General features: G+C 51.6%; 45 protein-coding genes and 1 pseudogene (1 of these 46 only partly in view). 14 read left to right on the top strand and 32 right to left on the bottom strand.

The genetic code is table 11. From position 1 onward, the window contains the following. Positions 1 to 239: 239 nt before the first annotated feature. The 13 genes from cbdX to puuD all read right to left on the bottom strand — a co-directional run bounded on the left by cbdX (position 240) and on the right by puuD (position 13,100). Complete coding sequence (gene cbdX, locus HV229_RS19650; protein WP_016151902.1) at positions 240 to 329, bottom strand: cytochrome bd-II oxidase subunit CbdX; 90 nt, start codon at positions 327 to 329, stop codon at positions 240 to 242. 13 nt (positions 330 to 342) lie between these two features. Then, the gene (gene appB / locus HV229_RS19645; protein WP_181546200.1) at positions 343 to 1,479 is read right to left on the bottom strand and encodes a cytochrome d ubiquinol oxidase subunit II; all 1,137 of its coding nucleotides are present in this window, start codon (positions 1,477 to 1,479) and stop codon (positions 343 to 345) included. A gap of 11 nt (positions 1,480 to 1,490) precedes the next feature. Beyond that, positions 1,491 to 3,035: a cytochrome bd-II oxidase subunit 1 gene (gene appC, locus HV229_RS19640; RefSeq protein ID WP_080859982.1), complete on the bottom strand. Its 1,545-nt coding sequence runs from the start codon at positions 3,033 to 3,035 to the stop codon at positions 1,491 to 1,493. Positions 3,036 to 3,123: 88 nt separating this feature from the next. Then, the gene (locus HV229_RS19635) at positions 3,124 to 3,981 is read right to left on the bottom strand and encodes a hydrogenase expression/formation protein (RefSeq protein ID WP_181546198.1); all 858 of its coding nucleotides are present in this window, start codon (positions 3,979 to 3,981) and stop codon (positions 3,124 to 3,126) included. Beyond that, positions 3,974 to 4,381: a hydrogenase-1 operon protein HyaE gene (hyaE, locus tag HV229_RS19630; RefSeq protein WP_153690695.1), complete on the bottom strand. Its 408-nt coding sequence runs from the start codon at positions 4,379 to 4,381 to the stop codon at positions 3,974 to 3,976. Before hyaE ends, HV229_RS19635 begins: the two co-directional genes overlap by 8 nt. Before the next feature lie 5 nt (positions 4,382 to 4,386). Next, complete coding sequence (hyaD, locus tag HV229_RS19625) at positions 4,387 to 4,968, bottom strand: hydrogenase 1 maturation protease (RefSeq protein ID WP_046276295.1); 582 nt, start codon at positions 4,966 to 4,968, stop codon at positions 4,387 to 4,389. After that, a complete protein-coding gene (hyaC, locus tag HV229_RS19620) occupies positions 4,965 to 5,699 on the bottom strand; it encodes a Ni/Fe-hydrogenase b-type cytochrome subunit (protein ID WP_080859990.1) in 735 nt (244 codons plus the stop codon). The genes hyaD and hyaC overlap by 4 nt, the downstream gene beginning before the upstream one ends. A gap of 18 nt (positions 5,700 to 5,717) precedes the next feature. Next, positions 5,718 to 7,511: a Ni/Fe-hydrogenase large subunit gene (hyaB, locus tag HV229_RS19615; RefSeq protein ID WP_016155782.1), complete on the bottom strand. Its 1,794-nt coding sequence runs from the start codon at positions 7,509 to 7,511 to the stop codon at positions 5,718 to 5,720. Then, entirely contained in the window at positions 7,508 to 8,635 is a 1,128-nt protein-coding gene (gene hyaA, locus HV229_RS19610) for a hydrogenase 1 small subunit (RefSeq protein WP_046276297.1), read from the bottom strand. Before hyaA ends, hyaB begins: the two co-directional genes overlap by 4 nt. Positions 8,636 to 8,844: 209 nt before the next feature. Continuing rightward, complete coding sequence (locus HV229_RS19605) at positions 8,845 to 10,125, bottom strand: FAD-binding oxidoreductase (protein WP_016151911.1); 1,281 nt, start codon at positions 10,123 to 10,125, stop codon at positions 8,845 to 8,847. Between the two features lie 2 nt (positions 10,126 to 10,127). Beyond that, a complete protein-coding gene (puuC, locus tag HV229_RS19600; RefSeq protein WP_181546196.1) occupies positions 10,128 to 11,615 on the bottom strand; it encodes an aldehyde dehydrogenase PuuC in 1,488 nt (495 codons plus the stop codon). A 137-nt stretch (positions 11,616 to 11,752) separates the two neighbouring features. Further along, a complete protein-coding gene (puuR, locus tag HV229_RS19595) occupies positions 11,753 to 12,310 on the bottom strand; it encodes an HTH-type transcriptional regulator PuuR (protein WP_016151913.1) in 558 nt (185 codons plus the stop codon). 25 nt (positions 12,311 to 12,335) lie between these two features. After that, complete coding sequence (gene puuD, locus HV229_RS19590) at positions 12,336 to 13,100, bottom strand: gamma-glutamyl-gamma-aminobutyrate hydrolase (RefSeq protein ID WP_016151914.1); 765 nt, start codon at positions 13,098 to 13,100, stop codon at positions 12,336 to 12,338. A 211-nt stretch (positions 13,101 to 13,311) separates the two neighbouring features. Between puuD and HV229_RS19585 the strand changes: the two genes are divergently transcribed. Both HV229_RS19585 and HV229_RS19580 read left to right on the top strand, forming a co-directional pair. Then, entirely contained in the window at positions 13,312 to 14,730 is a 1,419-nt protein-coding gene (locus HV229_RS19585) for a glutamine synthetase family protein (protein ID WP_046276299.1), read from the top strand. Positions 14,731 to 15,117: 387 nt separating this feature from the next. After that, the gene (locus HV229_RS19580) at positions 15,118 to 16,506 is read left to right on the top strand and encodes an APC family permease (protein ID WP_016151916.1); all 1,389 of its coding nucleotides are present in this window, start codon (positions 15,118 to 15,120) and stop codon (positions 16,504 to 16,506) included. A 110-nt stretch (positions 16,507 to 16,616) separates the two neighbouring features. Here HV229_RS19580 and HV229_RS19575 read toward each other — a convergent pair whose 3' ends face one another. From HV229_RS19575 to HV229_RS19520, 12 genes and pseudogenes are all read right to left on the bottom strand, one after another. Then, positions 16,617 to 18,185, bottom strand: a complete 1,569-nt coding sequence (locus HV229_RS19575) for an SUMF1/EgtB/PvdO family nonheme iron enzyme (RefSeq protein ID WP_181546193.1) — start codon at positions 18,183 to 18,185, stop codon at positions 16,617 to 16,619. Between the two features lie 48 nt (positions 18,186 to 18,233). Next, positions 18,234 to 19,448 carry an FtsX-like permease family protein gene (locus HV229_RS19570; RefSeq protein WP_016151918.1) on the bottom strand — a complete coding sequence of 405 codons (1,215 nt, stop codon included), beginning with the start codon at positions 19,446 to 19,448 and terminating at the stop codon, positions 18,234 to 18,236. Then, positions 19,438 to 20,163: an ABC transporter ATP-binding protein gene (locus HV229_RS19565; RefSeq protein WP_016151919.1), complete on the bottom strand. Its 726-nt coding sequence runs from the start codon at positions 20,161 to 20,163 to the stop codon at positions 19,438 to 19,440. The genes HV229_RS19570 and HV229_RS19565 overlap by 11 nt, the downstream gene beginning before the upstream one ends. Further along, the gene (locus HV229_RS19560) at positions 20,163 to 22,124 is read right to left on the bottom strand and encodes a vWA domain-containing protein (RefSeq protein WP_046276301.1); all 1,962 of its coding nucleotides are present in this window, start codon (positions 22,122 to 22,124) and stop codon (positions 20,163 to 20,165) included. Before HV229_RS19560 ends, HV229_RS19565 begins: the two co-directional genes overlap by 1 nt. Continuing rightward, positions 22,121 to 23,134: a hypothetical protein gene (locus tag HV229_RS19555; protein ID WP_046276302.1), complete on the bottom strand. Its 1,014-nt coding sequence runs from the start codon at positions 23,132 to 23,134 to the stop codon at positions 22,121 to 22,123. The genes HV229_RS19560 and HV229_RS19555 overlap by 4 nt, the downstream gene beginning before the upstream one ends. Beyond that, on the bottom strand, positions 23,128 to 25,842 hold the full coding sequence (locus HV229_RS19550; RefSeq protein WP_181546191.1) for a virulence factor SrfC family protein: 2,715 nt from the start codon (positions 25,840 to 25,842) through the stop codon (positions 23,128 to 23,130). The genes HV229_RS19555 and HV229_RS19550 overlap by 7 nt, the downstream gene beginning before the upstream one ends. Continuing rightward, complete coding sequence (locus HV229_RS19545) at positions 25,842 to 28,910, bottom strand: virulence factor SrfB (protein ID WP_181546189.1); 3,069 nt, start codon at positions 28,908 to 28,910, stop codon at positions 25,842 to 25,844. Before HV229_RS19545 ends, HV229_RS19550 begins: the two co-directional genes overlap by 1 nt. 17 nt (positions 28,911 to 28,927) lie before the next feature. Then, complete coding sequence (locus tag HV229_RS19540) at positions 28,928 to 30,397, bottom strand: SrfA family protein (RefSeq protein WP_181546187.1); 1,470 nt, start codon at positions 30,395 to 30,397, stop codon at positions 28,928 to 28,930. 50 nt (positions 30,398 to 30,447) lie between these two features. Then, positions 30,448 to 31,593, bottom strand: a complete 1,146-nt coding sequence (locus tag HV229_RS19535) for a tellurite resistance domain protein (protein WP_081638395.1) — start codon at positions 31,591 to 31,593, stop codon at positions 30,448 to 30,450. A gap of 127 nt (positions 31,594 to 31,720) precedes the next feature. Then, the gene (locus tag HV229_RS19530; RefSeq protein ID WP_016151926.1) at positions 31,721 to 32,203 is read right to left on the bottom strand and encodes a hypothetical protein; all 483 of its coding nucleotides are present in this window, start codon (positions 32,201 to 32,203) and stop codon (positions 31,721 to 31,723) included. Positions 32,204 to 32,291: 88 nt separating this feature from the next. After that, complete coding sequence (locus HV229_RS19525; protein WP_016151927.1) at positions 32,292 to 33,029, bottom strand: hypothetical protein; 738 nt, start codon at positions 33,027 to 33,029, stop codon at positions 32,292 to 32,294. Positions 33,030 to 33,882: 853 nt separating this feature from the next. Beyond that, positions 33,883 to 34,888 (bottom strand): annotated as a pseudogene (locus HV229_RS19520) (agmatine deiminase family protein). Between the two features lie 468 nt (positions 34,889 to 35,356). On the opposite strand from HV229_RS19520, the gene HV229_RS19515 reads away from it, so the two are divergent. Then, positions 35,357 to 35,920: a DJ-1/PfpI family protein gene (locus tag HV229_RS19515; RefSeq protein WP_016151930.1), complete on the top strand. Its 564-nt coding sequence runs from the start codon at positions 35,357 to 35,359 to the stop codon at positions 35,918 to 35,920. 49 nt (positions 35,921 to 35,969) lie between these two features. Here HV229_RS19515 and HV229_RS19510 read toward each other — a convergent pair whose 3' ends face one another. Both HV229_RS19510 and HV229_RS19505 read right to left on the bottom strand, forming a co-directional pair. Next, positions 35,970 to 36,716, bottom strand: a complete 747-nt coding sequence (locus HV229_RS19510; protein ID WP_181546186.1) for a class I SAM-dependent methyltransferase — start codon at positions 36,714 to 36,716, stop codon at positions 35,970 to 35,972. 13 nt (positions 36,717 to 36,729) lie between these two features. Then, complete coding sequence (locus HV229_RS19505; protein WP_016151932.1) at positions 36,730 to 36,987, bottom strand: YjhX family toxin; 258 nt, start codon at positions 36,985 to 36,987, stop codon at positions 36,730 to 36,732. A 1,319-nt stretch (positions 36,988 to 38,306) separates the two neighbouring features. Between HV229_RS19505 and pepT the strand changes: the two genes are divergently transcribed. From pepT to foxA, 7 genes are all read left to right on the top strand, one after another. Next, on the top strand, positions 38,307 to 39,563 hold the full coding sequence (gene pepT, locus HV229_RS19500; protein WP_181546184.1) for a peptidase T: 1,257 nt from the start codon (positions 38,307 to 38,309) through the stop codon (positions 39,561 to 39,563). Continuing rightward, a complete protein-coding gene (gene dcuC, locus HV229_RS19495) occupies positions 39,560 to 40,921 on the top strand; it encodes a C4-dicarboxylate transporter DcuC (RefSeq protein ID WP_016151934.1) in 1,362 nt (453 codons plus the stop codon). Before pepT ends, dcuC begins: the two co-directional genes overlap by 4 nt. A gap of 750 nt (positions 40,922 to 41,671) precedes the next feature. After that, positions 41,672 to 42,085 carry a DUF2913 family protein gene (locus HV229_RS26370; protein ID WP_249417770.1) on the top strand — a complete coding sequence of 138 codons (414 nt, stop codon included), beginning with the start codon at positions 41,672 to 41,674 and terminating at the stop codon, positions 42,083 to 42,085. A gap of 91 nt (positions 42,086 to 42,176) precedes the next feature. Next, the gene (locus HV229_RS19485; RefSeq protein WP_169330330.1) at positions 42,177 to 42,416 is read left to right on the top strand and encodes a hypothetical protein; all 240 of its coding nucleotides are present in this window, start codon (positions 42,177 to 42,179) and stop codon (positions 42,414 to 42,416) included. 208 nt (positions 42,417 to 42,624) lie between these two features. Further along, the gene (locus tag HV229_RS19480) at positions 42,625 to 44,205 is read left to right on the top strand and encodes a methyl-accepting chemotaxis protein (RefSeq protein WP_181546182.1); all 1,581 of its coding nucleotides are present in this window, start codon (positions 42,625 to 42,627) and stop codon (positions 44,203 to 44,205) included. 279 nt (positions 44,206 to 44,484) lie between these two features. After that, the gene (locus HV229_RS19475) at positions 44,485 to 45,468 is read left to right on the top strand and encodes a helix-turn-helix transcriptional regulator (RefSeq protein WP_032931274.1); all 984 of its coding nucleotides are present in this window, start codon (positions 44,485 to 44,487) and stop codon (positions 45,466 to 45,468) included. Between the two features lie 121 nt (positions 45,469 to 45,589). Continuing rightward, positions 45,590 to 47,698, top strand: coding sequence for a ferrioxamine B receptor FoxA (gene foxA / locus HV229_RS19470; protein ID WP_149380655.1), 2,109 nt, complete (start codon positions 45,590 to 45,592; stop codon positions 47,696 to 47,698). Positions 47,699 to 47,804: 106 nt separating this feature from the next. Here the strand turns inward: foxA and HV229_RS19465 are convergent, their stop codons facing one another. From HV229_RS19465 to HV229_RS19450, 4 genes are all read right to left on the bottom strand, one after another. Next, a complete protein-coding gene (locus HV229_RS19465) occupies positions 47,805 to 48,314 on the bottom strand; it encodes a hypothetical protein (RefSeq protein WP_223307927.1) in 510 nt (169 codons plus the stop codon). Positions 48,315 to 48,498: 184 nt separating this feature from the next. After that, complete coding sequence (locus HV229_RS19460; protein ID WP_032931024.1) at positions 48,499 to 49,593, bottom strand: 4Fe-4S binding protein; 1,095 nt, start codon at positions 49,591 to 49,593, stop codon at positions 48,499 to 48,501. Between the two features lie 219 nt (positions 49,594 to 49,812). Beyond that, complete coding sequence (locus HV229_RS19455) at positions 49,813 to 51,201, bottom strand: diguanylate cyclase (RefSeq protein WP_016151942.1); 1,389 nt, start codon at positions 51,199 to 51,201, stop codon at positions 49,813 to 49,815. 79 nt (positions 51,202 to 51,280) lie between these two features. Continuing rightward, a complete protein-coding gene (locus HV229_RS19450; RefSeq protein ID WP_181546180.1) occupies positions 51,281 to 51,913 on the bottom strand; it encodes a LysE family transporter in 633 nt (210 codons plus the stop codon). 273 nt (positions 51,914 to 52,186) lie between these two features. On the opposite strand from HV229_RS19450, the gene yahO reads away from it, so the two are divergent. Then, complete coding sequence (gene yahO, locus HV229_RS19445; protein WP_016151944.1) at positions 52,187 to 52,462, top strand: DUF1471 family periplasmic protein YahO; 276 nt, start codon at positions 52,187 to 52,189, stop codon at positions 52,460 to 52,462. Positions 52,463 to 52,494: 32 nt separating this feature from the next. On the opposite strand, the gene prpR is transcribed toward yahO, so the two are convergent. Continuing rightward, positions 52,495 to 54,105, bottom strand: a complete 1,611-nt coding sequence (gene prpR / locus HV229_RS19440; protein ID WP_181546178.1) for a propionate catabolism operon regulatory protein PrpR — start codon at positions 54,103 to 54,105, stop codon at positions 52,495 to 52,497. A 252-nt stretch (positions 54,106 to 54,357) separates the two neighbouring features. On the opposite strand from prpR, the gene prpB reads away from it, so the two are divergent. From prpB to HV229_RS19425, 3 genes are all read left to right on the top strand, one after another. Next, complete coding sequence (prpB, locus tag HV229_RS19435; RefSeq protein ID WP_016155797.1) at positions 54,358 to 55,239, top strand: methylisocitrate lyase; 882 nt, start codon at positions 54,358 to 54,360, stop codon at positions 55,237 to 55,239. Positions 55,240 to 55,319: 80 nt separating this feature from the next. After that, positions 55,320 to 56,489, top strand: coding sequence for a 2-methylcitrate synthase (gene prpC / locus HV229_RS19430; protein ID WP_016151947.1), 1,170 nt, complete (start codon positions 55,320 to 55,322; stop codon positions 56,487 to 56,489). Positions 56,490 to 56,527: 38 nt separating this feature from the next. Then, positions 56,528 to 57,671, top strand: partial view of a bifunctional 2-methylcitrate dehydratase/aconitate hydratase gene (locus tag HV229_RS19425; RefSeq protein ID WP_181546176.1) — the 5' portion only. Its footprint extends 308 nt past the window's final position; 1,144 of the gene's 1,452 nt are visible here — the first part of the coding sequence; the start codon lies at positions 56,528 to 56,530; its stop codon lies off the right edge, out of view.

Below are 57,671 nucleotides of genomic sequence, written 5' to 3'. Positions count from 1 at the left end.
GTTACAACTACACATCTTCAATGTAATCCCCTTCTTTTTGTCTCGCGCACTGGTTTAGCACTCTATAGCTTCTCATTTCCTTTCCGCTCTTCGAACTCGTCCATTGCAGCACCACTCTGCCGTTTATAGATAAGCTTGGTGCTAACCAGGGGTTGGGTACAGCCATGCTGCTTTTGTGTGAACGAATAAAGACTCCCCGAATAAACAAGGGAGCCCGGAAGCGTAACGCACGCGCAGGGCTATTTCTGCCGTGACTCAAGCCAGACCAGCGCCAGCGTGGAGAGCGTGCACATCAGCAGAATGCCGACAAACCAAAACAGATACCACATCGTACAGTCCTCCCTAATAAAGTTCGTGGTTGTGGCGGCGGATGGTTTCTACGTTGATTCGTCCCAGCATCTTGTAATAACTCCACAAGGTATAAAGCAGAACTATCGGTAGGAAAATCAGCACGATAACCAGCATGATACTGAGCGTCATCTGGCTGGAGGTACTGTCCCACACCGTCAGGCTAGAGAGTGGATATGCGCTGGATGGCATCACAAATGGAAACAGGGTGATTCCAGCGGTGAAGATCACGCAGGTCTGGGTCAATGAAGCAAACAGAAATCCCCACACGGCCCGACGTTGCCCGCAGGCATAGATCGCGAGCATCGGAAAAATCATGCCCAACAGCGGAATAACCAACAGTAGTGGTGAATTTTCAAAGTGCGCCATCCACGCGCCCGGTGCGGTCGTTACTGCCTTTAATAGCGGGTTGGACGTACCATTAGGATCCTGGCTAAGCAGCACATAGCCATTAATCCCCGTCCACAGCCAATACCCGGCTAACAGGAAGCAGAGCACCACTAACATCGCGCTGCGGCGGGTGGCAGACAGCGCGCGCAGGTGAAGAATGCCGTCGGTTTTCAACTGGAGCCACACGCCCCCCTGCATAATGACCAACATCAGGCTTAATGCGCCGCACAGTAGGGCAAAAGGAGAGAGCAAATCCCAGAAAGTGCCCAGATATTGCACGTGTAATTGTGGTGTGAACACAAAAGGCACCCCCAGGAACAGATTGCCGAAGGCGACGCCGAAGATAACCGGTGGCACCAGGCTGCCGATAACCAACCCGGTGTCCCACATGGCGCGCCAGCGTGCATTCGCTATTTTACCGCGATAATCAAAGGCCAACGGACGAAAGAAAAGGGCGCACAGCACCAGAATCATCGCCACATAAAACCCCGAAAATGCGGCAGCATAGACGCGCGGCCAGGCTGCGAATAATGCACCGCCCGCCAGAATGAGCCACACCTGGTTACCCTCCCAGTGCGCCCCTACGCTATTGATTAACACCCGACGTTCATCATCGTTGCGCGCGATCAGCGGTAACAGGCAGCCGACCCCCATATCAAACCCGTCAGTGACCATAAAGGCCACCAGAATAATGCCAATCAGCAGCCACCAAATGAGCCGCAACGTTTCATAATCCAACATGATGCTCTCCTTTATTCCTGTTGTTGTGCCGGTTGTTGACGTTGCATCGCATCTGGACCAAGACGCGCGTATTTTTGCATCAGGTAGACTTCGGCAATTAAAAACAGGGTGTAAAGCGTGAGGATTAGCCCCATGGAGAAGGCCAGTTGGCCCGCGCTCAGCGCAGAGTGGGCGTACCAGGTCGGCAAAATATCCTGAATCGCCCACGGCTGACGGCCAAACTCCGTCATAAACCAGCCTGCTTCAATGGCAATCCACGGTAGCGGCAGGCTCCACAGCGTTATGTGCAGTACCCAGCGATGCTGGTCGATACGCCAGCGTAAGGTCTGTATCAGCGCAATCGCCATCACCAGCAGCAAAAGGGAACCGCACCCAATCATGATGCGAAAGCTCCAGAACACGGGGGCGACTTGCGGAATAGCGCCGCGTTGTGCGGCCTGATATTGCGCTGGCGTGACATGGTTCATGTCAGGGGCGTAGTTTGCTAACAGGATGCCGTAACCCAGATCTTTTTCCACGGCGTGAAAAGCGTGCAGTAGCTGAGGCGTGCGGTTACCTTTGGCGATTTCCTGCATCAGCAACCATGCTTCCCGGCCCCGCTGCAGGCGGGGTAGCGCGTCTGCCATCAGGTTCTTCAGCCCCGGAACTGGCGTATCTAAAGAGTGAGTCGCCAGGATACCCAGCAGGGCCGGTATCTTCACGGAAAAGGCGTTACGCTCTTGCTCCTGCTGCGGCCAGGCTATCACATGAAAGGGCGCAGGTGCTGGTTCGGTTTGCCATTCCCCTTCCATTGCCGCCAGTTTTACCGGCTGGCGTTGGGCGACCTCATAGGCTGAGCTATCTCCCAGTTGCAGAGTGCCGAGGATAGCCAGTGTGCCAAAGACGGAACCTACCGCGAAGGAGCGCAGGGCGAACTCGCGAGCGCGACCACGCAGCAGATACCAGGCGCTGATGGACATCACAAACATGGCGCCTGTGACATAACCGGACATCACGGTATGCACAAATTTCACCTGGCTGATGGGGTTAAAAACCAGCTCGCTAAAGCTGCTCATCTCCATGCGCAGGGTATCAATATTAAAGTGAGCGCCCGTTGGATATTGCATCCAGCCGTTGGCGTTGAGGATCCACAGGGCCGAGATATTGGAGCCAAACGCTACCAGCCAGGTCACCAGTAAATGCTGGTACTTGTTTAAGCGCTGCCAGCCGAAGAAGAACAGCCCCACGAATGTGGATTCAAGAAAGAAAGCCATCAAGGCTTCCATCGCCAGCGGAGCACCGAAAATATCGCCCACATAGTTGGAATAGAGCGACCAGTTAGTCCCGAACTGAAACTCCATGGTCAGGCCGGTCGCCACACCGAGCGCAAAGTTAATACCGAATAACTTTCCCCAGAAACGCGTCATGTCGCGGTAGACTGTTTTGCCCGTCACCACGAACAGGGTTTCCATGATGGCCAGCAAAAAAATCAGCCCCAGCGTCAGGGGAACAAACAGAAAATGGTACAGCGCGGTCAGCGCAAACTGCCAGCGCGATAAGTCAATGACGTCCCACATGCGAACTCCATCAGGCATTAGAGAGTGAATAGATAAGGAAGAAAACGCCAGACCCGCAGCAGAAAAGTATGCGGGTCGGGAGAAGGGATCAGGCCGGCGGGCCGGATGCCAGCCAGCTACAGACTTCATCCAGGCGCTGGAGCGAGTCGAGCAGATCCTCCGGAGCAGCCAGTATCAGTTCCGGTAATGGACAGATCTCATAACTCTCGAGCAGAAGCCCTTTCAGGGTATCCAGACAGCGCACATGCCAGACATGGCGCAGCGCCGTGGCGTCGATTTGGCTCTCGCCGTAGCCGATGGTGCGGATCTGAATGCGTCCTTCGCCACACAGGCGGGAGAGGAACTGGCGATCCGCATCGCTAACCGGGAGTTGGGTGAGGTTAATGCTATGAGGTTGCGTGGCCGGATCGCGCACGTGCGCCAGCAGTTCCTGAGCCAGCGTCAGGCCATTCATCAACCCATCGACGGGCGGAGGCAACAGGCTATCGTCTGGCAGCGTCGTGATTGTTGCTGCCTGCCACAGCGCCCGTGGCGCACTGCCTGCCTCCAGATGCTCCTCCCATTGACCCAAGTCATTCTGGCAACGCACCCGCCAGATTCCGCAGAAAATAGACTCCTGAATCTCACTCGCCCTGCCGTCAGCCTGCTGGATACGCACGGAAACTTCGCCTTCGCCGAGCAGCGTATTCAAAAACGTGAGGTCGTCTGCGTTGAGCGTGGATAAATCCCATCCCAGCACGTCCTGTTTTACGGGGATTTTCTGGCTAAGCTGGTGGCGCACGTCGGCTAACAATGCCATCACCGCCGGGCTGTGCGGACAGTTTTCCAGCCTCGCCATGCTGGGGCTGCTGTTGACCTGGCAGGTGAGGGGCAAGGGATTCATGCTGAAGCTATCATCGCCCGGCTGGGTTCCCGGTCCCAGCAGATGAAAAAAGGTATCACTCATCTTGCAGGCTCCGGGGGATGCGTTCTTCAACGAGGGGGCGCATCAGGTTGAGCAGGTCGGCCCACGGGTGGATGCCACTGAGAATGCCGCGCAGCTCGCCGTGGATAAATACCAGCGTGGCCGGGAAGCGAAATACGCCAAAACGATCGCCGATAGCCTCGCTGTGCTCGAGATCCGCCATAGCGATTTGCCAGTCAAACTGGGGAAACTCGCGGAGCAACTCGGCAATCATTACCGGGTTATCGCTGACTTCCGGCGTGCGGCGGGGATCGCTACTGAGCAGCACCACGCCATCACGCACACGCGTTACCCAGTCATCCAGTTCAGATGCGGTCAGCGGTTGCCAGCCGCGCGCCAGCATGCGTTGCCATAGCGTAGAAAATGGTTTGTCATTCAACATGTTGCTTATCTCTCCAGCGTTACACGATACTGGCGAATACGCACGCCTTCATAGTTTTCCAGCGACAGGCATTCATAGTTCAGGCAACGCGTTTCATCGATTGTCTGTGGCGCGATGCCCCACGCGGCCAGTTGCCTTAGCGCGGCTTGTTCTGCCGCCGGGAGCTGAGCGCGCGCGATGTCGGTCAGGCTGCCACCATAGTCGTCCAGCTGCACCGGCTGTAGTCCTACGAGGGCGATGTGGGCGGGCAGATGACCGCGAATCTCCGCCAGAGCAAGCACTTCGGAGAAGCTGTTCTGATGCAGACTCATTTTTTTGGCGCTGAGGTAACTGGGGACTTGTTCACCAGCGTAGGATTGCAAAGTGCCTGGCGCGAGTCCGTAGTCGATGGCGTCCAGCAGCAACAAATGGCTGGCCTGCTCAACGTAGCCCAGCAGATTCAGCCCTTGCGTGCCGCCGTCGACAATCTCTACCCATTCCGGCCAGTGATAGTGGGCGTACAGGCGTTCGGCAACGCGAATGCCAAATCCTTCATCTGCCCACAGCAGGTTGCCTAAGCCCATCACGATGACGTTAGGTTCGCTCATGACGCCTCCTTATCGCGCTGGCGTTTGGCAAATTTGTGGCTACGGTAGCCGTTGATCATGGTTGAGATGACGGTATCGTCAGACATGATGTCCTCGCGGATAGCCATATACACATGACCGATGATGAAGGCGGCGATGAACCACATCCCCAACCGATGCCAGCTGTGGATATCGAGAGAGTTACCGCCGGTCCAGTAGAAAAACTCCGTCACATAGTGGAAGGGGGTAAAAATGGCGTACTGGCTATGCTCGCTGTATAAGGCAAAACCGGTGAGGATCATAAAAACTGAGAGCAGGAAATAACCGAACATCGCCGCCTGCGCGACGGGGTTATGGCCGATATCTTCTCCCGGTTTTTTTTCCAGAAACAGATACCAGCGCACCACCGAAAAGGCACCCTGCCACCAACTGCGACGCCAGACAGGCACGATAAACAGCTCGCGTGAATAGCGATTGCCGACGAAGGCCCAGTAAATGCGACCCAACAGTATCACCGTAAACACCATGGCTGCGGCGAAATGTACTAACCGGATGTCGCCCATGTAGAACAGGTAAGTGGCCTCGCCGTTGACCGACGGCAGTGGTCGGCCAATGAAGTATCCGGTTACCATCAAAACCAACATGCAGCCCACTGTCAGCCAGTGCCACAAGCGTACGGGCGCTTCAAACACATAGTGGCTGACGGCGGTATCACGCGCCTCCCCGACGCGTGGGGATATCTTTCCAGTCATCGTTCCGTTCCTTAACGCTTAGCGAACCTGGACTGCGATAAGTTCGCTGCCGTCGTCGCCGAGGACGTGGGTTGAACATGCCAGGCAGGGGTCGAAGCTGTGCAAGGTGCGCAGGATCTCCAGCGGTTGATCCGGTATCGCCATTTGGGTGCCCATCAACGCCGCCTCGTAGGCGCCAATTTGCCCCTTCGGATCGCGCGGGCTGGCATTCCAGGTGGTCGGCACCACGCACTGATACACGTCGATCTTCTGGTCGCGAATCGACGCCCAGTGACCAAGTGCTCCGCGCGGCGCCTCGGTAAAACCGATCCCACGGCACTGCTGCGGCCAGCTTGCAGGCTCCCATTTTTCGGTATTCGCCGTAGCCAGATTGCCGTTTTTCAGGTTGGTCATCAGCTTGTCGAAGAAATATTGCAGCTTGCTCACGGCCCACTGCGCCTCGTGCGCGCGGCACAAAATACGCCCCAGCGTCGACTGCATACCCGACAGCGGCAGTTTGAGTGCGGACATCATGCGATCGACGGATTCAATCGTGGCGGCATCCCCTTTGTGATAGGCAATCAGCGTACGCGCCAACGGTCCAACTTCCATTGCGTGTCCGCGCCAGCGCGGGGCTTTGATCCACGAGTAGCGTTCCTGTTCGTTGAGCTGCTGGATATCGGTATCACTGCCTTTGACATCGCCGGGGTTGTACCAGGGTTCAGTAATCCCCTCGAACGGGTGACGACCTAATTGATCGTCCGGATAACGGTACCAGGCATGATCGACAAACTCCTGAATTTGCTGCTGATCGGCCAGATCCACCGGCATGACGTTGTTAAAATCACCGTTAATGACCGCGCCGCCAGGCATCAACAGGCTCTTCGCGCTGAAGTCGTTGGCAATATCCGGGAACGCGCCGTAGCTTAAGACGCACTTATCAGACAGCCCGGTGCCAATCTGGCTCCAGGGTTTGTTGAACTGGCCGATAGCCAGTGCGTCAGGAACCATGACGTTGTTGATGAAGTCGGCGGTGCGGGTGATGATCGACTGTACCAGGTTAAGGCGTTCCATATCGACCGCACCAACCGCGCCGCTCTGATCGATATTGATAGCGCATGGCATGCCGCCGACAATCCAGTTAGGATGCGGATTCTTGCCGCCAAACACCGTATGGATTTTGATAATCTCGCGCTGAAAATCGAGCGCTTCCAGATAATGGGCAAAGCCCATCAGGTTAGCCTCTGGCGACAGTTTGTACTGCGGATGTCCCCAATAACCGTTGCGGAAAATCCCCAACTGACCGCCGTCGACAAATTTCTTCAGGCGGTTTTGTACGTCAAAGAAGTAGCCCGGGGAGGACATCGGCCAGGCTGAAAGGCTTTGTGCCAACTGTGATGTTGCGCGCGGGTCGGCTTTCAGGGCATTCAGAACGTCAATCCAGTCCATTCCGGCTAGCTGGTAAAAGTGGACCAGGTGGTCGTGGCACCACAGCGTCGCCAGCATAATATTGCGAATGATGTTGGCGTTGTCGGGCACCTTGATGCCAATGGCATCTTCAATGGCATAGACCGATGCGAGCGCATGTACGCCAGTGCACACCCCGCAAATTCGTTCGACAAACGCCCAGGCATCGCGCGGGTCGCGCCCTTGCAGAATAATTTCCAGTCCACGGAACATGGTGCCGCAGGACACCGCGTTGGTGATGATGTTCTGCTCATCAATGTTCACCTCACAACGCATATGGCCTTCAATGCGCGTAATGGGGTCGACAACCAGGCGGCGGCCGGCATTATTGACCGTATATCCCTGGGTTTGATACGAATTGCTCATGCCTGTTTATCCTCATTGTCTGGCGACTGTTGTCCGGCGTCGGCTAATTGCTGTTTGTGGCGGTTATGTTGATTGACGGCGCTGGCGACTGCGTGGACACCGACGCTGGCGGCCACCACGCCAAGCGCGGTGAGGCCCACGGTATCGGCGGTTGAATGCGTCCCCATCTGCGGGATATCGACCACGCGGCTGTAGAACGAACCGCGATCCCAGAAGCCATTCTCCGAACATCCCAGACACCCATGACCGGACTGGATGGGGAAAGAAACGCCGCCATTCCAGCGGGTGGTGGAGCAGGCGTTATAAGTGGTAGGCCCTTTGCAGCCCATTTTGTACAGACAATAGCCTTTTCGGGCTGCGTCATCGTCCCAACTCTCAACGAACTCCCCGGCGTCAAAGTGGGCGCGGCGGTAGCATTTGTCGTGAATACGCTGACCATAGAACATCAGCGGACGCCCCAGACGATCGAGTTCAGGCAGACGATCAAACGTCACCATATAGGTAATGATGGCGCTCATGACATCCGGAATCGGCGGGCAGCCGGGCACTTTCACGATTGGTTTATCGGTGATCACCTTATCGATCGGCGTTGCCTGGGTTGGATTAGGCCGGGCGGCCTGCACGCAGCCCCAGGAGGCACAGGTTCCCCAGGCGATAATCGCGCTGGCGCCTGCCGCAGCTCTTTTTAGCTTTTCAATAAACGGTCGCCCGCCGCTGATGCAGAACATTCCTTGTTCACCCAGCGGAGGATTGCCCTCGACGGCCAGAATGTATCGGCCGTGGTAGCGGCTCAGAATGTCTTCAAATACCTCTTCGGCCTGCGTTCCGGCGGCGGCCATCAGGGTGTCGTCGTAATCAAGAGAAATCAGGGAGAGGATGACGTCTTTGGCGAGTGGGTGAGAGGAGCGGATAAATGATTCGGTGCAACAGGTGCATTCCAGCCCGTGGATCCAGACGACCGGGATCCGAGGTTTGTTTTCCAGCGCCCAGGCTATTCTGGGCGTCATTGCGGCTCCCAGCCCAAGCGATGTTGCTGCGAGGCTGCAATATTTGAGAAAACTGCGTCGACTCACCCCTTTGCGGCGCATCGCCTGATAAAAGGTCTCCTCGTTATTCGTATTCATAACACGCGTTTCTTCCCCCGTTGAGTTCTGGCCACATCGCCAGCGATAATCTAAAAAAGCCTATCCGATCAGCAGGGAGAAACAATGCAAAGTGTAGGGTTATGTCCTATTGCGATATTTTCGTGCCCGTTACCTGTTTTTCACTGTCCGGGAATAAAAAAACGCACAGGGGGAGACCGCCCTGTGCGTCGGGTTTATTGCGGAAGAACTTAAACCCCAAGGCGATCGCGTAAGCTGTAATATGCCGCCCCCATGGCGGTAAACGGAATGCGCAGGCTGCGCCCCCCTGGGAACGGGTAGTGCGGCAGTTTGGCGAAAGCGTCAAAGCGCTCGGCATCCCCGCGCAGCAGTTCAGAAATCAGACGTCCTGCCAGGTGGGTACAGGTCACGCCGTGGCCGCTGTAGCCCTGCATATAGTAAATGTTGGTATCAAGACGGCCAAACTGCGGCATGCGAGATAGCGTTAACAGGAAATTACCGGTCCAGCGGTAATCAATTTTTACCCCCTGCAATTGCGGGAAGGTTTTCAGCAGTTTCGGCATTATCAGACGTTCAATATCGTCCGGATCGCGGGCGCCGTAGACCACGCCGCCGCCGTACAACAGGCGGTTATCACCGGTCAGACGGTAGTAATCCAGCAGATAGTTACAATCTTCCACGCAGTAGTTTTTAGGAATCAGCGAGCGCGCCATCTCCGCAGACAACGGTTCGGTGGTTAATACCTGTGTGCCGCATGGCATGCTGCTTTTTGCCAGCGCAGGCTCCAGTTTGTCGCCGAGGTAGGCGTTGCCCGCGACGATCACAAAGCGGGCCGTAACCTGACCTTTTTCGGTGCTGACCACCGCCGGGCTGGTGTGCTGGATACGGGTGACCGGCGACTGTTCGAAGACGCGCCCGCCGTTCAGACGAATGGCGTTAGCTTCGCCAATCGCCAGGTTCAGCGGATGAATATGACCACCGCTGTGGTCGAGCAGCGCGCCGACATAACGATCGCTGCTGACTTCGCGACGAATTTCGCTGCTGTCTAACAGTTCAAGCTGCGTGTTGCCGTAGCGTTCCCAGTTCGACTTCTGCTCCTCCAGCGTTTCCATCTGCTTGTGGTTCAGCGCCACAAACAGTCCGCCGGGGCGATAGTCGCATTCGATCTGATAACGCTTGATACGTTCGCGGATGATATTACCGCCTTCAAACATCATGCTGCCAAGCATTTTGGCGGCGTCCGGGCCATAGGTGCGCTCGATGACGTCGATATCGCGACTGTAGGAGTTCACCAACTGACCGCCGTTACGTCCGCTGGCCCCGAAGCCAATACGTGCGGATTCCAGTAGCACTACGTCGTAACCCATCTCCGCTAAGTGCAGGGCGGAGGAGAGACCGGTATATCCACCGCCCACGACGCAAACATCACAGCTAACCGACTCGCTAAGGGTGGGAAACGGTTCGTACTGATTGGCGCTTGCGGCGTAATAACTGCTGGTATGTTCAGTCATGATTAAGGCTCCAGGGAGATCCAAATGGTTTTCAGTTCGCTAAATTTTTCCAGCGCATGCAGGGACTTATCGCGCCCGTTGCCGCTTTGCTTATAACCGCCGAACGGCACAGTCATATCACCATCGTTGTAGTTATTAACGAAGACCGAACCGGCCTTCAGGCGACGGCTCATGCGGTGGGCGCGCGACAGATCGCGGGTCCAGACCGCGGCCCCCAGGCCGTAGTCACTGTCGTTGGCCAGCGCCAGGGCTTCGGCTTCGCTGCTAAAACGGGTGACGACCAGCACCGGGCCGAAGATCTCATCGCGGCTGACGTGGGCTTGCGGGGCTGTATCGACAAAAATAGTCGGGCCGATAGCCGCTGGGTGTACGTGGCTGCGACCATCCAGCGCCAGCGTGCCTTGCGCTTCACCGTCGCGAATAAAACCGTGCACGGTGTCGGCATGCGCGTTGTCGATAAGCGTGCCCATCGTGGTTTCCGGATCCAGCGGGTTGCCCGGCTGCCAGTTTTTCGCCTGCTCTTTCAGCAGGGCGATGAACTCGTCGGCAATACTCTCTTCCAGTAACAGACGCGTACCGGCGATACAGACCTGACCCTGGTTATAGAAGATGCCTGCTGCAGCATTGGCGGCGGCTTTCGGCAGATCCGGGCAGTCGGCAAAAACGATGTTGGCACTTTTACCACCGGCCTCCAGCCAGACGCGTTTCATATTGCTGTCGCCAGCGTCTTTGAGCAGTTGCTTGCCGGTGCGGGTCGAGCCGGTAAAGGTGATCACATCAACATCCGGATGCTGCGACAACGCCTGGCCCGCTTCGTGGCCATATCCGCTCACCACGCTGAGAACGCCATCTGGCAAACCGGCTTTTTTTGCCAACGCAGCAAGGCGAATGGCGGTCAGCGGTGATTTTTCTGAAGGCTTGAGGATCACGCTGTTGCCTGCAGCCAGTGCCGGGCCAAGTTTCCAGCAGGCCAGCAGCAGGGGAAAATTCCACGGCACGATGGCCGCAATGACGCCTACCGGCTCGCGCACAATCAGCGCCAGATCGCTCACCGAGGTGGTGGCCACTTCGCCATAGACTTTATCTATTGCTTCGGCGTACCAACGGATGGCGCGTGCCGCGCCTGGAATATCATCACGCAGGCTATGGCGAATCGGTTTACCGGTGTCGAGCGTTTCCAGTAGCGCCAGCTCCTCGTGATGCTGCTCCATTAAATCGGCGAACTTGTGCAGGACTGCCTTGCGCTCTGCGGGTGATGCTTGCGACCAGTCTCCGCGTTCAAACACGGTGCGGGCTGCGGTGACCGCGCGGTCTACATCCGCTTTTTTGCCGCGGGCGACTTTGGCGAGCGGACGTTGTCCTGCCGGATCCTGCGTAATAAAGGTTTCGTTATCGGCGGATGCGCAATATTCGCCGTTAATAAATAAACGGGTCTCCGGCGAATAATGGCTGGCTTTTTCACGCCAATATTTGAGATTCTGAAAGTTCATAGCTACTCCTTTTATATCAATAAGATAAAGTTCGTTGCTGATCTTTTCAGGCAAAATCAGGCTGCACGATGCCCCAGGGATGTACCCTGTTAATGCGCGTTATTTAAGAAGGCCTGAGAAACTCAGGCCGCTACTTATTAGAAAGTGGTAGGAGTGTGGGCACTGATGATGCGGCAGATCCCTGCCGAGGTGTTGCTGAAGCTGTGTGGTATACCGGTGTTAATGGCATAACTTTGCCCTGCAACAAGATGATACGTTTGACCGTTGATGGTCAGTATCACTTCACCTTCCAGTATTGTCCCAATCTCTTCACCCTGGTGTTTAATTCTCTCCCCGGTTGTCGTACCTGGCTGATAGGTTTCAAACATCATGGCCAGCGTACGATTCGGATTTCCGTTGTGTACCAGCTTCATGGATACTCCCTGACTCCCGATCTCAATCAAATCATCCTGATTGATAACCACCTGCGGTTCGTCAGGCTTTTCCGGTTCCGCGAAGAACTCGGAGAGCGACAGCCCATAAACTTTCAATAGCTTTTGCAGCGTACTGATGGCAGGACTGACTTTATCCTGCTCTATGGTGCTGATGGCGCTATGCGTTAACCCAGACAGTTCGGCGGCACGACGCTGTGAAAGACCCAATTGCTGGCGGATCTCTGACAAACGTTTACCCGGCGCCAGGCCGTCATCGCTCATAATTGCATTTCCTTAACTGTAGTGGTCAGAGTCGCTGTTTTTCAGCGAGGTGGTTCTGACAAGCGGTGATAAAACCTTCAAGTAACAAACGCGACAGGGCGTATTCGCTACTGTTCCATTCCGGGTGCCACTGCACGCCAAGCGCGAAAGGATGGTCGTGAACGCTGGCTGCTTCCACTAATCCATCCTGCGAGCGTGCTTCCACGCGCAGTTGCGGGCCAAGGGTTTTTGCGCCCTGACCATGCAAGGAGTTAACCCAAAACGTGCTGCAACCTGGTATTAGCTGAGATAGCAATCCTCCCTGTTGAACCTGGACTTCATGAGATGGCGCATATTGCTGCTCCACCGGGAGTTCCGCATCTTCACGATGTTCCAGGAACTGTGAGTGATCGCACAGGCGACGATACAGAGTCCCGCCAGTGGCGACAACTAATTCCTGTAAGCCCCGGCAGATGGCGAAAATGGGAATGCGCCTTTCGAGCCCGGCGGTAATTAGCGCCATGCTCAGAAGATCACGCCCGGGATCGGCGTCAGACTCATCGCCATTTTCACCATAAAGGTGCGGCTGCACATTGCTTGGGCTTCCTGGCAGGAAGATACCATCCAGTTTCGGTAACAGCGCGTTCAGTAATTCGGGTTCCGCAAGCGCATGGGGAATCGCTATCGGTAATCCACCGGCGTTTAATACTGCATTCAGGTACTTTTCTTGCAGAGTCTGGGTCTCGTGACCCTTAAGCCTGTTCCTACACATCACTACACCAATAACTGGCTTGTCAAATATATTGCCCATGATCGACCTCACGTTTTGGAATAAATTATTGCCAAACGGTTCCTTGTTATGCCATTCCGTTCATTATTTTCTCAATCTAGCAGCGGAATAACCTTCTAGCAAACTTAATTTAACATTTGACAAACAATTTGTTTGCATCCAGAGTCGAAGAGTGGACATTATATTTAACAGTCAAATCACAGAACAGCTTACAGGCCAACGGCGGTGAATCATGGAAACCAATATCGTAGAAGTTGAGAATTTTGTTCAGCATTCTGAAGAGAGACGAAGTAGCGCGTTTGCGCGTGAAGTTAAGCAGTATCTGGAGCGCTACCCCAACACGCAGTTCGTGGATGTGCTGTTAACCGACCTGAATGGTTGTTTTCGTGGTAAACGCATTCCCGTTGCGGGATTACACAAGTTAGAGAAAGGCTGCTATTTCCCGGCATCCGTTTTCGCGATGGATATTCTTGGCAATGTGGTCGAAGAGGCGGGATTAGGCCAGGAGCTTGGCGAACCGGATCGGACCTGTGTCCCGGTGCCTGGCACGTTAACACCTTCGGCCGCCGATCCGGAATGTATTGCGCAGATGATGCTGACGATGCTGGATGAAGATGGCGCTCCCTTTGACGTTGAGCCGCGGAACGTACTTAACCGACTCTGGCAGAAACTTCGCCAGCGCGGTCTGTTCCCCGTCGTAGCGGTAGAGCTGGAGTTCTATTTACTCGATCGTAAGCGCGATCCCGAAGGTTATCTGCAGCCGCCGTGCGCGCCGGGAACGGACGATCGGAATACGCAAAGTCAGGTTTACTCGGTTGATAACCTGAACCACTTTGCTGATGTGCTGAACGATATCGATGAACTGGCCCGTTTGCAGCTGATCCCGGCTGACGGCGCGGTGGCTGAAGCCTCCCCTGGGCAGTTTGAAATCAACCTCTACCATACCGATAACGTACTCGACGCCTGCGATGACGCGCTGGCGCTGAAACGGCTGGTACGGCTGGTGGCGGAGAAACATAAGATGCATGCCACGTTTATGGCAAAACCTTATGAGGAGCATGCCGGTAGCGGAATGCATATCCACATCAGCATTATGAATAATAAAGGCGAGAACGTGTTAGCCGATGCGAATGGCGATGATTCCGCGTTACTTAAGCGTGCGCTTGCCGGGATGATTGATCTGATGCCCGCGTCAATGGCGCTGCTGGCGCCGAATGTGAACTCTTATCGCCGCTTCCAGCCGGGGATGTATGTTCCGACCCAGGCTTCCTGGGGGCACAACAACCGTACGGTGGCGCTGCGCATTCCCTGCGGCGATCGTGATAACCATCGGGTTGAATATCGCGTGGCGGGGGCTGACGCCAACCCGTATCTGGTGATGTCGACCATTCTGGCGGGGATCCTACATGGTCTGGATAACGAGCTGCCGTTGCAGGAAGAGGTGGAAGGCAACGGCCTGGAGCAGGAAGGGCTACCGTTCCCGATCCGCCAGAGCGATGCGCTGTGGGAGTTCATGCAAAATGACAGTCTGCGCGAGTTGCTCGGGGAGCGTTTTAGCCATGTGTATCACGCCTGTAAACACGATGAACTGATCCAGTTTGAACGCCTGATTACCGACACTGAAATTGAGTGGATGCTGAAAAACGCCTGACAGGAAAGTGGCCCGGCGGCGGAATGTTTGTCGGGCCTGTACGCATTGTTTGGTCATTGAAAAAAAGAAGTCGCATCATGCGGTCTGAGCGGAGCCAGCCCGTCAATATTGCAGGATCACCTGCCATTTCCCGGATGTCGCGTAATGGAGCGGCTTGCGACAACGGGTCTTCAGATAACCGACAGAGTTTGTGACGAGGAAATGTGATGATGCCAATGTTTAAAAACCCGCCCCGCGTGAGCATCCATGGCTCCCGCAGTAAGTACGGACCGCATCTGTGCCGTGCAACATTGACGCCTTTCTTTTGGCTTTCCACCCCGACACGACCCAGGTCTGCTGTACCCACGTTTCGAACGCAGATCTGGGCCCGTGGCGGGGAGGAAAGCTATGTCGACTAATTCTTCTGTGGATCTCGCGGCCCAGCCGGGCAAAGCACAGTTGCGTAAATCCCTCAAGCTGTGGCAGGTGGTGGTGATGGGGCTGGCCTATCTCACACCGATGACCGTATTTGACACCTTTGGTATTGTTTCGGGAATCAGCAATGGCCATGTTCCGGCCTCCTATCTGCTGGCCCTGGCGGGCGTGCTGTTTACCGCCATCAGTTACGGAAAGCTGGTACGCCAGTTTCCACAAGCCGGTTCGGCCTACACCTATGCGCAAAAAGCAATCAACCCGCATGTGGGGTTTATGGTCGGCTGGTCGTCACTGCTTGATTACCTGTTCCTGCCGATGATTAACGTCCTGCTGGCGAAAATTTACCTTTCCGCGCTGTTCCCGGGCGTTGCGCCATGGATTTGGGTGGTGATGTTTGTAGCGATCCTCACCGCGGCCAATTTGAAAAGCGTTAATCTGGTGGCGAACTTCAATGCGCTGTTTGTACTGGTGCAGGTCGCGATAATCGTGGTGTTCATTGTTCTCGTGGTGCAGGGGCTGCACAAAGGCGAAGGGGTTGGGACCGTCTGGTCGCTGCAACCGTTTATCAGCCAGAATGCGCATTTGATCCCGATTATCACCGGGGCGACCATCGTCTGCTTCTCGTTTCTCGGTTTTGATGCGGTAACCACGCTCTCTGAAGAGACACCGGATGCCGCGCGTACCATTCCAAAAGCAATTTTCCTTACCGCGCTTTACGGCGGACTGATCTTCATTGCTGCCTCGTTCTTTATGCAGCTGTTCTTTCCGGATATTAGCCGATTTAAAGACCCGGACGCGGCGCTGCCGGAGATTGCGCTGTACGTTGGCGGCAAACTGTTCCAGTCTATTTTCTTGTGTACGACCTTTGTGAATACGCTGGCGTCAGGTCTGGCGTCCCATGCCAGCGTTTCGCGTCTGCTGTACGTGATGGGCCGCGATAACGTCTTCCCGGAGAAGTACTTCGGCTATGTCCATCCGAAATGGCGTACACCCGCGCTGAACGTCATTATGGTCGGGATTGTGGCACTCTCGGCCCTGTTTTTTGACCTGGTGACCGCCACGGCGTTGATTAACTTTGGCGCGCTGGTGGCCTTTACGTTCGTTAATTTGTCCGTGTTTAACCACTTCTGGCGTCGTGAAGGGCGTAAGCATACCTGGCAGGAAAAGTTGCACTACCTGGTATTGCCAATGGTCGGCGCCGCCACCGTTGCCGTACTGTGGGTGAACCTGGAGGTGACATCGCTGACGCTGGGACTGGTATGGGCTGGCGTGGGGTTGGTGTATCTCGCCTACCTGACCGGACGTTTCCGCAAGCCGCCGCCGCAGTTTGACGCCGCGAAATCTGAGCAGGCCTGGGAGTGACTTTTTCCAAAGGGTGAGTTATCAACCAACTTGTGAACTCTGTTAGTCACTAAAGGGGCGAACTGCCAGGGTACGCCCCTTTTATTCATGTGCGTTTAATCAGAATGAAATCAATGATCACTTTTAATTTGCTTACATGTATCCAACCATCTGGTTGCATCAATTTTCCCGTTTGCCAGATATTGTTGCTGGTTCTGCCAGTGCGCGGCGAGGAATGGCTTAAGGCCTGCAAGACGTTTGTTCAGTGTGAGCATTTGATCGAAAATCATCACTTCATGTTTCAGACCTTCCTGACCATAAAGCGTGGCTGAATCAACCAGACTACTGGCGTAGTAACTCGTCAGCTGTTGCAGGCGATCTGTTTGCTCACCAAGTTTTGTTTTTCGGATCGCGCAATTTTTATCACTGTCATCTTTATCCTTACACAGCAATTCATAGTTGTGATTGAGGAAGTCAAGAAAGCGGCCATCATCCTGCAATTTTGTGCAAAGGAAGGAACCGAGGTTAAGGCTGGCGCGGATCGATTGTGCCCGTTCTTCCTGTTGTTGCTGATTACTGGCGCGGAGCTGATTTTCCAGATCCTTCAGTTTCTTTTTCAGCTCTGTGTCTTCAATGCCTGATGCCAGGCTTCCCAGCGCTTTTGCGGTGTCTGTGGGGACTTCTTTGCTCTTATCTATACCTGGTTTATCTGCGCCGAGAGCAGCCCAATTTTTCTCCAGCTGTTTCACTCGGTCTGTTGATGTAATGGTCGGAGAGACCAGTACCAGACGCAGGCCGGTGGTTTTGCTGGTGAAAGGATGGGCTTCATCGTAGTAGTTAATTTCTTTACGGGTCGCGCTACGGATCTCTGATTCATTCGAGATGACGCTGCCTCCGCGAACCACAAAACCACCAGCCTGGCCGTGAAGTCTGTTGATTTTATTGAGATAAAATGGGGTGAACATCATCTCAGAGACGTTGCCCAGCATATCGTGTAGGCCGAGGGGGTTAGGGTTCAACAGCCCAATGAGCTGTACTTTGCCGTTAGAGGACTGCGACCCGGAATACCACTCGTAATTTTTCATGTCATCCATCGGATAGTGGGAATCACGGAATTCCGCACTGTTTACCTTGAGGCCGCCGCGTGCTGCAAATTCCCATTCTACTTCAGTGGGCAGACGTAAAAATCCAGGGTTGCCATCCTCTTTCGGTAATTTGTCGAGAGCATTCGTGCGTAACCACTGGTTATATTTATCGGCAAAATTTACTGCATCGAACCAACTGATATTGGTTTCTGCGATGCTTAACTTACGTGATGGCGTGGGACAGGTACCGCTGGTTAATGCCTGGTATTGCAATGCTGTCAGTTCATATTTGGCCATCAAATAGTAACGACCTTTGTTTTTTTTGCTTTCGGTAAAGCTACCGGCGATGAAGGTTGGATAACTGTGTTCAACAAAACCCCATTCTCCGCCATCTTCTCCTAAGGTGATCGGCATATCATCCAGAGGACCTGAGACCGGGATTTCTACCTGACGGAAAACCATGGAGCCTTCACAGGGCATGGGCAAAATAATATCTTCGCTATCCGGCTTGGGGTTATAGATTTTCTCTGCCCACGGTTCGGCCAGCACGGGTGACATCTTCACCAGCAGAGTCAGCGCCAGCCAGCGTGATAATGTGGAAGGGGTAAGGGTCATGGACGTTCTCCGCAAATGATAAATGCCTTGGGCAAGTAGGAATAAGGGTTATGCCTCGCGCAGGCTCTGCGCAGGTTCAATATTAATTGCGCGCCAGGCACCAATGCCGGCGACCAGTGTCGCCACGATGATGGTGAGTATCAGAGCGACGAGGCCGTGCAACGGGGTGATCTTACAAATCATCTGACCTGTTGCCTGACTGCCCGCTAACGCCTGGTTAAAGACCTGACTGGCTAAGAGGTAGATCGCAAAGCCGCCGATATAAGCCACCAGACTAAGCAGACAGCCTTGAAAAATCACATAGGCACCCACTGCCGGACGGGTAAAACCGAGCAGGCGGAGGACAGCAATATGTTTACGTTTGCGGTCAACATTCGCGATAAATGAGCCAATAAGTGAGGAAATACAGCCAACCAGTGCAGTGGCGGCAATGGTATTAAAAATAATGCCCAAAACCCGATTGATGCTTTTCACATTTTCTATATCAGCCAGACGGCTGGTGGTTTCGATGCGCTGCTCCCGGAGATCGCGCTCAAGGCTGGCAACCTGATCAATATCGCGGGCGTATAATCTGGCGCGTGCGTAGAGCGGTGGTTTACCGTCAAGCTGCGCACCGCTGGTCATCCCCAACCCAGTTACCGCATAGCCATCGCGGAAATGTTCAAGCGCAAGCAATAACGAAGGCTGGGTAAAGATTGCGGCACGATTAAAATAGGTCGCAGGCAAAATCCCCACGACGGTAACGCTTTTTCGTCCCCATTCCCGGCGTTCATCAAGCATTCTGCCTACTCGCAAAGAGAGCGAATCACCAACACTGACCGCTAATTTACGTGCGGCTTCTTGGGTAATGACAACCTCGTTTTCCTGATGGAGTTCAAGGGACTTGAGTAAAGGGTCCCCTGAGTCTGTTGGAATAACTTCAGCATTCTCAATGAAATGTGTGCTGTCTGTTTGCAGGTCAGCAAGCGTATTTAGTGAACGCGTTTGTCCGATGGCGAAACCCACATCGGGTCGCTGCCGTAACTCTTCGATCCAGTTTTGGTTGTAGCTGCCGCTACTCAGCATACGGATTTCCAGGTTACGAGGGTCACTGGCCAGATCTTCTTGCAGCTGGTTCACAATCCCAAAACGCAAACCGAAAAGAAGTAATAAAGGTGCGATAACAGCGACGAGAGAAGAGACGATGCAAAAAGAAATGATGCGATCGTGCCACAGGTCTTGCATAGCCAGGCGGCCCAGCAGTCTGGCTCGGTTAAAGGACAAAATAGGTTCCTCCCTGTTCGTGATTCGACGATGCCACTAACGGTTCAGGCTGGGCAGTTAAACAGGGTAAATTGAAATGTTGTACCAGTGGCCAGTCATGGCAAACAATCAGCGCCATCATGCCTTCCTGGCGGACCAGTTCAATAAACAGGCTAAATAATTTCTTTGCGTTGTAAGGATCAAGTGCGGCTGTTGGTTCATCCGCCAGTACCAGTTTTGGACGGTGCAATATCGCACGTGCGAAAGCGGTTCTCTGTCGTTCACCAAACGACAACTGCGTTGGATATTTGGCCAATAATGGCGCAAGTTTGAGAGCATCGATTACTCTATCCAGCAGCGCGTTGTCGGGGCGTAATCCCAGCAATTGACACGGCAGAAGGATGTTATCTTTGACGCTCAGATAGGGGAGCAACCCCCCATTTTGTAACACAAAGCCAAGCTGACGGGCGCGAATACCCGCTAGTTTATTATGTTGTTCATCCTTTATCAGCGTTGCGATATCAAATTGCTGTGCACCTTCTTCCAGCTCGAAGCACCCGATTTTACTGGGCTGCAGTAATAAGCCGATGGCTTCCAGTAGCGTGCTTTTACCACATCCACTTTCACCTGTGACCGCGACCACCTGGCCTGACCGCAGCGTGAACTGCGGCAGGTAAACCCGGTGAGCATGACTGCCCTGACCACGAACAACGCACAACTCTTCTATGCGCAGCATCAGGGCATCATTTCCAGTGGGATGGGATAAACGCGATCGCGTGGATCGCTTCCTTTTGCCAGCTCAACCCAGCGATCAACATCGGCGTTATATTTTTGGTAATGACGCAGTTTGGATGACAGCGTGCGGATAAATTTCTCCTGTGACAATCCATCCCAGCTTTTCCAGGTCTCTTCGTCGAGGTTCAGGACATCGCTCTTATAGGGAAGATCGGCCAGATATTCTCCCAGTACACCCAGATCGCCAATGCGGGTATTGTCCTGTTGTTTCAGCTGGTTAGGATCAGCGCCCATTGTTGCTGCAACAGTACGCAGTTGCTCAAACATTTTGGTCGGTGAGATCATCCCCTCATTTGCTGCTTTAAGGATCTGGCTGACAGCATCGCTTAAGTCACTTAGCTGACCTTTGGTCAAGAGAACACGAACGTCGGTGGTAGGAATGTTTTGCTTAATCAGGTCGCGGTCGCTAATCCATGCCTGAAAGACTAACGGGGCTTGTGTGCTGTTACGCTTACCCAGATAGGCCAACTGCATGGCATGTCCAATTAATGCCGTATCCTGAAGCAGCTTTTGCTCCGGTGTCAGTTTCTGTCCATCGTCTTTCGCGTAAAGCGCACTACCAATCGCAGCATCACCCATGTAAGCAGATTTAACCTGCTCAGTAATGGCGGAAGCTAGCGCATCTACCTGCTGGCCAAACATCTTAAGATCACCGGCATTTACGGCCTGGTAAAGGTTGGATTGGGTACTGTCAAAATTGGAGAGATCGCGGTACTGGCTTTCGGCTTTGGCATGGTTATCTTTGCCGACTGATGTTTTTAGGTGCAGCGTATAGATAGCAATACCGCGGTTACCCGCCTCAAGGCGAAGCTGGCTGGCATCCAGACCGGTACCTGACAGTTTGTTGCTGCCGTCAATAGCACCTGCATCGGTAATCAGGACCATGTAACGTGCGCCAAACGGGCTCCAGTCAATGTCATCAATAGCTGATAGCACGCCGGAATACGCATCCTCGTCATACAAAGAACTGGAGACTTTCGCTTCTTTTAAATCAGCGACCTTCTTCAGGAAATCCGCACCATCTTTCACATGGTTAGGATCTGCGTAAATCTTTGTGCGGTACTCAAGGCCCGGAACGGCTTTGGTGTTTGAACGAAATGAGATCAGCCCAAACTTAACCTGCCCATCCAGATGCTCTTGTTTGATCTTGCCATAGATCTTATTAACCGCTTCTTTGGTACGTTCAATGTAAGGCCCCATTGAAATGGTTGAGTCAATAACGAAGACCACCGAGGCGTTAAACCCTTTCAATTGATTTACGTTATCTTCTTGTTTTTTAGCCGTTTCAGCTTTACTGACGGAGGCTACGTTAAGCAGACGAGTATAGAAGCCATCTTCAGTCATGACCTCTTCGCCGCTCAGGATTGGCAGCAGATAAAACTGCTTTTGCAGATCGACAAAATACTCGGGCTCTTCAGCCTGAATACCCTCGGCATGGCCGTCCCGTTTTAACCTGGCGCGAAGCGGGGCAATCAGCGATACGGGATCGGGGGCAGAGAGAATATCATCAAGGCTTTTTCTCTCTTTAAAGAACAGCAAACGGTCACGGTTTGCCGGGTTGGTAAATGCCAATGTGAGCTGCATTTTCCAGTCGACTGTACATGACTTTGGCAACCAGCCAATAGTTTTACCAAAGCTATCCGGCCCGACCTTAAGCCAGCTCTGGCCGTTTGCATCTTCTTTTTGATAAACATACAGGCTGCTGAAGGCTGGCTGTAGCTGACCTTTATCATCACCTGCGGTAGTCCCAAGTTTGCAACCCGGGGTAGTGAGAACACGTTGATATAACGTTTTCTTACCTTCCTGGAGCAGAGGTTTGTCGCCATCAGCGGCAAATACATGCCCGCTGAGCAACAGGCCACATAATGGCAGAGCCAGACGACTCATCGGATTCCAGGTCATTTTCCTAGCTCCTTAAGGCGCTGTTTGGCCGTTTGGTTGTCAGGCTCCGTTTGCAGAACCGTTTCGTACCAATATGCTGCAGTATCTTTATCTGGCGCTTTGAAACATTCACTTGGCTGGTGGTATTTCGGGTCGTATTCACCTGCGTACACGAGCGCGATTTTGGTATCGCCACCCTGGGCACGGTTAGCATACAGACGCTGTGCAACACCACATTTTTTAGCCTCTTTTGCGGCCTGGATAATGGTCAGTAGTTTGTCACTGTCGAGCTTTTCCTGAACACAGCTCTGGACGAAATCAAGCTCGTTCTGGCTGTTCAAACCCTGTGCAGAACAGGTACTATGAGCGACAGGCTCTGGTGCGGAAGCGGGTGCAGACGCCGGTGTTTCTTGCTGTGCTTGTTCAACGGGGGTGACTTCCGGTGATTTATCCCGCCCTAAAAACCACCACAGCGCACCGGCAATCACGACTAATGCCAGTATTGCCGCTCCAATGACAGGAAGACGGGAGGGCCCTGATTTCGCCGGAGTTCTCACTTCAGTATGAATAACCGGCTCTACAGGTTCAGGGGCAACAACGGTTTCTGTCGCAATGACGGGCTCAGAAGGAACTTCTGGAGTAGCCAGCATGCTGCTGCCGCTATAGTTGCCTGTTTCACCTCTTGCTTCAGAAGAGAACAGTTCGTCGCGCGCCAGCTGTAACGTGGTATTGCGTGTTTCTCCAGAATCCAACTTGATCTGAATTTGTACCTGGCTTGCTGTCGCCAGCAATGGGTCAAGCAATGTTGGGCCAATACGAAAACCGCTACCATTATTCAACGCATAACCACCGTTCATGGAAAACCAGTGTTGTGCCGGGCTCCAACTGCCATCGGGTTGTAGGTAGTTCTGCTCGTTATTGCACAGAGTAAAGGTCAGATTAGTCAATATTGCGGTTTCACCACGCAGGCGGACCATTAGTTGTGCAGTACCTGGCTCTGCCGGCTGGCAGGCGATGATTTTAGCTAGCATGGCATGTTCTCTTGTTTCAATTGGCTGATAATCTGACCAAGTTGACGATTCTGTTCGAAGGAAATATCCCGTGTGGCGCTATGACCCGCATTGTCCAGGATGACGCTCATCAAAGCAGAAAGCCAGTCACCCAGATAGGAAACGCCGGGCTGTGGTGCGACGGCGGCGAGTTGTGGCAACTCATCGTTAGCGAGCTGCTTCTGACGCAGAAACACTTTATTTTTCTCGCCAACATAGCTGTTGGGTACCTTTTCTGCTGGCAGCGTGAGATAACCAAACCAGGCAATAAAATCACGTATGGTCAGTTGAGCACGTAAAACCTGACGTGCTCGCATGTGTACGCGGGTTGTTTCAGCCTGCTCTTGACCCGCCAGGGCATGTTTCAATGTCCCTTCCAGATCCAAACGTGTGGCGGCGGTGATTAGCTCTTCGCTGAGTTGATTCATCAGCTCACTGCTCATGCCCAGTTGACGCCACTGCAACGGTTGCTGCGGCAACTCCCGTAGGTGGGCTACCCAGGCTTTAAAGGCCTGATGCGCGAAATCATCATCCTGGCCTACACGTTCCGTTGCGGCAGTTGCTGGCGCATCAACAACGGCGGTTTCAACAGGTGTAGTCGCAAAGGGATCGCTGGCAAAGGGGTTTTCAGCGAAAGGATTACCACCAAACGGGCTGGTTGCGAAAGCATTGATGGTCGGGCTTTCGCCTTCGGTTTGCGGCGCCTGGTCGAGGTCGCGAATACTCAAATAAATGTTGTTGAGCTCCTGAGTCGGCAGAACCAAGCGTTCGATAAGCTCCCCCATATTGTGGGAACATGCAGACAAGCCCTGCCATAACTCTTTGGCAATTGCTTGTTTTTTCACAATCTGCCCATCACCGTCTTTTTCGTACCACCGACCAAGGCGTTGATCGCCGGTTTCCATGCGACATTGCAGCAGTTGTTGCTGTAAACGTTTTAACTTGAAGTCGAGATGGGCGACGCCGCGTAATGCTTTAGTCAGGCGCGACATTCCACCGTCGTTGAGTTCGAGCATTGCCTGCCAGGCTGCTTTCGGTTCTGCAACGTGCATATTCACATTTTTTCCGCAGACGAAGGTACTGCCCATGGTATCGAGTACATCATGGTAACGATCGCTGATACCCACTTCCAGGAGTCGCTCCTGTCCGGCATCCCCTTCAAGCCTCAGGAAGGGGTTATCGAGCCCGGGTTTGCGTACCAGGAAACAGTTGTTGAAAGGCTGGTTGGGTGCCCATTGTGGAAGCCATTCATAGTGCGAGAAACGCTCCAGTAAAGTCATGTGCATCATACCTTCCCAGCCTTCTTTTAACTGGCTTTCGGTATGTTGCAGGCTGTTGACGATTCGCATATCACACATGGTGATTGCCCAGAACAGACCCGGGTTGCGGCCTCCGCGCTCTTCGGCACTCTTACCCTGGGTTTTCTCTACCCAGCGGTTTAATACCGGACCCACATCAGCAACGTCGCTCTGTTTGGCTGAGCTGGCGCATACGACAAGCGCATTCATTTCCTGGTTATCGGTATAGCGTTCGAACAGGTAAGCAACTTTTCCGCGAAGCAGGAGCTGCGAAATTGCGTTAAGTCCATCCCGGCCAGCCTGTTCAAGTGCAGTGATCTTGAGACGACCGCGATAGCCAGGGAAGTCGAGCAGATCAACCTGTTCCACAACGCTGTCGGTTTCAACTTCTGCCAGAGGAAAAATCAGCTCTGTGGTTAAGGCCGCCAGTTCCGCCTGCGTTAAGTTGGCGCTACCAATTTGTTGTTCTTCTTTCCAATAACGGATCTCAACGTTGCGATCCTGGCTGGAGCCCAGCCTGTTCAGGCTATCAACGTTCATGATACTGCCGCTGCTATGGTCAGTCAGCGTTTCCAGTGGGGCAAATACCATCCGGGTATGGTTCAGTTTCGCCAGTACATTGGCTAATGAACGGTAGGTTTCTGTGAGGGCTGGCTGTTCTCCCCACAACAGGGAAAAGAGCTCTGCACGATCATTTGGGCTCAACGTCGGGGCAATTTTCAACACCTGCGGCCACCAGGCGTGTTCAAGCTTCTCAACTGACTTTTTAAAGGAAGCGTTAAGGTAATCCCACAAGGCGACGACATCTTCCTGGCTGACGCCGTTATATTCCTGTACCTGCACAGCCCGCTGCAGGAATGGGCGCAGGCGCTCTTCAACCCGGCTTTGGTCAAGCTGATAGCTCAATTGCTCATGGTTGAAGTCGTTAAACCACGCGTTGGCCAGAATCTTAGCCAAATCGATTTCACTGAACAGGCGCAACGGCACTGGGTATCCAGCCGGTGCGGCGGGCGCCTGACGGGTAAAGCGAGTGACCAACCCCGTCGCTTCTTTACCTCCGCCGACAGGGTTAACCTCTTTGATAAAGTCAACACGCCTTTCGCCGTAGAGTGCTTCCAGCGACCCATTGCTACCAGCGGCGAGCGCTGAAATGAGGTACGATTTCCCTGCCTGAGAAATACCGAAAAAACCGACGGTCATCGGTGTTTTGGCAACCTGAGTCAGGCTATTGGCCAGGTTTCTCGTACGCAGCAAACTCAAGTTGAGTTTGTCTGCTTCGTTGTCTAAACGACGTGAACCGGGGCGTACGTTGTCGACCCATCCGAGTGCGTCCAGGCATCCCTGAGCGATAGCAGCCCAACCCTGAGTGAGAGATTTTTGTTCGCTATTCATTATTTTTTAACACTCCCGCTATCGAGCCAGTGACGGCTATCAATGAGCCCTCTATCGGGCATCGTATTGAGTTCCAGATCCAAATCACGTTTGCTAAATGACTTATCGGTGTTGCTGCTGACATCGGCGATCGTCAGGCGATCGCTAATCAGTCCAAGTTGACGAGCTCGTTTACCCTTATCGATCGCCAGTCTGACTTTGAGATACGGGGAGCCGTTATCCGTGGACTGAGCCGAAGAGAATTTTTTACGTCCTTCTTCGCTAAAACGTAGGGTATACAGCGGTGCAGCAGTCCAGCGTTCTGCATTCAACTGGCGATAGCCTAAGCGCAGGTCGCCACGCATAACGATGCTTTGTGTGGTTTTCTCGCCATTTTCCTCGGTGATAGCCGGAAGCTTGATCTGCCCGTTTTCAGACTCGATATGTTGATAAACGATGTCGGCATCGCGAATCAGGTTATCCATATCAATGGTGCCGATATGGCGAATCGTTGAATACGGTTTCAGCTCTGAGGTGCGGAAATGGAAGTTAGGAATGCTATGGTTTGCACACAATTGCGTGAGCATGGCACCCACTGAAGCCGTACTTTTCGGATCGTCGATATGACCGTTTTTATGGAACGGATACCAGGTACCAGTCTGATAACCATGTAACGGCAGAATACGCCCTGGCGGTAACGGAAGGTTGCGACGAATAATCGCCTGAATCCCAGGTAACTGAGACGGCCGGCCGGTGAGTAGCAGCAGATCGCAATGATAATAAGACAGCACTTCACAGAGTGCGGTCAGGACTTTATCGATGCTGAACTTACCTGCACAGAGATCGCCATGGAGTTTGGCGAGGGGCAGATTAAGCATGATATCCGCGAGCTTAAAGTCGGTCGGACCTCCCGCTTTCTGAACTTCTCGGCGCACGAATCCTTCGACTTCATCACGAATACAACCGACTGGTAGCAAATCGCCGACACGTTGGTTAATCAGGGTATGCGTTTGTTCATCAAGCGGATCATAATGTTCGTATGTTCCCAGGATATGTAATGCGAGCGGGACGAACAGCTGCAGGCTTAGCTGTTGGCGAAGCACGGCTTCGGCTGCACTAATATTCTGCGATCCGCACAACTGGGACATCAATGTTTCAGTGGACATCACACCGACTTCACGCAGGGCTTGCTCAAAAGCGGGGAGAACGTATGACTGAATAACATCCAGCAAAATGTCATCACCTGCGATCTTAAAACTGTCGCGAAAGCGCTGGTTGGGGATGATATGTACGTTAGTACCACCACCTGTGTGCCCATTATGATCGAGGCGGTAATCGGTGATCACCAGATCGGTGGTCCCGCCGCCAATGTCAATTGACGCGATAGTGATACTTTCACGATCGGTACGGTCTGGTCGGCCAATTGCGTCGAAAAACTCTTCCGGATGACCGGCAAAGTTCTGATTAATCTCGGTGTACAGGTAAACCAACTGTGCACAGGAGGCTTCGTCCCACTCTACCCTGATTTTAGGTAATGGGATCTTGATGTTAGCTTCCGTATGCTCTTCTTGTACGTCTTTGTACGGATCGTTCTCGCCGTTGTGCCAGCGTAACGATTTCCACACCAAGCTGACAGCCTGACGCATGCGTTCATCCAGCACACAGCGTTCAGCCATGGGCATACCTGGTGGAACCGTCAGAATAATATGGCGTAGCTGACGCGGGATCCCGGCGTGTCCCTGACGAATACGCTGCTCCGGGCTGTTAATCTGGCTAATGGCCTGGGTCAGAACTTCAGCCAGCATAAAGGTCATCAGCGAACTGCGTGAGTAGCGTGGCGTAAAGACGGGGATGCGATCCATCTCATCTTCAATGGTGTGCAGGGCTTCGCCTCTTTCATCGATCAGGTTGGCAAACGGTGCCGCCGTTGCCAATGGATTGCTGTCCTGCACATAGCTGCCATTAAAACGCCAACCCTGGCCATAAAACTTCTCATCCCACAAATAGCGTTTAGGGCTGGATAGACCCGTTGAACCTTCGCTGCCTTTACGACGAGCCGCCAGACGACTGGCTTCACCACCAATACGTGCGATAGTTGGCCACTGGAACGCGTCGTGGCGGCCGCTGCGTACAGAGCAGTGATCTTTGCCGAAGAAGGCTTGCGAAAACTCGACCCTGCTTTCAAAAGGATCGGTATAGATATGTTCGGGGGCGCTGAGATCACGTAGTTTCAGCACATAGTTGTGCCTCATGCCTGAACCTGATTGCCCATGATCTTCAATAAGAATGCCACAGGTGCGCGAGTTGCCCACGTCGAGTATCAGGTCGACGGCGATGGGTTTAATCGCATTGGTTTCCTGATTGGCGATCACTCTGAACTGCGGCAGTTCAATGACGGGTTCAGTCTGGATTTGCAGACCTTCGACTGGAATAGCCATCAATGATAGAAGGTTCAGGTAATGTGCCAGCGGGTATTGCTGTGCAAGTTCCTGCTCACGCTCGTCGATATCCCGGCCTTTGCTCGCTTCTTTGAATACTTCTTTGAGCCAGTCGGTTATCCAGTCCTGCGTCAGGTACCAATTTAGGGCATAGGTTGCTGTCGCGACGGCGAAGGTTGCCCCAGCATTCACATCTTCCTGGTTCGGACTGAGATCAGCGGCAGCCTGCTGTTTAGCCATAATACGGGTGTCGATCGCCAGCGTCATGCGATGGCTGTGACCATCTAAATCGGGTTCTGGTAGTTTGACTAAACGAAAACGAGCCCAGTTTAGCGGTCCCTCCTGGTACACATTCGGTGGGCTAAAGCGAAACAAAGGAAGCGGTAACCAGATGCCGTCGAACAACTTCAGGCTCTGTTCGACAGGGATATCGTACTGGCTTTTTGCCTTCTCGATGTTATCGGGGGTCGGCTGATAGAAATAGTAATCGCGCTGCTCGTTGTAAATTAAACGGGTGAGTACACCGTTTGCTAATTTGACAAATTCGCCAGCAGGCAGGCGGCCAAGTGACAATCCGAAATCCATAAACTGGATCCCAGAGTCACCCACGAGGGTAATTTGACGATCGAAAGATACAATCTCAGGCAACATAGTTATCTCGTCCCTGTTCAGGAATTAGGTTGAAGCATGCGAATAGGGAATGTTTTTTCCCCATCATTACTGCCAATACAATCAGCGTGGCCAGCAGCGGCTGATTTGCACTCGATTGTCGGTACAATAAAGTTTGAACCGTCGCTACATTTCATCTGCTCAGGATTGGTGATACTTAGCGCCCCTTGCTGCACATTGCCGCTGGCAGGGCCACGGCAGGTCACACCGCTGGACTGGCGTATGCTGACGGTGCCATTACCCTGGGCAAAGTTATATTGCAGTTGCAACGGTCGCCCGGTGAGCTTGTCCTGAATACCACCATTCACGCGCCATTCTCCGTTAAGAAACTGCGCTGGGCCATCGGGAAGGGCCGGAGGAAACGTCAGCGGTGTGCCCTGTGCTGGGATGACTGGCTGCGTGGTGACTGGTTGAACTGTGGGGGGCGTTTGAGCGTCTGCGGCGCCAGGTACAGCAGGAGGTGCTGGAATAGTCGACGCATCAGCGTTGGCATCACTTGCAGGAACAACTGGGGGAATTGTGTCGTCACCGACCTGCGTGGTTGCTGTCGCTGCCGGAACGGCTGGCGATGTTGGTTCCAGAGCTTGCTGCGCATCGACTGCAGTACCCTCAGATATACCAGGGATGACAGCTGAACCCACGACGGTTTCTGAACCTGTGCGGGAAACCTGCGTTGTTACATCGGAAACGCCTACGGCTGGACGTTCGATGGCAGGAGCCGTATCGATCGCCGTTTTATCCGTGGCGATGGCTGGGAGTCCCGGAATGGAGAGTGATGGTACGCATCCGCGTAGTAGACCTAACAATAATGCCAGCAGCAGCAATGCAAGTAGCAACCAGAGTAACCAACGCCAGCTCCAGCGTCTGCGCACTACGGTATATACATCAGGTGTAACAGCTGGGGTTACAGCGGCGTCTACAGGAGCCAGAGGGGTTGAGGCCGCGTGAGGGGGGGCTGGTAGTAATGCTGGACTCAGCCAATGCATAGGGTTACGTTGTTCGCCTTCCGGATGGACAAATCCCCAAAAGGTAATCACCAGGATCCCGTTTACGAGGTACACAAATTCATAATCCGGGAAATGTGTGACTGACTTCAGCAACTGTGCGAAGACGCGGCGATCGCCCCCAGTCCTGTTTTGCTCAGCATTGAGTAACTGTTCACTTAACGCCTGCACTGACATTTGAAACGCATTAAATTGCTGGCGTGCTGATTCCCGCTCCGCTTCACTCGCACCGCTCCAGGGGATGACATCGCCAGGGAAGCTGCTGTACCAATCGGTTCTGTCACCACCCTGATCGTTTTGTGGGATAGCTAAATGACGAGCCAAATCGCGCCCTGCGTCAAGACGGTAGATTGCTTCACGTAACTGGAACGCCATCTTAAAAACGGGATAGCCCGTTTCACCCAGAGCCTTAAATGAGGAATTATGCCCGGTACGCAGCAGTGGTCCCTGAATCGAATTTCGCATTGTCTAAACCTTGTAAGGCTGTGATTTAACAAAAGCCACAGTGATGCAGGCTATTTTTTACTCGCGCCAGGCGTCCATTCAAAACCCCAGCCATAGTGCTTATCCAGCGACTTCCGGTCAGGGAAGAAACGGTCCAGACGCTCAACCGTGATATTGCCATCGACGTTTTTGAGTCTGGCTATCGCCGCAACGTTATTGCGCTGATTGCTGTCAGTCAGCGTGGATATAATGGGGGGTTGATCGGGTACATAAATCGTGATGGTGGCATTGGTCCCTTGCCAGTTATCGGCACCGCCGTAAATGAAGCTATAAATCAGCACCTCATCAATATCCTGCCAGTGGCTACCATTAATGAAGAGCCATTCACCATCTTGATTGTTACCTTCACGAAGATCTTGTTGCAGCAACAGATAAGGCGGTTTGTCATAGTTTCCCAGGAACTTACTCAACGCTTCGGCACCACTGATCTTGCCATTTTTAAAACGAATAAAGGCGGCGATATCGAGGTCGATAGGCTCTTTATGGCTTCCCTGTTGCCAGGTCAGGTTAATTTTAATACGCCCAAAATCTTTGCGTTTCTCCAGATTTATGCTGGGGTTTGCCTGGGTTAAGTTCGTGCTGGCTGGGGCTACAGCAGGTGCAGCGGTAGGCACATCGTGATGCAACGGAGGAGGGGGCGAGGTTAAGGAATTTTTATGCCACCACCACCCGGCACAGGCGATCAGCAGCAACAAGAGCAGCAATAATAGCCATGGCAGGAAGCGTCGCCACCACGGGATAACGACCACGGGAAGTGGGGGCGCTTCACTGATAATGGCCCAGTTAATCAGCACAGGTTCGCCACCTACGCTATAGCAGTTAAGATCGCGCGAATGCGTTAACAGCCTTTGTAAGGCATGTGCTGAATGTTCTTCGCCGCGTGCGAGTAACTGCTCGATCAAACCGGCCAGAACATCATGGTACTGCTGGCGTTTACTCTGGACGGAGGCTTGTTCCGCCTCGCTTAGCGCAGAAAAGGGCTTTGCCAGCCCCTGGCGCTCAGTCCACCATTCCAGATGTCCTTGTGAACCACGGCGAGCGGTGGCGTAGAGTAGCGCCAAAGATGGCGGAAGATGACGGTGTATGATCGCAACCGTCTCCTCGTAGATTGTCAGAGTCGCTTCATCAATAGGCGCAGCAGTTGTTAATCGTTGCATAACCGAAATCATTATTGTTGTGAGTTATATGCGTGGTATGCATACAGTTGTATATCAGCAAGCCAGAGCCGTTTTCTTCAGCAGCAGAAAAAGTGGCCAGGGGATTTGCGCCACTTTTAGGGCATCCTTAGCGAAGGGTATTTGCTTCCTCCAGGACTTTAATTTTCTGCTTGGCTTCTGCGACTTTTTTTTCAATTGCAGCAATTTCGCTTGCGCCACTGGCATGCTGAGACTGCCGTTGCAAGTCCTGCAATTGTTGAATTTCCTTCTGGCGTTCACTGCTTTTTATTTTGCTGGACTTCAGCTGTGCAAGGGTCTGTGACAGGTCTGAACGCACGGCATTTAACCTTGCTTGTTCATCGGCCAGCTTCTGATTGACGTTCTGCTGTCGGTTTTGGGTATAAGCCTGCTGTTGCTTCGCCGACTCATTTTCATACTGGCTGAGTCGAACCTGCTGCTCTTTTTGATCAACCTGCTGACGATAACCGCCGGATGTGGCGCAGCTTAGTTTGGTAATAAAACTCGGATCTTGTGCGTGTAAATCACAGTCCTGTGGCGATGTGGTACAGCCGGTAAGCACAATTGTGGCGAGAAGCAGATATTTTCTCATCAAATAATCCATAAATTGATTCAAATAACAACACGTTACATTTCAAAACGGTCCCAAAAAGGCCGATAATCCTATCGGCCTAAAGCTTTTAGCCCAGAGAAATAGCCTGGCGTTGTTCGTAAAACTCGTTCGTTTCTTTTTCCAGGTCGCTAATCTTGCTATTCAGGCTACTGTACTCTTTGTTTAAATTAGCAAGCTTGGCTTTCTCTGCAGATGTGGTAGTAGTTTGTCCTTGCAAAGCGACCTTGTAGGCAGACTCTTTGTCTTTCATACCTTTCACGGTCTCTTTCATCTTGCTGATGTTGGCGTCGATTTGTGCTAATTGTGTTTTGGCTCCTGCTTTATCAAAGCCAGCCTTATCTTTTTGGATGCTAATTTTGGTTAAGGTTGCCTGGTTTTCACTGATAACCTGTTTCATAGCAAGGGTAGATTTTTCTACTGCAGCGGTATCTTTGCTGATATCCGTATCCATTGCCTGCAGGCGATCGGCTGTGGAGGCATAATCTTTTTTCAGACCATCAAGATAGTAGTTAGCCGTCATACCCGCAGCGCACCCAGCAGCACCACCAATGGCAGCACCTGCAATTGCTTTCTTGGTGTCGCCAGCCAGAGCACCAACCACAGCGCCAAGCGCAGCACCTGATACCGCACCAATGCCACAACCTTGCGCGCCAGAAGCACTAAAAAACTGGGATTGCTCGGTGGTTGTCAGACGTGGATCCGGTTTTGCTCCTGACAGCAGAGTGCTTCCAGTATTGGCGCAACCGCTCAGCAGTAATGTTGCGGAAATTAGCAGACAAGCAGTATTTCGGTTAAAAGAGTTCACTTTTTTTCCTTAAATCATAAATTAGCAACGATAAAAAGCTGTATGGTGATTAAATTTCGCATAAGTAACGATTTCATATAGGGCAAAATTAAATTCTGTATTTTTTATGACGTGATAACTTTTACCCCGGTAATACAATAGAATCAAAATACTAAGTGGTGTATTAATTTCGTGTTGTTACTATTGGTGGCGAAATAAAAAGCATCCACTTTGTTTTATAATTTTTTTAATGTGAACTATTTGTTTTTAAATGATTTATGCTGTTTACGTAAACGAAGTTGTTGAGCCTTCATACGGAGTAAGCCATGGTGAAATGATCAACAGTGCGGTTACCAGAGGGGCCCTTCTCACAGAACATAAAAAATTCGTTATGAGTATACCTGATTTATTCGCGATGTGAATTTATCTTAATTTAATATGCTATGTTTTCATAGAGGGTTGAATGTTGTTCATGTAGATTGATCTAAGTCAATAATAAAATGACTATTATGATTGGTAGTTGCGATAAGTGTTATCCGTGGGAACTCGATAACTTACCTGAGGCTGAACTGAGCGGCCTTTCTTTTTTTTAAGCATATTAAAGCAGAATTTTTCACTTATGTGATGTGAGTATTATCTTGTGATGACTTTGTTTTTCTTTATTCGAAATATCTAATTTTCGGATAATGAAAGTATACTTTTATTTCTCTTTTCCGAAATTACCTTCAGGCAGGAAAGAATAATTGATGATAAGAGTTGTATCCTGTTTGCATTTACCTCACGTCGTGAGGTTGCAAAACAGAATACATCCGGTAGGTACGCTATCTCTGTTTTACATGTAATCCGCCAGAATCCCTGCTAGCATAATCAACCACTAACGAGGCTGCTGCTTCGCGCAGTGAATGCCACCGCCGGCAGCCGCAATGCCATCAATATTCAGTTGAATAATCTCATGCTCGACAAACAGCTCCTGCAAAATAGCGTAGGTGCTGCGGTCAGTGCGCTTATCGCCAAATTGTGGTGCAATCACGGCGTTATTACAGAGATAAAAGTTGATGTAGCCCGCGGCGAAATTATCACTCGCATATGTCTGACGGATGGTGGTCGGCCCTTCAAGCGTCACCAACTCCAGGTGCCGATCTTTGGCATCCGTGGCGGCGTAGTCAAAGGAGGATGGATCCTGCTCAAGACCCGCCACCACCGTACCCGGATGCGTGAATCGCGCATAAAAATCCTTATGACCATCGGTAATATCTTTACCGGCAATACCCGGCAGCCAGATTATCTTTTCCAGCCCTAACCGTCGCTTAAGTTCAGTATCACACTCGGCTTTACTGACGCCTGGATTACGATTGGGATTAAGCACACAGCTCTCGGTAATAATCGCCGTGCCTTCGCCGTCTACCTCAATACCACCACCTTCAAGGGGTAGCGCCGAGCGGATAAATTCGGCCTGAGCGTAGTCGGTGACGAATTCAGCCACATCGGCATCACGTTCGTGCTCCTGCTTATTGCCCCAGCCGTTGAAATTAAATCCCACACCGCCGAGCGCGCTGCTGGTGCTTTTTACAAATACCAGCCCGGTGGATCCACAGATCGTCGATCGGGTGAACCAACAGATTGACCGACGGCCCGCACAGGCGCGCGGCGAGTTCGCTGTCTTCTTCGCGAACCAGCATATGCACCGGTTCAAATGCCGCGATGGTTTTGGCGACCAATGCCAGATTTTCTTGCACTATCGGCAGCAGATGAGGCTCCCAGATCTCTGCACTGGCACCAAACGCCATCCAGGTTGCCGTATGCGGCGCACCTTCATCCGTCATTAGCCAACTGCGGTTCTCTGCTGCGCGGGCAAGTTGACTCAAGCTGATACCAGCCATGCTGGCGAGTAGCGTACCTGTTGATGTCACCAAACCTTGTCAGATGAACGAACGTCTTGTCATCATGGGAATAACCTTTGCGTATTTTCACCTGACTGCAGGTGAATAAAATAATAATAGATAATAACGAGTGCGCGCACTTTATTTATTAAATAATAAATAAAACGTCCGTCGGTAAATTTCAGACGGAATATAGCACAGGAGATATACGTTGCAATCGCTTTATTTTATATAATGGGTAGTACTGGCTGATATTAAAACCTCTCAACTATATATTTATATATAATTTATATTTATTAACTCTGTTTTGCAATGTCAGCTTGCGCTGAGGCCCTGTCTGGCGGGCCTTGATGCAGATTGTGATCTGGCCGATTGTTCTGCTGTATTTATTAATGTCGTGAAATGCGTGGGCTATAGTAAAGATGGCCGTTATTTCTCATCATTAATAACCGTGAGCGGGGGATGTGAATGAAGAAGATACTGATGCTGGTCGGCGATTATGTCGAAGATTATGAAACGATGGTGCCTTTTCAGGCATTGCAGATGCTGGGCCATCGTGTTGATGCCGTCTGTCCGGATAAAAGTCAGGGGGACTACGTTCAAACCGCTATTCATGATTTTGATGGGGCGCAGACCTACAGTGAAAAACCGGGTCATCGTTTTACGCTGAATGCAAATTTTGCCGAGGCGCGGGCCACCGATTACGACGCGCTGCTGATCCCCGGTGGACGTGCTCCGGAATATCTCCGGCTGAATCCGGATGTTATTAAGCTGGTGCAAGATTTCAACGCTGCCGGTAAGCCTATCGCCGCGGTCTGTCATGGGCCTCAGCTATTAGCGGCGGCGGGGGTGTTAGAAAACCGGACCTGTAGCGCCTATCCGGCCTGTGCGCCAGAAGTCCGTCTGAGCGGCGGGCATTACGCAGATATCGGCATTGATCAAGCCCACGTGGATGGCAATCTGATTACCGCGCCTGCATGGCCCGCGCATCCGCAATGGCTGGCTAAATTTGTTGAAGTATTAATGAAGTAAGCAATGAAAAAAGTCGGTATAACCTGCCTGGTTATACCGACTGGACATATTACCTCTGTATGAGTGCGAACACGCCCCAACCAATGTACTCCCGGGTGAAGGCTACGTGGCGTGCTGGTGAACTCCTCAGTTGCTCTTTGACTTCCGGGGCAAATTCATCGTCCGGATTTGCCTCCAGCCACCGGCGCATCGTCAGCCATTTTGCCGCCTCGTATCTGTCCCAACCCTCCTGGTCAGCCAGTACCATTTCAACTACGTCATAACCGAGCAGGTCGAAAGATGAAACGAGCTCTGGCAGAGAAAGAAAATCGGTCACCGAAGTCGCGCCGCAAGCCTGGGCGATGCTCTCCGTTGCAGGCGTCTGACGCCAGTACGGTTCGCCGATGAGCATAATTCCGCCTGGTTTGAGACTTTGTTCCAGTTGTCTGACCGTTCCAGCGACGCCGCCGGCAATCCAGGTCGCACCAACGCAGGCGGCAATATCGAATTTTTCTTCGGCGATATAACCTGTTGCATCGGCATGAATAAAACGCACGTGCTCATTGACACCCAACTCTTTGGCCCGCAGGGTGGCTTGCTCACTGAACAGCCGGCTCATATCGATACCCACGCCGGAAATACCGTGATCGCGTGCCCAGGTGCACAACATCTCACCCGAACCGCTGCCGAGGTCCAGAATGCGTGTTCCCGGTGCCATCCGTAAAACCTGGCCTAACGTGGCGTATTTCTGTGCGGTGAACGGATTATGAATGCGATGTGCGCTTTCGCTGATGGTAAAAATCTTCGGGATATCCATCTCTCTCTCTCCTTTAGCGATTATCAAGTTGGGCGCGAACGTTGTTCAGGCCGGTCGTATTAATACGGTAGGGCTGACCATTGACGGATTTGATCAGTTTCTTGGTTCTGAGCTTTTTGAACACCTCGAGCGTGCAGTCGCAGAGCAGCAACCCTTCACGGCTATAGCATTCGACGGAAGTGACGCGGCCAGAGGCATCGCGGACGTGAGCGATACGGCCACCTTTGGCGAGAACGTGTAAGGTACGTTGTTCCTGACGGGATAAATTCATACTGGAAAACCTGTTTAATCATCATGTGCAAAACGTGCAAACACACAGCGGTGTCCGCATTCGAATTCGGCGCATTGATAACCAGTCCGGCCTGAAAAGGTCGGGAAGCTGATTATCAGATGATTACATTCTCCAGCATCAAAGCCTCGGGTTGAGTTGAAAGGTATTTACATGCTGAATCATACCTACAAGAAACAGTAGGGGAACCTCCTTGTAGTGGAAGTGTGATCTGTAACGAAAAATTGTATTTCTTTTATTTAATGACTTTTTAATTCTCGTTATGTAAATCGCATTTATTCATTAAATTAATTTAATGTTTCAGCGTCGCCAGAAACGCTATCGGTAGCCATACAGCATTGCTATTCTTTTTTTATCACCTCATTGATTAGTATGATTTACTCTTTTTGCTGGTTAATTTTGTTCTTTGATAAATGCTCCTTTATCATAATTGTGGTTTTAAATGAAATTTGCAATTTAATGTTTTTAAGAATTTTCTTAACGTGGCTAAGTGTGTATACTCGGTCCTGCAAGAAGCGCTTCTGTTATCATTAAAACTATAAGTATGTCCTTAACACCCGTATTACCTCTGCCCTGAATCTCTTCTCGGGGGAGAGGTTTTTTTTGCCTGCATATTATTTGGCTTATCGTCATAAATAGAAATTTTAATATTATCGTTATTGATGTTAAACATTATTGGTTACGACGATTTAGCTCTACTAACCCCTACGGCAATATTGAAATAGTATCACCCTGAATCTATTTCATAGTGAATAGTATAATTCTGGCTATGTTTATATGGGTATTATATAGCTTTCCTTATAACTGCCTTTTTTTCAGCGCGATAGAAGTTTTTTGCTTTTGAGGTAATTGTGATTTTGTTCACGGATTTTAGTGCGCGAAGTGGCTATTTGTAGAGAGGTGCAAACGGTTGCATGTTGCTGATACAGTATTCGTTCATTAAAAAAATATAGCGATGGTATGTCTTATGCCAGTACTAGAGTACAGGAATCTAAATGATTTCTATTATCTCATAGGTATAGGGATGCCGGTTATGACTTCTGTTAGCTTAACACCATGGGAAATAGCAGTAAAAACAGACAGGGAATATGATTTTATCAATCAGAAAGGAGTTTTTTAATCGCAGGTATAATCACTGGCCTTTTTATCTTCCTTTATATAAATCGTTGTCGTAATGCCCATAAAATCAGCGTTCTGGGATGAGCGCTGATTTTATTTGGTTCTCAGATTACTTACCCCACGCTGCATGCAGAACACCTCTCGCAGTACCTCATAAATGATACATTAAAGGATCTCCTGGAATGGATATTGTTGAACGCTTTATTAACTACACGAAAATCAATACCACAACATCAAGGGAAAACGGCGCTAATGGGATAATGCCTTCTTCTCCTGGTCAAATGGAACTGGCAAAACTGCTTGCAGCAGAACTTGAAGCATTAGGAATGGAAAACATTGAGGTCAGGGATACCGCTATAGTGACGGCAACCTTACCTGCAAATACCGATGGCACGATCCCGGTGGTCTCTTTTTTTGGTCATCTGGATACCAGTGCGGAACAGACGGCAGACACCAAAGCACAGCGCCTGCATTATCAAGGCGGGGATTTATGCCTGAACAAAGAGCTGAATATTTACCTGCGCGAAAGTGAATTTCCGGAACTGAAAAATTATATCGGTGATGACCTGCTGGTGACCGACGGGACCAGTCTGTTGGGCGCTGATGATAAAGCAGCTATCGCCGCGATTATGAATGCTCTTGAGTATCTGGTCGCACACCCGGAAATAAAACATGGGCCGGTAAAAGTGGGTTTTGTCCCGGATGAGGAACAGGGCTTGCGTGGCGCAAAAGCGTTTGATGTTGCCGCGTTTGGTGCTGATTTTGGCTATACCCTGGATTGCTGCGGTATCGGTGAGTTTGTTTACGAGAACTGGAATGCGGGCGATGCGGAAATCATCTTTACCGGCCAGTCCGCACACCCGATGTCGGCCAAAGGTAAGTTAAAGAATTCGCTGCTGATGGCGCATAAGTTTATTGCCATGCTCCCAGGGGGAGAAGCGCCTGAATATACGGAAGGGCGCGAAGGGTATTACTGGGTAAAACAGCTACAGGGTAACAGTGCCCGCACGGTACTTAAGCTGGATATCCGCGATTTCAGTGAAGAAGGTTATAAGGCGCGTATGGCGTTTATTCGCCAGCTTGCCGTCAGCACCTGTGCCCTGTGGGGGGAAAACAGCGTGGTCTGTCATTTAGCCGATCGCTACGCGAATGTGTTGAACAGTTTGCAGGGGGACGCTCACTACCCGATTGATATTGCATTCCGCGCGTATCAGAAATGCGGCATAACGCCCGCACCTGTCGCCATGCGTGGCGGGTATGATGGCGCGGTACTGTCGCAGAAAGGATTGCCGTGCCCGAATATTTTTACCGGTGCTCATAACTTCCATTCAATTTATGAGTATCTGCCGGTGCGTTCTCTGCGGGCTGCCAGTGATGTGGTGGTGGCGGTGATTGAGGAAACTTATACTGAGTTCGCGCAGCGGAGAGCTCAGTCATGATTCAGGTGTTAATCGCACTTCTGGTGATCGTGGTGGTCGCGCGTCTGATTCTGAAAGGTTACCGCGCTGAACCGGTGCTCTTCATTGCGGGCTTAGTCTTGATGATTTGCACCGCGTTAACCGGATGGGGTTCCGTATTACCGAAGGGGGTTGCCAGTACGGGAATTTCCTTTCTCGATCCTTTCGAGGTAATGCGCGATCTCTTCAGCACGCGCGCCGCCGATCTCGGCCTGATGATCATGGCGTTAATGGGATTTGCGCATTACATGGATCATATCGGCGCAAATGAGGCGGTCGTGCGGGTAGTAACGAAACCCTTACGGGCGCTGCGTTCACCCTATGTGCTCCTCTTTTTCTCCTACCTGCTCGCCAGCCTCCTGCAGTTGGCCATTCCTTCTGCAACCGGGCTTGCCGTGTTGCTGATGGGGACGATGTTCCCCATTATGCTGGGGTTAGGGCTCTCAGCGGCCTCGGCTGCCGGGGTCATTGCTACTTCGCTTGGCGTGGCTTACACCCCGACGGCAATCGATGCTATCAGGGGTTCTAAAGCAGTGAATATGGATGTAGTGGAATATGTTGTTTACCACCAGGGACCCGCCGCGCTGGCAACGGTTCTGGTTGTCGGCGTGTGCCATTTTTTCTGGCAGCGGCATTGCGACCGTAAAGCAGGGACGTTACCGCGGGAAATCGGTAGCGCAGAAGTGACTGATTCAGGAAAATCCCCGGCTTTTTACGCGCTGCTCCCCATGCTTCCGATACTGATGGCAGTAGGGTCATCCGAAATGTTCGTCAGGGGTATCAACCTGAATATTATCACCATTGTCCTCATTTCAATGACCATCTGTATGCTGATTGAATGGCTGCGGGTGCGTGATTTAAAGTCGGTGTGCGAAGGTTTCAGCCATTTCCTGAAAGGAATGGGCACTGCGTTTACCGGTGTGGTTGGACTGTTGGTTGCGGCAGGGGTTTTTGCTCACGGAATTAAAGTCATCGGCGCGATCGATCAGCTCATTCTGATGGCCGAACACGTGGGATTACCGCCGTTTGCCATGGCGGTAGTATTTGCGCTGGTGACGCTGGCCGCGGCTATCATTATGGGATCGGGGAATGCGCCATTCCTCGCCTTCGTTGAGCTCATCCCGCAAATTGCCGCCAGTATGGGCGCTAACGCCGTTGCCATGATCCTGCCGATGCAGCAGGCATCGCATATGGGACGGGCCATTTCACCGGTATCCGGCGTCGTGATTGCCGTTTCCAGCGGAGCGAAAATAACCCCATTCGATGTGGTGAAGCGTACCGCCGTACCGCTGATTGTGGGGTTCGTTACTCACACCCTGATCATCGGTATTTTCTATTAACCGTACCAGCGACAAGCCAACTTCCGGTTCATTGAATCCGGATGTTGGTTTTTTGAATTAGGCGAAATTTAAAAGCGTTAATATTACTGATACCTGTATAAAAAGCCTGGCCTGCTGCTGTGAGGCTGTCTGTCGCTCAGCGGAGGATAAAATTCGATTCCATTAGGATTTTTAATGGCTGTTTAGCGTTGGAATGGGTGTTTGTCTGGGGTGTCTGGTCAAAACTATCAGGATATTTCTTCTAATCAGCAATTTTTGAAGTTTTATGATGATCATATTTTTAACAGTAGGTGGAATTGATAACCTGTGAGTATTATTAGTTTTTATCTTTATCGTATAATTCTTATTATTTATCGCTGAGCCATCCGGGCATCAATGATTAATAAGAGTGATGTGTTAAGTTTGCAATTTTATTACATAGGGATTAATTAATCTGGATCATATTTTGATGTTTTTAGTTGTAGTATTTTTTAAAATGAAATAATGCAAGATTTACATGTAATAATGATTTATTTGGGCAGGTTTAAGTGGTAAGGGATTCAGGAAAAGTTAGTACGTTACGACACCATTATCAGGATGACCTGGAAGCGTTTACCTGGAGTGCATTGGTAGCAATTGGTATCGCAATACGGGACAGTAAGATTCATTCTAAAATGTCAGAGCATCTTTTTATTATGCAATGGCTGGCCATCGCTAAAAAAAGAAAACTCTTCTCAAGGAACGTAGTCAATGAACTTCAATGGCTAATTGATGAAGGCAAGAAAAAAAAGCCTCAATGCACAACTTAAATTTAAAATAGAATATCTATACTCGACTTCGAGTGGCGATGTATCGATGCAAAACGACTATTTTAAGTTTACTCATACGATTGAGGTGTTGAGAAATAATGGCTGGGAAAGCTTTCTGCTTACGCCAGAGAAATGGCGAGATCTGCATGAAAAGATTAAGGTAAGAGAAGGTAATTTTATTTTTATGGATGACACTCGGCTGCAGGCGTGTTTTGGTGTGCAGGGTGAGATTGTCAAACCCTTCTGTATCCGGGTATATGGCGATGTTGAGTTTGCAAAGTTAACGTTCATTAAACATAACCTTCCGGCTGAATTTGTAAAACACGTTTCAAATGAGTTTTATCACTTCCATTTTCTTCTGGTAAGTAATGCTTAACTGACGATGTGGACAATGTGCTGTTAATGCAAAGAATAGATTGATCAACTTGTAAATTTATCGGATAGAAACTACACGCCAAGGACAGCGAATGTTTACTCGAAAGTTAGTGATTGCCAACGAATGGATAAGGTTGTCTGATATTCCAGACAGTGTGTCCATTTCTTTTCGGGGCCTTCTCGAGATAACTGAAAGTACAGGTGTGCCAGACGCCAGCACGCCTTTGTTACGTTTAGAAAATGAAATGGCACCGATCACCGTCGATTCGTTGTCCTGGGTGCGGGTGCCTGTCGATAGTCAGAAAGACATTACCGTTTATATCCATAAATAATATTAATGTTGAATAGTTTTGGCCTTATTTTTGCCAATGTTAGAGGGCTGCTGTTTATCGTAGTATGTCCCCCTGAGTAATTAATTTATTACCTAAGAATGAATGCGGAAACTTTCTAATAATTAACCATTTTACAGGTTAAGGTATTGCGTGATGTGTCGATAACAATTAAGTCGTAGAGGATTTTTATTGTTATGGAGATGTTTAAATGTTAAAGAATATGAGAATTAAAACCAGCCTGTTATTATTGCTGTTGTTATTTACCTTCATGCAGTTCTTTTCCAATGGATTTGAGTTAGTTGATCTCAAAGGAAATCAAAAAAATACGTTATTACTACATAACATCATTAAGGAGCAGGATACCCTGCATAAGGTCGTTGAGGCTGTTTATAAAGTCAGAAGCGTTCGTGATAATATTCAACAACATAATGCGACCGATGCCCGACAGACAGTGAATCAAATGCAAGAACAGATGGCGTATGCCAGAAAACAGTTCGATATTTTCTGGGGTATTCCTGGATTGACGGCTGACGATCCGCAAATCGGTAAAGTCATCAGAACGGCTTTTGAGCAACAAATGAATGCTGAGCAAAAGTCTATTGATACATTAAATCAGATGCTTTCCAGCAACAGTATTATTAATGCACAAGAAAATGCTAATGCGGAACTGCTCGCGGCTCGCAAAAATTTCGATAACGAAGTGACGAATTATTACAAATCAACAATGCTGATTGGTGAGAAGATCGTTGCACAAACACACGTTCAGTTTAATACCTCGATCCTGAAAGTATCCGTGATCCTGGTCATTACGGTACTTATCTTCTTTATCTGTAATTTCTGGTTGAACCGGACCATCATTCAGCCTTTAAAAATCGTTTCTGAGCATTTTGCGCGGATTGGTAAAGGCGATCTCAGCCATCCTGTTAAGGTGTCGGGTAACAATGAAATCGGCGTACTGTGCTTAAATTTGCATAATATGCAAAAAGGCCTGCGGGAGACTGTCAGCACTATTCGCGATGGCGTTGAGTCTATTAATATCGGTATGCAGGAAATTGCTTCCGGTAATTCCGATTTATCAACCAGAACGGAACAGCAGGCTGCGGCAGTCGTTGAAACGGCGGCCAGTATGGAGCAGATTTCAGTCACAACAAAAAATAATACTGATAAGTCACATCAGGCATCCGTCATGACCAGCGAAAGCACGGAAATGGCATTGCGTGGCGAGCGTTTAATGAGTGATATGGTTGAGAAAATTCACCTGATCAGCCGTAATGCGCAAGGCGTGAACGAAATATCCAATGTTATTGATAGTATTGCTTTTCAAACCAATATCCTGGCATTAAACGCGGCGGTGGAAGCCGCACGCGCTGGTGAGTCCGGGCGTGGGTTTGCCGTTGTGGCGAGTGAAGTCCGAACGCTTGCTCAGCGCAGCGCCTCCTCGGCGAAAGAAATCAGTGAACTGGTTGCCAAAGCGGCAATTAGCGTCAAGGAAGGGGTAGAGATTGCCGAAAACAGTGGCGCCATGATGGCGGATATTGCGAAGGCAATACGCAACATTAATGTCTTAATGGAAGATATCTCCGGAGCCTCGGGGGAACAGAGTCGCGGCATCGAACAGATCCGAGTTGCGGTAACGCAAATGGAGCAAGTGACTCAGCAAAACGCCTCGCTGGTTGAGGAGATTGCCGCCACGACAGGCAGTGTGGAAGAGCAGTCGGCAATGCTATCCCAGGCTGTGGCGGTGTTCCAGGTGGAAGAAAACCAGCCTGAAATTCAGCATAATAAGTAGAGTACAAACTCGGCGGGTATCGTGGTGTGTTTGACGTGCCCGTTTATGACAGTGAGAAAGGTTGAGCTGCACATGGCTCACAGACCGCAGCTCATCAGGTGTCAATGTTGCCTGATGAGCTGCGCGAGAAAAATATCGGGAATGACGTTCTCCAGCGCGATTTGAAATCGCATACGTCATGTTGATAATAATTCTCATTATTATTGTTGTGTTGTACAGGTAATGGTAATGTTGCTTCAGTTATCAACCGTTAATCCCATTTCCTGTGCAGAAGACAGCATGAACAACACCACCGCCCTGAATACGTCCAGACGCGTAGCCCGCACCTTCTCCGTCAGCGAGTTTATGGATTTTGGTGAGCGTTACGGGATCGATTACCGTTTTCCCCTGCTGGCGCAAAAGCCGGATTTGTCGTCTTGCAGCCCCGTTCTGCAGGGTGAGGTTGAGGAGATGACGCTCCCCTGCGGGATGTGTGTCACGCACTCTGATGTGCAGGTGCTACAACCCTACGAAACCACCTCCCGCCACAGCAGTCCTCTGTATATGCTGGTGGTTCTGGAAGGCTGCGTCATCCTGACGCTCAACGGGCAGGAGCATGTGGTACGTTCCGGGATGGCGTTTAGCTCACGCCTGAGCGAGCATCAGACGATGCGTGCCCGCCATCATGCTGACTGCAAACTGCGCACGTTATCGCTCGGTCTGTATCCCGACGGCGCGTGGCGCACGGGGTTGCTCGAATCGTTGATGCGTGAGTGGGAAAGATGCGAAACGCCGACGCTTATCTGGCAGGTGCCGGGGTTTTTACTCAGCGGCCTGCAGTATGCGCAGCGGAGCACGATCGGTCATGTATCTCGCCAACTGATGCTGGAAGGGCTGATATTACAACTGTTCGGCCATGGCCTCAGCGTGTGTCAGGTCGAGAGTGGCAAGCGGCTTGCGGCAAGCGGTGAACAGCAGCGGCTGGAGGTCGTTCGTCGTCTTCTGGAGCAGAGTCCCGAGAATGACTACACCCTCAATGCCCTGGCCCAACGCGCGGCAATGAGCCCCAGCAGCCTGCGCAGCAAGTTCCGTGCGGCCTATGGCTGTTCCGTCTTTGACTACCTGCGTGATTGCCGTCTGGAACGCGCGCGCGGCTATTTACTGGAAGGATACAGCGTACAGCAGGCGGCCTGGATGTCTGGTTATCAACATGCTACCAACTTCTCTACCGCTTTTCGGCGTCGTTACGGCTTTTCGCCTGGCGATGTGCTCAAACTTTGCTAATCCATTTTTACGTTTTGCGCACGTGCCTTCCCGACAATTTGGCACTGCGCATAGGCAACCTGGCATCCTGCATAGCTATCTCCGTTAGCAAAAAGGTAATAATTCTCACTTACAATTAGACATGCCTTTGGAGATATTCATGTTCGCGAAGACTCGGTTGGCGCTAGTGGTGGGATGGGTGACCGGTAGCGTGGCTTTTCCTCTGCTGGCGCAGGAAACAACAAAAAACGATACGGTGGTTGTCACCTCGCAAATGCAAAGCGGGGCCACGAAGCTCGCCACGCCGGATATTGAAACGCCTCAGTCGGTATCGATCATTACCCGTGAACAGTTTGAAGAGCAGGGCGCAACCAGCGTGCGCCAGGCCGTGAGCTATACGCCGGGGGTGTACAGCAATCAGATTGGTGCCTCCAACCGCTTTGACTATATTGTGCTGCGTGGTTTCTCGGATGGTAGTCTGGACAACGTCTATCTCGATGGCCTGAAGATGATGGGGGACACCAACTCACACAGCTCGCTGGTGGTTGATCCGTGGTTCCTCGAAGATATCGAAGTGGTACGCGGCCCGGCTTCCGTACTGTATGGCCGTTCTTCTCCGGGCGGTATTGTCGCGCTGACATCACGTAAGCCGTCGTTTGATGCCGGCGGAGAAGTGAAACTGTTTGCTGGCAACAATAACCAGCGCGGCGCGGCGTTTGACGTCACTGGGGCGCTGGATGATAACGATCGCGTGGCGGCACGACTGAGTGGAATGACGCGTTACGCGGACTCGCAGTTTGGCCCATTGAAGGAAGAACGTTATGCGCTGATGCCCAGCCTGACCTGGCGCATCACCGACCAGACGCGTCTGGATCTGATGGCTTATCTGCACCGTGACCCGGAAGGCGGAAGCCACTCCGGTCTGCCGTATGACGGCACCGTGGTTCCACATTACGGGCAAAAGATCTCCAACACCTTTTACGAAGGCGAGGATGATTACGACAAATACGATCGCCGTGAAAACATGGTGGGCTACAACGTTGAGCACCTGTTTGATAACGGCTGGTCGGTGCGGCAAAAACTGCGCTACCTGCATACCGACGTTGAGCTGAATCAGGTGTATGCGGCGGGCTGGCTGAATGAAACCGAGCTTAACCGCGGCTACTCCGGCTCCGATGAAAAAATGTCAGCGATTACGCTGGATAACCAACTCGACGGCAGCTTTGATACCTGGCAGGTCAACCACCGTGTGCTGGTGGGGATCGACTATCAGGATCGCAGCAACAATACCACCGGTTACTACGGTGCATTCCCGCCGATTGACGCCTTTAACCCGGTATACGGCGCGCAGCCTGATTACATCAACATGTATGCGCGTGAGAAGCACAAGCTGCGCCAGACAGGCTACTACTTGCAGGATCAGATGTCATGGGATCGCTGGCGTATTACGCTCGGCGGTCGCTACGATCAGGTCAGCGTTTCTAACATTGATAAGATCAACAATACCCGCAGCGATCTGGACAAAAACAACTTCAGCACCCGTGCTGCGCTGCTCTATTTGTTCGATAACGGCTTTGCGCCGTATGTGAGTTATTCCACCGCCTTTACGCCAACCAGCTTTGCCGATGAGAACGGCAATCTGCTGGATCCGATGAAAGGCAAGCAGTGGGAAGCCGGGCTGAAATATGAGCCGGAAGGACTCAACAGTCAGTTCAGCGCGTCGGTATTCCGTATCAATCAGACGAATATCGCCACCAAAGAAGAGCCGACCGATCCGTACCGCTCGATTGGGGAAATTGAGTCTGAAGGGGTAGAGCTGGAGGCCATTAGCCAACTGACTGAGAGCTTCCGTCTGCAGGCGGCGTATACCTATACCGACATTCGCTATAAGAAAAGCAGCCCGGAAGAGCAGGGTAAGCGCGCAGTGTACGCGCCGCGTAACCAGGCCAGTACCTGGCTGAGCTACGATGTGAAAAGCGGTCCGCTGGATGGCCTGACGCTGGGCTCAGGCGTGCGTTATGTCAACGGTATTGCCAGCGATCGCCTGAATACTCACACTCTGCCGTCCTACACGCTGGTGGATATGGCAATTGGCTACGACTTAACGAATATCGGTATTAAAGGGTTGAGCGCTCAGTTGAACGTCAACAACCTGACCGACAAGCGCTACGTTGCAGCTTGTAATTCGCTCTCATACTGCTACTTCGGTGCCGAGCGCAGCATTGTCGGCAGCGTTTCATGGAAGTTCTGAGTATCGTTTTTTAGCCGGATGGCGGCGCTGGCGTCTTATCAAGCCTACAGATGCGTGCAAATTGTAGGCCTGATAAGCGCAGCGCCATCAGGCTGGGGGATTGCGGTTATTGCGTAAAACCGTTTTGCATACAAATCTGCGCGCTGGTTCTCAGGGTAAAGGCGACTTTGTCTGGGTACTGGCTGTAGTAGTTATGCTCTTCTTCCAACCCTTTCGCCTGCGCCAGACGTACCGTTTCCAGCGAGCAGGTACGGTAGATCAGGTCTTTATTCATATTGGTCTGCTTTTCACGCTGTTTATCTGCGGACAGCGCCAGCCAGCTCTCGGACAGCGAGTAATCGTAGACCACCCGGTTTCCTTTCGCCTGCACATTTTCAATGGTAATGAATTCGTCGATTTTCAGTCTTGGCTGCCCACGCATTTTTTTCTTATCTTCTGCGGCGGCATATTGGGCCAACGCATTAATATCCATGCCTGCTATTTTCTGTTTATAGATATCGACATAAGCGGCGGGCTGCTGATAACGCTGAGCGTAAGCGTTTCTTAATTCTCCATCGCTCACCGTACAACCCGCCAGAAACAGAGGTAAAAGCAGCGCCAGTTTTATTTTAGTCATGATGTTTTCCCGTTCATTATTGTGGTCCCAGTCGCCCATAACATAATAGAAAAAATGATTACGGGTGATATTTAAGGTTGTATAAACGCGGACACGATGACACAAGTTCAATAGTCTTAAAATGGCGTTACAGGCAGGAAACCCTGCCAGAATTGGCAGGGGTTTTGAACATACTGGTAAAGAATTAATGGCCGATCATTTTTGCTTTCGGGATCAGCTGGAAATACAGGTGATCCGGCACCGGCGTATCCCAGACGTTGGCATATACCGCATAACCAATGGTGGCAAACAGAATCCCCAGCACCAGTATTGTCATGGCAACACCCGACAGTGCCGTTTGTCGCCATAACGCTTTACCGCTGCCTTTTGCACCCGGCGGTGTCTGCAGGGAAAAGCTCAATGTTGAAGCCACCGGGCAGGATTCAACACAGGTCATGCAGCCAGTGCATTCCACAGTACGCACCTGAATCAGTCTGTCGACCGGGATTTTCGATGGGCAATTTTTCGCGCATTTCCCGCAATCAATGCAACTGTCGGCGTTGCGGCGGATTTTAAACGGCGAGAACAGCGAGAACAGACCAAGCAGTGCGCCGTAAGGACACAGATAACGACACCAGGCGTTGCGAATAAACAGGCTCAGGAGACTGATAACCACCACGGAGATGAGCGTGGCGGAGCCAATATGGCGAAAGAAATCGAGCATCTTCACATCGATGATGATTCCATAGGCTGACGTCAGAAAGTACTGAATCCCCTGGGCGGGCATCGACAGGGCGATATACAAGAAAAACCCCAGCAGCAGATACTTCAGGCTGAGCAGCGGGATATCCAGCCAGCGCGGTAGCGTAAAGTTACGACCGAATAATTTTCTCCCCAGATTACCGAGCAGTTCGGAAAGCGTCCCCACTGGGCATAACCATGAACAGAAAGCTTTTTTTAACAACAGGCTAATCAGGATAAACGCAACTAACAGCAGCATAGAGGCGGCATGGATGGGCGGAAGAAAACCGGTCTCTAGCGTATAGCGGAAATTCATCAAACCCGCTATCGGCAGCCATCCCTCAATACCGCCGGGCCTTGGAATATAAACGCTGGTGCCGGCGGTTTCGAAATAGCGGACCCAATACCAGAACGCCACGCCAATATAAATATTGATAGCCAGCAGGAGAAACTGGGTGGCTTTTCGCCAGCTGCTGGCGTTGCGCCAGTCATTCCACGGCAGTTTGCCCCCGGTCGTGCCTGGGCGGCGCTGCCAGCGCGTTCTCATCTTCCCGTTCATGGTTTTATAGTATCCCTCATATTTCCCCTTCTGCATTCAGAAGGCGTCATCACCGGGATATGCTAGCGCTATTCATATTTGGTGTATTTGATTTGCATCTTATTACGCGGCTGTTATTTTCTTCATGCCAATATGCCTGAAAAATAATAACAGCCCGATATTTATCACAGGTCAGATAAATACCCTGAACGGGGTATTTATTTCTCTGCAGGGCAACGATTATTCCTGATAAACCTCAACGCGGTCGCGGCCATTACTTTTCGCCAGATAAAGTGCGCGATCGGCTTTATCAACCAACTGTTTATAGTCGGGATGATAGTCATATTCGGCAATACCAATACTGACGGTAATAGAAAACGTTTCTGTCGCTGAGGCTGCCATGCGCATCTCGGCAATTTTCATACGCAGCGTTTCCAGAATAATACTGGCCTGTGTTTCATCTGACTCGACGAGCAGAATCATAAATTCTTCGCCACCGTAGCGGAACACGTAATCGCTGCTGCGGATATGATCGTAAATGACCGCCGCGACGTTTTTGAGCGTCAGATCGCCAGTATTATGCCCGAAGTTATCGTTAATTTGCTTGAAGTAGTCGATATCCAGCATCGCCAGGGTAAAAGGCTTACGCGTATGTAACGCCAGCGAGATCTCGCGCCGCATGATGGTCGGAATAAAGCGGCGATTAAGCAACTGGGTCAGCGAATCTTTACCATTTTCCTGCTTAACCAGCGCGTCGAACATTGAGGCGAGCAGGAAATGGATTTTTGCCGATAGCTGGCGTACATCCTGCAATAAGCTCATCCGCTCGGGTTCTGTCGGCTGATGCTGATGCGACAGGGTTGTTGTCAGACGACTGTCGATCTCTGCAATCAGTGATTCCATCTTATTCAGCAGATTGCTGTTGCCGAGGATATGTTTTCCCTTATGTGATAACCACATACCGAAGTCAGAATTCGCCAGAAACACCATCTCACCGAAAGGCATTCCGGTGGCGATGTTATAAATAAACTGGTTTTCCCAGTCGGTAAACGAACGGATTTGCCGCTCGCGCTCGACGTTAACGTCATCGTAAATAGTCTGTAGACGGTACTGCTCCTGCGTGTGCATAGAGTTTTGAAAACTGGGGGAATAGGAGACCGTCATGGCCTCCAGCGCAGTATCCATTGCCAGACTGCTGAAACAGATAGCATCGCTCAGCAAGGCGGGAGTGGAATCCGCCTTTGTTTTTAACACCCTGTACAGCTCATCTTTCAGCTTGCGCGCGCCGCGGTTAACCAGATCGATGGGCAGGCCGATACGGGCATGCACCACACCAATTTTGCGCTGTTTGGCCAGCAGTTGTGAGAGATCTTCGTGGGCGCTGCCAAGTACGCTGCGCAGCCAGTCAAACATGCTGCCGCTGAGGCGGGTACTGACCTGTTCTGTATTGAGGAACAATGCGCTCTCCGCATGGGAGAGCATATAGTCATAAAAAACGGTTACTAAATGGCGGATCTCTTCATCGCTTAACGATGTCAGGAGCGTGTGAACTTCAGGCGATGTTTGACGTAACAGCGCCTGCCATTCTGTAAGGAGTAATGTGTCGTTTACCGGTTCAACCTGTTCCATCTTACTGCCACTCAACGTGCGATTAAAAATTCAGGCGGTATTACGGACAATTACCTCACGATGGTCAAGTTAAACTCTCTTATCGATGGCTAATACCTTCATAAATAAGCCTGAGCGCGAAGACACCAATAATGGCGCCAATCACCCGGCTGGCAACCCGTTGGATTCGGCCATACGCACGGCGCACGGCGGGCAACGAAAACGCCTGGCTGAGAAAAATACGCCAGATAACGGAAGACAACACAATGCCGGCCCAGGCCATCAACCTGGCCCACGTTGGCGTGTCTGCGCTTAAGGTGACCGAGAAGATACTAATAAAAAACAGCACGGTTTGCGGATTAGATAAATCCGTTAATAACCCACGGCGGAAAAACACATACCAGGGGGCGGAAAGCGGCTGCTGTAGCGTTGGCATTTGCGGTGTCGCCTGATGCCGGATGCTGTTCCAGGCGAACCACAGCAGATAGGCGCCGCCGACAATCTTAATCAACGAAAAAATATCTTCACACTGAGTGATAAGCGTCGCCATGCCAAAGAGCCCGAGGCCGGAGTAGAACGCATCGCCTAAGGCGACGCCCAGACCGGTTATCACGCCCGCGCGTCGCCCTGACGCCAGGCTGGTTTGCACCACCACAAACAGGTTCGCGCCGGGGTTAAAAAAAGTTAAAACAAACAGGCTGACGGTGAGTACGACGGCGTGCAGAGGTTCCATAGACAACAATTCCTCAGATTCTCATAAAGTTAACACTATAATTTCAGTGCGCTGTCTGTTCTGAGGATCAACTCACACTGGCTATTGAAACTTTGAACAGGTTGACGCGCTGCTACCCGTTGACCGGTTTTTTCTGCGCCGCAAAATCTCTATATATTCCTGCTGAATGTGGATTTTTTATCCAGGCTGGACTAGTTATTAATCATCCTTGAATCGCGTTATGTAATGTTCAGGGATCGATGATGGCGTAATAACAAAACCTGGAGCTGGTCTATGAAAACTGGAATTAAAGTACTTATTGGTGCATTAGCTTTTGTCGTGACCAACGCATATGCCGCGGAATTTATGACAAAACTTGAATTTGAAAAGGTTGAGTCGCAGTACACAAAAATCGGTGATATCTCAACGAGTAATGAAGTTTCTGTCTCAGACGCTAAAGAAGAGCTGCTGAAGAAAGCAGAAGAGAAAGGGGCCGATGTGGTGGTATTAACCTCCGGTCAAACGGATAATAAAATCCATGGCACAGCCAATATCTACAAGAAAAAATAATACGCTACTGTAAAAATCACGATACCCGCCGGTCATTGTATCGGCGGGTTTTCTTTTAATCTGCGCCAGAAGGTGGTTCGGCTTACCCCGAGATATCGTGCAGCCGCGGTTTTATCGCCATTGAATTGCGCCAGCACCTGCTGTGGCGTGAGCGATGAGGATACCTGCGGCGCGTCAACAGCAACGGCCAGTTCCGGTAACAGCTGCTGCAGGAATTGTACGTTCAGCTCCGGCTGCGGCTCGACGCTTAAAAACAGCGCCAGGCGCTCCATCATATTACGCAGTTCACGGATATTCCCTGGCCAGCCATAATTCAGTAACGTCGGTTGACTCATACCCAGCCCTTTGCGCACAGGTTCAGAAAACGGCACCTCCAGTTCCGCCAGCGACTGTTTTAAAAAGCCTTCCGCCAGCGGCAGGATATCGGGCAATCGCTCGCGTAGCGGCGGTAGCGTGAGGCGCAAAATACTCAGGCGATAAAACAGATCGGTGCGAAATTCTCCCTGTTTTATCTCCTGCTCCAGATGACAGTGGGTGGCGCTAATCACTCGTACATCGACCGGAATCGGCTGATGTCCACCGACCCGGGTGACCTCTTTTTCTTCCAGCACGCGCAGCAGTCGGGTTTGTAACGGCAGCGGCATTTCGCCTATCTCATCAAGAAACAGCGTTCCGCCGTGGGCGATTTCAAACAGGCCCGCGCGTCCTCCCCGACGGGAGCCGGTAAAGGCGCCATCCTCATAGCCGAACAGTTCCGCTTCCAGTAATGATTCGGTGATTGCCCCGCAGTTGACGGCAACAAACGGCGGCGAAGGTTTACCGCGCCGATTCTCCTGACGGGTGAAAAACTCACGATGAATTGCCTGCGCCGCCAGCTCTTTGCCCGTGCCGGTTTCGCCCTGAATCAGCACCGGTGCACGCGAACGGGCATAAAGCATAATGGTGTGCCGCACCTGTTCCATCTGTGCCGAGTGCCCGCGCATATCCCCCAATGCATAGCGGGTGCGCAGCGTATCGCCGGAAACGTACGGACCGTTTCTGCGCAGCGTCAGACGAGTCATATCGAGCGCATCGACAAAGGCCTGGCGCACGGTGGCCGCCGAATAGATAAAGATGCCGGTCATGCCTGCTTCTTCAGCCAGGTCGGTAATCAACCCCGCGCCGACGACCGCCTGCGTGCCGCTGGCCTTCAGCTCGTTGATTTGACCACGGGCATCTTCTTCCGTGATATAGCTGCGCTGTTCAAGCTGCAAATTGAAGGTTTTTTGAAAAGCGAGCAGCGCGGGGAGGGTTTCCTGATAGGTAATGACGCCAATCGATGAGGTGAGCTTTCCCGCTTTGGCCAGCGCCTGTAGCACGTCAAACCCGCTGGGTTTAATCAGGATCACCGGAATCGATAAACGGCTTTTCAGATACGCCCCGTTGGAACCCGCGGCAATGATGGCATCACAACGCTCGGTGGCTAACTTCTTGCGGATATACGTCACCGCTTTTTCAAAACCAAGCTGAATAGGGGTGATGGTTGCCAGGTGGTCGAACTCCAGGCTGATGTCGCGAAACAGTTCGAACAGGCGCGTGACCGAAACGGTCCAGATAACCGGTTTGTCGTCGTTCACCCGCGGCGGAAGATGCGTATCAGCCATAACCATCCTAAAAAGTAAGGCACCGAGTATTAGGGTTTAGTTGTGTTTCATGAATGTTGCAATGAAACGTGAATGAACGTTTCATGAAACGATAGCTGACACGCTTTTGTGCAACAAAGATACAAGGATTTAATTTAATATATTGTTTTTAAAGGTAAATATATAAATTAATTAAAAATTAAGGTCTTTGGCATACCCCTTGCTTTAAATAAATCAACGAACGATAACAAGTTGATAACAAAAGGACGGGATATGTCTCTACACTCCCCAGGGCAGGCGTTTCGCGCCGCGCTCAGCAAAGAAAACCCATTACAAATCGTTGGCACCATCAACGCCAACCACGCTCTGCTGGCCCAACGCGCCGGATATCAGGCGATTTATCTCTCCGGCGGCGGCGTCGCGGCTGGGTCTCTGGGTCTGCCGGATCTCGGTATTTCTACCCTTGATGATGTGCTAACCGATATTCGCCGCATTACTGATGTTTGCCCGCTGCCATTGCTGGTGGATGCGGATATCGGTTTTGGATCGTCAGCTTTCAACGTGGCGCGGACCGTGAAGTCAATTTCCAAAGCCGGTGCCGCCGCGCTGCATATTGAAGATCAGATCGGCGCCAAACGCTGCGGTCATCGCCCGAACAAGGCGATCGTCTCGAAAGAAGAGATGGTCGACAGGATCCGCGCCGCCGTGGATGCGCGTACCGATCCCAACTTTGTGATCATGGCACGGACCGATGCCTTGGCGGTGGAAGGGTTAGAGGCCGCCATCGAACGTGCCCAGGCGTACGTCGAAGCAGGCGCGGATATGTTGTTCCCGGAAGCCATTACCGAGCTTGCCATGTACCGTCAGTTTGCCGATGCGGTACAGGTGCCGATCCTCGCCAACATTACCGAATTTGGCGCTACGCCACTGTTCACCACCGATGAACTGCGCAGCGCGAATGTCGCGATGGCGTTGTATCCGCTGTCGGCCTTCCGCGCCATGAACCGCGCTGCGGAAAAGGTTTACAACGTGCTGCGCCAGGAAGGAACGCAAAAGAGCGTTATCGACATTATGCAGACGCGCAACGAGCTGTACGAAAGCATCAATTACTACCAGTTCGAAGAGAAACTCGACGCGTTGTATACCAAGAAGTAACCGTCGTAGGCCGGATAAGGCGTAGCTGCCATCCGGCAATAAATTTGTACCCTACATATTATAAAAATGACGAGGACAACATGAGCGACACAACGATCCTGCAAAATAGTACCCATGTCATTAAACCTAAAAAATCGGTTGCGCTATCAGGCGTCGCCGCCGGAAATACCGCGCTGTGTACCGTAGGCAAAAGCGGTAACGACCTGCACTATCGCGGCTACGATATTCTCGACCTGGCGCAGCAGTGCGAATTTGAAGAAGTCGCGCACCTGCTGATCCACGGGAAATTGCCCACCCGTGATGAGCTCACCGCCTATAAAAGCAAATTAAAAGCGCTGCGCGGGCTGCCCGCAAACGTGCGTACCGTTCTGGAAGCGCTGCCTGCTGCCTCGCACCCGATGGACGTGATGCGCACCGGCGTCTCCGCGCTGGGCTGTACGTTGCCGGAAAAAGAAGGGCACACCGTCTCCGGCGCACGTGATATTGCCGACAAGCTGCTGGCATCGCTCAGTTCTATTCTCCTGTACTGGTATCACTACAGCCATAACGGCGAGCGTATTCAGCCGGAAACTGACGATGATTCCATTGGCGGCCACTTCCTGCATCTGCTGCATGGCGAAAAGCCGTCGCGAAGCTGGGAAAAAGCGATGCATATTTCGCTGGTGCTGTATGCCGAACACGAATTCAACGCCTCCACCTTCACCAGCCGCGTGATTGCAGGGACCGGATCCGATATGTATTCCGCGATTATCGGCGCGATTGGCGCATTGCGTGGTCCGAAACACGGCGGGGCGAATGAAGTATCGCTGGAGATCCAACAGCGCTACGAAACGCCAGACGAAGCGGAAGCGGATATCCGTAAACGCGTTGAAAACAAAGAAGTGGTGATTGGCTTTGGTCATCCGGTTTACACCATCGCCGACCCGCGCCATCAGGTGATAAAGCGCGTGGCGAAACAGCTTTCTCAGGAAGGCGGTTCGCTGAAAATGTACAACATCGCCGACCGTCTGGAAGACGTGATGTGGGAAACGAAAAAGATGTTCCCCAACCTCGACTGGTTCTCGGCAGTCTCCTACAACATGATGGGCGTCCCGACCGAAATGTTCACACCGCTGTTTGTCATCGCCCGCGTCACCGGCTGGGCGGCGCACATCATTGAACAGCGCCAGGACAACAAAATTATCCGTCCTTCCGCCAATTACACCGGCCCGGAAGATCGTGTCTTTGTCGCGATAGATCAGCGTTGCTAATGCAAAACCTCTAAATATAAAAAACAGGAACCCTTGTTATGTCTGCACATATTTCGAACGTCCGCCCGGAATTTGACCGTGAAATCGTTGATATCGTTGATTACGTCATGAATTACGAGATCACTTCGACGGTAGCGTATGACACCGCGCATTATTGCCTGCTTGATACCTTAGGCTGCGGCCTGGAAGCGCTGGAATATCCGGCTTGTAAAAAACTGCTGGGGCCGGTAGTCCCAGGGACTGTGGTGCCGAACGGCGTGCGCGTTCCGGGCACCCAGTTCCAGCTCGATCCGGTGCAGGCGGCGTTTAACATCGGCGCGATGATCCGCTGGCTGGACTTTAACGACACCTGGCTGGCCGCGGAATGGGGTCATCCTTCCGATAACCTCGGCGGCATTCTGGCCACGGCTGACTGGCTATCACGCAATGCGGTCGCGGCGGGGAAAGCGCCGTTAACCATGAAAAAAGTGCTCACCGGAATGATTAAAGCCCATGAAATTCAGGGCTGCATCGCGCTGGAAAACTCTTTTAACCGCGTCGGTCTCGATCACGTCCTGCTGGTCAAAGTGGCCTCGACGGCGGTGGTCGCCGAGATGCTTGGCCTGAACCGGGATGAAATCCTCAACGCCGTGTCGCTGGCGTGGGTTGACGGGCAGTCGCTGCGTACCTATCGCCATGCGCCAAATACCGGCACGCGTAAATCCTGGGCAGCTGGCGATGCAACTTCGCGCGCGGTACGTCTGGCGCTAATGGCGAAAACTGGTGAGATGGGGTATCCGTCTGCGCTGACGGCGAAAACCTGGGGCTTTTATGACGTCTCTTTCAAAGGCGAATCGTTCCGCTTCCAGCGCCCGTACGGCTCTTATGTGATGGAAAACGTGCTGTTTAAAATCTCCTTCCCGGCCGAGTTCCACTCGCAGACTGCGGTAGAGGCGGCGATGACGCTGTACGAGCAGCTACAGGCTGCAGGGAAAACGGTGGCGGATATCGAAAAAGTGACCATTCGTACGCACGAAGCCTGTATCCGCATCATCGATAAAAAAGGCCCGCTGAATAACCCGGCGGATCGCGATCACTGCATCCAGTATATGGTCGCCATTCCGCTGCTGTTCGGGCGTTTAACCGCGGCAGATTATGAAGACGGCGTGGCGCAGGACAAACGCATTGATGCCCTGCGCGAGA

The sequence above is a fragment of the Citrobacter sp. RHBSTW-00524 genome (assembly GCF_013747755.1).
Taxonomy (GTDB): Bacteria; Pseudomonadota; Gammaproteobacteria; order Enterobacterales; family Enterobacteriaceae; genus Citrobacter; species Citrobacter braakii.
The sequence above is the reverse complement of the archived record's forward strand: the minus strand, read 5'-3'. Positions and strand labels throughout refer to the sequence as shown.

Bases quoted from the DNA above. Each gene is read 5' to 3' on its own strand.
- cbdX (WP_016151902.1), bottom strand. From the start codon at position 329: ATGTGGTATCTGTTTTGGTTTGTCGGCATTCTGCTGATGTGCACGCTC.
- appB (WP_181546200.1), bottom strand. From the start codon at position 1,479: ATGTTGGATTATGAAACGTTGCGGCTCATTTGGTGGCTGCTGATTGGC.
- appC (WP_080859982.1), bottom strand. From the start codon at position 3,035: ATGTGGGACGTCATTGACTTATCGCGCTGGCAGTTTGCGCTGACCGCG.
- HV229_RS19635 (WP_181546198.1), bottom strand. From the start codon at position 3,981: ATGAGTGATACCTTTTTTCATCTGCTGGGACCGGGAACCCAGCCGGGC.
- hyaE (WP_153690695.1), bottom strand. From the start codon at position 4,381: ATGTTGAATGACAAACCATTTTCTACGCTATGGCAACGCATGCTGGCG.
- hyaD (WP_046276295.1), bottom strand. From the start codon at position 4,968: ATGAGCGAACCTAACGTCATCGTGATGGGCTTAGGCAACCTGCTGTGG.
- hyaC (WP_080859990.1), bottom strand. From the start codon at position 5,699: ATGACTGGAAAGATATCCCCACGCGTCGGGGAGGCGCGTGATACCGCC.
- hyaB (WP_016155782.1), bottom strand. From the start codon at position 7,511: ATGAGCAATTCGTATCAAACCCAGGGATATACGGTCAATAATGCCGGC.
- hyaA (WP_046276297.1), bottom strand. From the start codon at position 8,635: ATGAATACGAATAACGAGGAGACCTTTTATCAGGCGATGCGCCGCAAA.
- HV229_RS19605 (WP_016151911.1), bottom strand. From the start codon at position 10,125: ATGACTGAACATACCAGCAGTTATTACGCCGCAAGCGCCAATCAGTAC.
- puuC (WP_181546196.1), bottom strand. From the start codon at position 11,615: ATGAACTTTCAGAATCTCAAATATTGGCGTGAAAAAGCCAGCCATTAT.
- puuR (WP_016151913.1), bottom strand. From the start codon at position 12,310: ATGAGCGATGACGGCCTGGCGCCGGGTAAACGTTTGTCAGAGATCCGC.
- puuD (WP_016151914.1), bottom strand. From the start codon at position 13,100: ATGGGCAATATATTTGACAAGCCAGTTATTGGTGTAGTGATGTGTAGG.
- HV229_RS19585 (WP_046276299.1), top strand. From the start codon at position 13,312: ATGGAAACCAATATCGTAGAAGTTGAGAATTTTGTTCAGCATTCTGAA.
- HV229_RS19580 (WP_016151916.1), top strand. From the start codon at position 15,118: ATGTCGACTAATTCTTCTGTGGATCTCGCGGCCCAGCCGGGCAAAGCA.
- HV229_RS19575 (WP_181546193.1), bottom strand. From the start codon at position 18,185: ATGACCCTTACCCCTTCCACATTATCACGCTGGCTGGCGCTGACTCTG.
- HV229_RS19565 (WP_016151919.1), bottom strand. From the start codon at position 20,163: ATGCTGCGCATAGAAGAGTTGTGCGTTGTTCGTGGTCAGGGCAGTCAT.
- HV229_RS19560 (WP_046276301.1), bottom strand. From the start codon at position 22,124: ATGACCTGGAATCCGATGAGTCGTCTGGCTCTGCCATTATGTGGCCTG.
- HV229_RS19555 (WP_046276302.1), bottom strand. From the start codon at position 23,134: ATGCTAGCTAAAATCATCGCCTGCCAGCCGGCAGAGCCAGGTACTGCA.
- HV229_RS19550 (WP_181546191.1), bottom strand. From the start codon at position 25,842: ATGAATAGCGAACAAAAATCTCTCACTCAGGGTTGGGCTGCTATCGCT.
- HV229_RS19545 (WP_181546189.1), bottom strand. From the start codon at position 28,910: ATGTTGCCTGAGATTGTATCTTTCGATCGTCAAATTACCCTCGTGGGT.
- HV229_RS19540 (WP_181546187.1), bottom strand. From the start codon at position 30,397: ATGCGAAATTCGATTCAGGGACCACTGCTGCGTACCGGGCATAATTCC.
- HV229_RS19535 (WP_081638395.1), bottom strand. From the start codon at position 31,593: ATGCAACGATTAACAACTGCTGCGCCTATTGATGAAGCGACTCTGACA.
- HV229_RS19530 (WP_016151926.1), bottom strand. From the start codon at position 32,203: ATGAGAAAATATCTGCTTCTCGCCACAATTGTGCTTACCGGCTGTACC.
- HV229_RS19515 (WP_016151930.1), top strand. From the start codon at position 35,357: ATGAAGAAGATACTGATGCTGGTCGGCGATTATGTCGAAGATTATGAA.
- HV229_RS19510 (WP_181546186.1), bottom strand. From the start codon at position 36,716: ATGGATATCCCGAAGATTTTTACCATCAGCGAAAGCGCACATCGCATT.
- HV229_RS19505 (WP_016151932.1), bottom strand. From the start codon at position 36,987: ATGAATTTATCCCGTCAGGAACAACGTACCTTACACGTTCTCGCCAAA.
- pepT (WP_181546184.1), top strand. From the start codon at position 38,307: ATGGATATTGTTGAACGCTTTATTAACTACACGAAAATCAATACCACA.
- dcuC (WP_016151934.1), top strand. From the start codon at position 39,560: ATGATTCAGGTGTTAATCGCACTTCTGGTGATCGTGGTGGTCGCGCGT.
- HV229_RS26370 (WP_249417770.1), top strand. From the start codon at position 41,672: ATGAAGGCAAGAAAAAAAAGCCTCAATGCACAACTTAAATTTAAAATA.
- HV229_RS19485 (WP_169330330.1), top strand. From the start codon at position 42,177: ATGTTTACTCGAAAGTTAGTGATTGCCAACGAATGGATAAGGTTGTCT.
- HV229_RS19480 (WP_181546182.1), top strand. From the start codon at position 42,625: ATGTTAAAGAATATGAGAATTAAAACCAGCCTGTTATTATTGCTGTTG.
- HV229_RS19475 (WP_032931274.1), top strand. From the start codon at position 44,485: ATGAACAACACCACCGCCCTGAATACGTCCAGACGCGTAGCCCGCACC.
- foxA (WP_149380655.1), top strand. From the start codon at position 45,590: ATGCCTTTGGAGATATTCATGTTCGCGAAGACTCGGTTGGCGCTAGTG.
- HV229_RS19465 (WP_223307927.1), bottom strand. From the start codon at position 48,314: ATGACTAAAATAAAACTGGCGCTGCTTTTACCTCTGTTTCTGGCGGGT.
- HV229_RS19460 (WP_032931024.1), bottom strand. From the start codon at position 49,593: ATGAACGGGAAGATGAGAACGCGCTGGCAGCGCCGCCCAGGCACGACC.
- HV229_RS19455 (WP_016151942.1), bottom strand. From the start codon at position 51,201: ATGGAACAGGTTGAACCGGTAAACGACACATTACTCCTTACAGAATGG.
- HV229_RS19450 (WP_181546180.1), bottom strand. From the start codon at position 51,913: ATGGAACCTCTGCACGCCGTCGTACTCACCGTCAGCCTGTTTGTTTTA.
- yahO (WP_016151944.1), top strand. From the start codon at position 52,187: ATGAAAACTGGAATTAAAGTACTTATTGGTGCATTAGCTTTTGTCGTG.
- prpR (WP_181546178.1), bottom strand. From the start codon at position 54,105: ATGGCTGATACGCATCTTCCGCCGCGGGTGAACGACGACAAACCGGTT.
- prpB (WP_016155797.1), top strand. From the start codon at position 54,358: ATGTCTCTACACTCCCCAGGGCAGGCGTTTCGCGCCGCGCTCAGCAAA.
- prpC (WP_016151947.1), top strand. From the start codon at position 55,320: ATGAGCGACACAACGATCCTGCAAAATAGTACCCATGTCATTAAACCT.